This is a genomic window from Streptomyces sp. NPDC039430 (assembly GCF_055639435.1).
Genome location: NZ_JBVKAK010000007.1, coordinates 240423 through 296158, shown reverse-complemented (window position 1 = coordinate 296158; position 55736 = coordinate 240423). Strand labels below are relative to the sequence as shown.

52 protein-coding genes (2 of these 52 cut by a window edge) are annotated in these 55736 nt (G+C 72.6%); 22 read left to right on the top strand and 30 right to left on the bottom strand.

The window, feature by feature from the left end; all coding sequences use genetic code 11:
• From ACZ7LS_RS20035 to ACZ7LS_RS20025, 3 genes are all read right to left on the bottom strand, one after another.
• Positions 1-270 carry the 5' portion of a GNAT family N-acetyltransferase gene (locus ACZ7LS_RS20035; protein ID WP_382519929.1) on the bottom strand. Its footprint begins 249 nt before the window's first position, so the window shows 270 of its 519 coding nt (coding positions 1-270); its start codon is at positions 268-270; its stop codon lies beyond the left edge, outside the window.
• A 37-nt stretch (positions 271-307) separates the two neighbouring features.
• Entirely contained in the window at positions 308-886 is a 579-nt protein-coding gene (locus tag ACZ7LS_RS20030; protein ID WP_382519931.1) for an RNA polymerase sigma factor, read from the bottom strand.
• A gap of 128 nt (positions 887-1014) precedes the next feature.
• Positions 1015-2178, bottom strand: a complete 1164-nt coding sequence (locus ACZ7LS_RS20025) for a glycerophosphodiester phosphodiesterase (protein ID WP_382519932.1) — start codon at positions 2176-2178, stop codon at positions 1015-1017.
• Between the two features lie 299 nt (positions 2179-2477).
• On the opposite strand from ACZ7LS_RS20025, the gene ACZ7LS_RS20020 reads away from it, so the two are divergent.
• Complete coding sequence (locus ACZ7LS_RS20020) at positions 2478-3098, top strand: lysophospholipid acyltransferase family protein (RefSeq protein WP_382519934.1); 621 nt, start codon at positions 2478-2480, stop codon at positions 3096-3098.
• A 64-nt stretch (positions 3099-3162) separates the two neighbouring features.
• On the opposite strand, the gene ACZ7LS_RS20015 is transcribed toward ACZ7LS_RS20020, so the two are convergent.
• Positions 3163-4704 carry an MFS transporter gene (locus tag ACZ7LS_RS20015; protein WP_382519936.1) on the bottom strand — a complete coding sequence of 514 codons (1542 nt, stop codon included), beginning with the start codon at positions 4702-4704 and terminating at the stop codon, positions 3163-3165.
• Positions 4701-5249 (bottom strand): TetR/AcrR family transcriptional regulator, encoded by a 549-nt coding sequence (locus ACZ7LS_RS20010; RefSeq protein ID WP_382519938.1) that lies wholly within the window; start codon positions 5247-5249, stop codon positions 4701-4703. Before ACZ7LS_RS20010 ends, ACZ7LS_RS20015 begins: the two co-directional genes overlap by 4 nt.
• Positions 5250-5378: 129 nt before the next feature.
• Between ACZ7LS_RS20010 and ACZ7LS_RS20005 the strand changes: the two genes are divergently transcribed.
• Entirely contained in the window at positions 5379-5915 is a 537-nt protein-coding gene (locus ACZ7LS_RS20005; protein ID WP_385133100.1) for an HAD domain-containing protein, read from the top strand.
• Positions 5916-6035: 120 nt separating this feature from the next.
• Here ACZ7LS_RS20005 and argH read toward each other — a convergent pair whose 3' ends face one another.
• On the bottom strand, positions 6036-7463 hold the full coding sequence (argH, locus tag ACZ7LS_RS20000) for an argininosuccinate lyase (protein WP_385133097.1): 1428 nt from the start codon (positions 7461-7463) through the stop codon (positions 6036-6038).
• Between the two features lie 83 nt (positions 7464-7546).
• Positions 7547-8740 (bottom strand): argininosuccinate synthase, encoded by a 1194-nt coding sequence (locus ACZ7LS_RS19995; RefSeq protein WP_356514003.1) that lies wholly within the window; start codon positions 8738-8740, stop codon positions 7547-7549.
• Between the two features lie 184 nt (positions 8741-8924).
• On the opposite strand from ACZ7LS_RS19995, the gene ACZ7LS_RS19990 reads away from it, so the two are divergent.
• The 5 genes from ACZ7LS_RS19990 (at position 8925) to ACZ7LS_RS19970 (ending at position 13152) form a co-directional block, all read left to right on the top strand.
• Entirely contained in the window at positions 8925-9506 is a 582-nt protein-coding gene (locus ACZ7LS_RS19990) for a pyridoxamine 5'-phosphate oxidase family protein (RefSeq protein WP_382519943.1), read from the top strand.
• Positions 9507-9660: 154 nt separating this feature from the next.
• The gene (locus ACZ7LS_RS19985; RefSeq protein WP_385133093.1) at positions 9661-10392 is read left to right on the top strand and encodes a L,D-transpeptidase family protein; all 732 of its coding nucleotides are present in this window, start codon (positions 9661-9663) and stop codon (positions 10390-10392) included.
• Between the two features lie 110 nt (positions 10393-10502).
• Complete coding sequence (locus ACZ7LS_RS19980) at positions 10503-11870, top strand: ferredoxin reductase family protein (RefSeq protein ID WP_385133166.1); 1368 nt, start codon at positions 10503-10505, stop codon at positions 11868-11870.
• Positions 11871-11887: 17 nt separating this feature from the next.
• Positions 11888-12379 carry an FMN-binding protein gene (locus ACZ7LS_RS19975; RefSeq protein WP_385133090.1) on the top strand — a complete coding sequence of 164 codons (492 nt, stop codon included), beginning with the start codon at positions 11888-11890 and terminating at the stop codon, positions 12377-12379.
• On the top strand, positions 12379-13152 hold the full coding sequence (locus ACZ7LS_RS19970) for an FAD:protein FMN transferase (protein ID WP_382519948.1): 774 nt from the start codon (positions 12379-12381) through the stop codon (positions 13150-13152). The genes ACZ7LS_RS19975 and ACZ7LS_RS19970 overlap by 1 nt, the downstream gene beginning before the upstream one ends.
• An 87-nt stretch (positions 13153-13239) precedes the next feature.
• Here the strand turns inward: ACZ7LS_RS19970 and ACZ7LS_RS19965 are convergent, their stop codons facing one another.
• The 6 genes from ACZ7LS_RS19965 to ACZ7LS_RS19940 form a co-directional block, all read right to left on the bottom strand.
• The gene (locus ACZ7LS_RS19965; RefSeq protein ID WP_030355301.1) at positions 13240-13776 is read right to left on the bottom strand and encodes an arginine repressor; all 537 of its coding nucleotides are present in this window, start codon (positions 13774-13776) and stop codon (positions 13240-13242) included.
• Between the two features lie 14 nt (positions 13777-13790).
• Entirely contained in the window at positions 13791-14984 is a 1194-nt protein-coding gene (locus tag ACZ7LS_RS19960) for an acetylornithine transaminase (RefSeq protein ID WP_385133085.1), read from the bottom strand.
• Complete coding sequence (gene argB / locus ACZ7LS_RS19955) at positions 14981-15886, bottom strand: acetylglutamate kinase (protein WP_382519951.1); 906 nt, start codon at positions 15884-15886, stop codon at positions 14981-14983. The genes ACZ7LS_RS19960 and argB overlap by 4 nt, the downstream gene beginning before the upstream one ends.
• Positions 15883-17082, bottom strand: coding sequence for a bifunctional glutamate N-acetyltransferase/amino-acid acetyltransferase ArgJ (gene argJ, locus ACZ7LS_RS19950; RefSeq protein WP_385133082.1), 1200 nt, complete (start codon positions 17080-17082; stop codon positions 15883-15885). The genes argB and argJ overlap by 4 nt, the downstream gene beginning before the upstream one ends.
• Positions 17079-18116: an N-acetyl-gamma-glutamyl-phosphate reductase gene (gene argC / locus ACZ7LS_RS19945; RefSeq protein ID WP_382519955.1), complete on the bottom strand. Its 1038-nt coding sequence runs from the start codon at positions 18114-18116 to the stop codon at positions 17079-17081. Before argC ends, argJ begins: the two co-directional genes overlap by 4 nt.
• 118 nt (positions 18117-18234) lie before the next feature.
• Complete coding sequence (locus ACZ7LS_RS19940) at positions 18235-18969, bottom strand: ABC transporter ATP-binding protein (protein ID WP_382519957.1); 735 nt, start codon at positions 18967-18969, stop codon at positions 18235-18237.
• Positions 18970-19121: 152 nt separating this feature from the next.
• Between ACZ7LS_RS19940 and ACZ7LS_RS19935 the strand changes: the two genes are divergently transcribed.
• From ACZ7LS_RS19935 to ACZ7LS_RS19905, 7 genes are all read left to right on the top strand, one after another.
• Positions 19122-22481, top strand: a complete 3360-nt coding sequence (locus ACZ7LS_RS19935; RefSeq protein ID WP_385133163.1) for an FtsX-like permease family protein — start codon at positions 19122-19124, stop codon at positions 22479-22481.
• Complete coding sequence (locus tag ACZ7LS_RS19930) at positions 22481-25294, top strand: ABC transporter permease (protein ID WP_385133078.1); 2814 nt, start codon at positions 22481-22483, stop codon at positions 25292-25294. Before ACZ7LS_RS19935 ends, ACZ7LS_RS19930 begins: the two co-directional genes overlap by 1 nt.
• Entirely contained in the window at positions 25291-26361 is a 1071-nt protein-coding gene (locus ACZ7LS_RS19925; protein WP_385133075.1) for an ABC transporter ATP-binding protein, read from the top strand. Before ACZ7LS_RS19930 ends, ACZ7LS_RS19925 begins: the two co-directional genes overlap by 4 nt.
• Before the next feature lie 86 nt (positions 26362-26447).
• On the top strand, positions 26448-26810 hold the full coding sequence (locus ACZ7LS_RS19920) for a hypothetical protein (RefSeq protein ID WP_382519962.1): 363 nt from the start codon (positions 26448-26450) through the stop codon (positions 26808-26810).
• A 148-nt stretch (positions 26811-26958) separates the two neighbouring features.
• A complete protein-coding gene (locus tag ACZ7LS_RS19915; RefSeq protein WP_382670254.1) occupies positions 26959-27315 on the top strand; it encodes a YciI family protein in 357 nt (118 codons plus the stop codon).
• Positions 27316-27367: 52 nt separating this feature from the next.
• Positions 27368-28663 (top strand): RNA polymerase sigma factor, encoded by a 1296-nt coding sequence (locus ACZ7LS_RS19910; protein WP_385133072.1) that lies wholly within the window; start codon positions 27368-27370, stop codon positions 28661-28663.
• An 86-nt stretch (positions 28664-28749) separates the two neighbouring features.
• On the top strand, positions 28750-28941 hold the full coding sequence (locus ACZ7LS_RS19905) for a DUF1059 domain-containing protein (protein WP_129772666.1): 192 nt from the start codon (positions 28750-28752) through the stop codon (positions 28939-28941).
• 141 nt (positions 28942-29082) lie between these two features.
• On the opposite strand, the gene ACZ7LS_RS19900 is transcribed toward ACZ7LS_RS19905, so the two are convergent.
• On the bottom strand, positions 29083-29859 hold the full coding sequence (locus ACZ7LS_RS19900; RefSeq protein WP_382519967.1) for a VOC family protein: 777 nt from the start codon (positions 29857-29859) through the stop codon (positions 29083-29085).
• Positions 29860-30001: 142 nt separating this feature from the next.
• Here ACZ7LS_RS19900 and recQ point away from each other — a divergent pair, with 142 nt between their 5' ends.
• Together recQ and ACZ7LS_RS19890 are read left to right on the top strand one after the other, a co-directional pair.
• Entirely contained in the window at positions 30002-31975 is a 1974-nt protein-coding gene (gene recQ, locus ACZ7LS_RS19895; protein WP_382970882.1) for a DNA helicase RecQ, read from the top strand.
• Positions 31972-32916, top strand: coding sequence for a hypothetical protein (locus tag ACZ7LS_RS19890; RefSeq protein WP_385133068.1), 945 nt, complete (start codon positions 31972-31974; stop codon positions 32914-32916). The genes recQ and ACZ7LS_RS19890 overlap by 4 nt, the downstream gene beginning before the upstream one ends.
• Here ACZ7LS_RS19890 and ACZ7LS_RS19885 read toward each other — a convergent pair.
• Together ACZ7LS_RS19885 and ACZ7LS_RS19880 are read right to left on the bottom strand one after the other, a co-directional pair.
• The gene (locus tag ACZ7LS_RS19885) at positions 32861-33436 is read right to left on the bottom strand and encodes a histidine phosphatase family protein (protein WP_385133065.1); all 576 of its coding nucleotides are present in this window, start codon (positions 33434-33436) and stop codon (positions 32861-32863) included. The two genes, ACZ7LS_RS19890 and ACZ7LS_RS19885, sit on opposite strands and share 56 nt — an antisense overlap.
• A gap of 124 nt (positions 33437-33560) precedes the next feature.
• Entirely contained in the window at positions 33561-34997 is a 1437-nt protein-coding gene (locus ACZ7LS_RS19880) for an aminotransferase-like domain-containing protein (RefSeq protein WP_382670272.1), read from the bottom strand.
• 103 nt (positions 34998-35100) lie between these two features.
• Here ACZ7LS_RS19880 and ACZ7LS_RS19875 point away from each other — a divergent pair, with 103 nt between their 5' ends.
• The gene (locus ACZ7LS_RS19875) at positions 35101-36003 is read left to right on the top strand and encodes a DMT family transporter (protein ID WP_385133063.1); all 903 of its coding nucleotides are present in this window, start codon (positions 35101-35103) and stop codon (positions 36001-36003) included.
• Positions 36004-36171: 168 nt separating this feature from the next.
• On the opposite strand, the gene ACZ7LS_RS19870 is transcribed toward ACZ7LS_RS19875, so the two are convergent.
• Complete coding sequence (locus tag ACZ7LS_RS19870; RefSeq protein ID WP_385133060.1) at positions 36172-37410, bottom strand: glycoside hydrolase family 10-like protein; 1239 nt, start codon at positions 37408-37410, stop codon at positions 36172-36174.
• Between the two features lie 194 nt (positions 37411-37604).
• On the opposite strand from ACZ7LS_RS19870, the gene ACZ7LS_RS19865 reads away from it, so the two are divergent.
• Positions 37605-38465, top strand: a complete 861-nt coding sequence (locus ACZ7LS_RS19865; protein WP_382520273.1) for a 3-hydroxybutyryl-CoA dehydrogenase — start codon at positions 37605-37607, stop codon at positions 38463-38465.
• 174 nt (positions 38466-38639) lie between these two features.
• The gene (locus ACZ7LS_RS19860) at positions 38640-38897 is read left to right on the top strand and encodes a hypothetical protein (RefSeq protein ID WP_365744808.1); all 258 of its coding nucleotides are present in this window, start codon (positions 38640-38642) and stop codon (positions 38895-38897) included.
• Between the two features lie 42 nt (positions 38898-38939).
• Here ACZ7LS_RS19860 and ACZ7LS_RS19855 read toward each other — a convergent pair whose 3' ends face one another.
• The 10 genes from ACZ7LS_RS19855 to infC all read right to left on the bottom strand — a co-directional run bounded on the left by ACZ7LS_RS19855 (position 38940) and on the right by infC (position 50197).
• Positions 38940-39470, bottom strand: coding sequence for an NUDIX hydrolase (locus tag ACZ7LS_RS19855; protein WP_030355325.1), 531 nt, complete (start codon positions 39468-39470; stop codon positions 38940-38942).
• Between the two features lie 86 nt (positions 39471-39556).
• Positions 39557-40897 carry a transcriptional regulator gene (locus ACZ7LS_RS19850; RefSeq protein ID WP_356514051.1) on the bottom strand — a complete coding sequence of 447 codons (1341 nt, stop codon included), beginning with the start codon at positions 40895-40897 and terminating at the stop codon, positions 39557-39559.
• 399 nt (positions 40898-41296) lie between these two features.
• Positions 41297-42421 (bottom strand): PP2C family protein-serine/threonine phosphatase, encoded by a 1125-nt coding sequence (locus tag ACZ7LS_RS19845; protein ID WP_385133057.1) that lies wholly within the window; start codon positions 42419-42421, stop codon positions 41297-41299.
• Positions 42422-42625: 204 nt separating this feature from the next.
• Positions 42626-45163, bottom strand: coding sequence for a phenylalanine--tRNA ligase subunit beta (gene pheT / locus ACZ7LS_RS19840; protein ID WP_385133054.1), 2538 nt, complete (start codon positions 45161-45163; stop codon positions 42626-42628).
• Positions 45163-46302, bottom strand: a complete 1140-nt coding sequence (gene pheS, locus ACZ7LS_RS19835; RefSeq protein WP_385133051.1) for a phenylalanine--tRNA ligase subunit alpha — start codon at positions 46300-46302, stop codon at positions 45163-45165. Before pheS ends, pheT begins: the two co-directional genes overlap by 1 nt.
• A gap of 122 nt (positions 46303-46424) precedes the next feature.
• Positions 46425-47630 carry a sensor histidine kinase gene (locus tag ACZ7LS_RS19830; protein ID WP_382519985.1) on the bottom strand — a complete coding sequence of 402 codons (1206 nt, stop codon included), beginning with the start codon at positions 47628-47630 and terminating at the stop codon, positions 46425-46427.
• Positions 47631-47714: 84 nt separating this feature from the next.
• On the bottom strand, positions 47715-48554 hold the full coding sequence (locus ACZ7LS_RS19825; RefSeq protein ID WP_385133049.1) for a TrmH family RNA methyltransferase: 840 nt from the start codon (positions 48552-48554) through the stop codon (positions 47715-47717).
• Positions 48555-48730: 176 nt separating this feature from the next.
• A complete protein-coding gene (rplT, locus tag ACZ7LS_RS19820; RefSeq protein WP_030355332.1) occupies positions 48731-49117 on the bottom strand; it encodes a 50S ribosomal protein L20 in 387 nt (128 codons plus the stop codon).
• Between the two features lie 99 nt (positions 49118-49216).
• A complete protein-coding gene (rpmI, locus tag ACZ7LS_RS19815; RefSeq protein WP_030355333.1) occupies positions 49217-49411 on the bottom strand; it encodes a 50S ribosomal protein L35 in 195 nt (64 codons plus the stop codon).
• 123 nt (positions 49412-49534) lie between these two features.
• Positions 49535-50197: a translation initiation factor IF-3 gene (infC, locus tag ACZ7LS_RS19810; RefSeq protein WP_129772651.1), complete on the bottom strand. Its 663-nt coding sequence runs from the start codon at positions 50195-50197 to the stop codon at positions 49535-49537.
• A gap of 366 nt (positions 50198-50563) precedes the next feature.
• Here infC and ACZ7LS_RS19805 point away from each other — a divergent pair, with 366 nt between their 5' ends.
• On the top strand, positions 50564-50926 hold the full coding sequence (locus tag ACZ7LS_RS19805) for a DUF1844 domain-containing protein (RefSeq protein ID WP_129772650.1): 363 nt from the start codon (positions 50564-50566) through the stop codon (positions 50924-50926).
• Positions 50927-51048: 122 nt separating this feature from the next.
• Here the strand turns inward: ACZ7LS_RS19805 and ACZ7LS_RS19800 are convergent, their stop codons facing one another.
• A complete protein-coding gene (locus tag ACZ7LS_RS19800) occupies positions 51049-51783 on the bottom strand; it encodes an SseB family protein (protein ID WP_382670287.1) in 735 nt (244 codons plus the stop codon).
• 41 nt (positions 51784-51824) lie between these two features.
• Between ACZ7LS_RS19800 and ACZ7LS_RS19795 the strand changes: the two genes are divergently transcribed.
• Positions 51825-52586 carry a serine hydrolase gene (locus ACZ7LS_RS19795; RefSeq protein ID WP_385133044.1) on the top strand — a complete coding sequence of 254 codons (762 nt, stop codon included), beginning with the start codon at positions 51825-51827 and terminating at the stop codon, positions 52584-52586.
• On the opposite strand, the gene mycP is transcribed toward ACZ7LS_RS19795, so the two are convergent.
• Together mycP and ACZ7LS_RS19785 are read right to left on the bottom strand one after the other, a co-directional pair.
• The gene (gene mycP, locus ACZ7LS_RS19790; protein WP_385133041.1) at positions 52561-53844 is read right to left on the bottom strand and encodes a type VII secretion-associated serine protease mycosin; all 1284 of its coding nucleotides are present in this window, start codon (positions 53842-53844) and stop codon (positions 52561-52563) included. The genes ACZ7LS_RS19795 and mycP overlap by 26 nt on opposite strands.
• Entirely contained in the window at positions 53841-54770 is a 930-nt protein-coding gene (locus tag ACZ7LS_RS19785; protein WP_385133160.1) for a hypothetical protein, read from the bottom strand. The genes mycP and ACZ7LS_RS19785 overlap by 4 nt, the downstream gene beginning before the upstream one ends.
• 657 nt (positions 54771-55427) lie before the next feature.
• Between ACZ7LS_RS19785 and ACZ7LS_RS19780 the strand changes: the two genes are divergently transcribed.
• A protein-coding gene (locus ACZ7LS_RS19780) for an amino acid deaminase/aldolase (RefSeq protein WP_382670296.1) crosses the window boundary here: on the top strand, positions 55428-55736 show its 5' portion. It continues 894 nt past the right edge of the window; only the first 309 of its 1203 coding nucleotides appear in the window; it begins with the start codon at positions 55428-55430; its stop codon lies beyond the right edge, outside the window.

The following is a 55736-nucleotide window of genomic DNA, read 5'->3' as shown; positions in this document are numbered from 1 at the left end:
CCGGGGATGGACGATGAGCTTGGCTATCCGGGCGGTGCCCGTCGCGTCGATACTGCCGCGCACCGACGCCACCACTTCGTCGCCGAGCCTGGCCACCAGGCCGTGGCCCTCGGCGAGTTCGGCCCTCAGGTCGTCGAGCGTCTGGGTCAGGGGCTCGATGGTGTAGTCGCCGTACAGCTCGGCCTCGTTCTGGTAGCACAGGTACTGCAGCTTCAGGATCTGTTCAGCGTCCTGCGCTCTCGCCGCTGAGATGGTCACGCTCATGCCCATGTGTGCATGCCTCCCGCTCACTTGGTCCGCCGGTGGTCTACCGCTCCTTTCCCCCGAGTTCAGGAGCCGCAACCTCGGCGGCCAGCATTCTGCGCAGGCATCCCAGGCATCTGGAACGTAACGGTCCCAAACTGCCCTGTGACATACCCAACTCCCCCGCGATCTCGCGGTAGGTGAGATCCTCCGGCGACAGCATCGCGGTCAGGACCAGCGGACAGCGGCCGGGAGTACGGCCGACCGCCGCGCGGAGCGCCTGCCTCCGGTCGGTGCGCAGCGCGGCGCCCTCGGGGTCGGACTCGGGCCCGGCGGCCGGTTCGTGGCCGTACGGGAGTTCGCGGGCGGCGGTGCGCCGGGCTCGGCGGGCCTCCGCCCGTACGACGTCCCGTACCCAGCGCGCGGTGTCGCCGGGCCAGGGCTCGGCGGCCGGCCGCTCCAGCAGCCGTACCCAGGCGGCCTGTTCGAGATCTCCCGGCTCGGCCCCGGCCCCCGGCGCCTCCGCCGCCGCCTCCGCGCGCACCAGCGGAAGCAGCGCGTGGACGAGAGCCGACGACCGCGCGGAGTCCGACGACCGCGCGGGCTCCGGCGGGTGCGCGCCCGCCGGCGGGCGGTACGCCACGGGCTGGGGCGGTCGGGGAGCGGGGAGGGGCCGGGCGGCCCGGACTGGCGTCATGCCCGCCGTGACGTCCGGGCGGCGACGGGCGGTTGCTCCCCGGCCGGGCGGTCACCCGACCGGGGCACGCGCGGTCAGCGGCTGACGAAGTCCGCCCGCGCCAGCAGACCGGTGTCCGGGTTGTCGGTGAAGATGCCGTCGATGCCCTGCTCGAAGTAGGCCCGGAACGCGCCGAAGGCGTCGCCGTACGCGTTCGGGTCCGTACCGCGCCGGAAGTCGGCGGGCAGGAAGGCGTTCTCGTCGCGCAGCGTGTACGGGTGGAGGATCAGCCCCTTCGCGTGCGCGTCCCGTACCAGCGTGGTGGGCGTGCCCAGCTTGCCCGCGGCGTCCTTCGGGATGATCAGGTCGAGCGTCGGGCCTATGCCCTGCGCGTAGGACGCGATCCACTTCAGGCCCTCGGGCTTGACCAGATCGGCGACGGTGCGCGGGTCGTTCGCGACCTTGAAGTCCCACGGGCGGGTGCCGGCGGCGTCGAGCAGGACGACGCGCGGCGAGGAGACCAGCTTCGCCATCCGCTGCATGCTGCTCGGCTCGAAGGACTGGAGGAAGATGGCGGAGTCCTTGCGGTCACGCCCGTAGCGGCGCAGCAGCTTCGCGAGGGGCTCCTCCAGGCCGAGGCCGAGACCGCGGAAGTAGGTGGGGTGCTTGGTCTCGGTGTACAGCCAGATCTTGCGGCCGAGGCGGCGGCCCTGCTCGTCCGCCCAGCGCAGCACCTCTTCGAAGGTGGGGATCTCCCAGCGGCCGTCGTAGAGGGTGTTGCGCTGCCGGACGCCGGGGATGCGCTCCTTGGCGCGCAGCGTCTTCAGCTCGGCGAGCGTGAAGTCCTCGGTGAACCAGCCGGTGAGGCTGACGCCGTCGACGCTCTTGGTGGTCTTGCGGCCCGCGAACTCCGGGTGGTCCGCGACATCGGTCGTGGCCGTGATGTCGTTCTCGTGACGGCACACCAGATGGCCGTCCTTGGTGGGCACCAGGTCCTGCTCGATCACATGCGCGCCGAGGTCGAGGGCGAGCTGGTACGAGCCGAGGGTGTGCTCAGGACGGTAGCCGCTGGCGCCGCGGTGGCCGATGATCGTGGGTACGGGCAGGGCCGGCTCAGCAGGTCCGTGGCCGCCTCGTCCCCGTTCGGCGGCCTGCTCGGCCGCCTGCGCCGAGGCGGGCAGCGCCACGGCCGCCGAGCCGAGCACCGCCGCTCCCAGTACGGTCCGCCGTCCGGGCGTATTCCGCGCACCCTGTGTCATGAACGCTCCTCGATGTGATGTCCCGCACCTGTCAACGACTGCCAAACGAGGGCCGAGCGTAGGCGGCCGCGCCTTCCGTACGGGAGACCCCGGGCGAACGTGGCGGAAACTCACGTCAACAGCGCGTATCAGGTCGGTGAACCCGATGTGCGCTCGTGTGGAGTTGCGAGTACCGTCCTCACCTGCAGAGATTTAGAGGCGGCCGCAAGCCGGCCGTCCCACAACATCGCACGACACCGGAGGACCCGTTGTCCCGCTTCGCGCTCATCAAGGCAGCGCTCGGACCGATCATGCGCCTGATGTTCCGCACCCGTGTGGAAGGCGCCGAGAACATTCCGGGGAGCGGGCCGGTGATCCTCGCAGGCAACCATCTCACCTTCATCGACTCGATGATCCTGCCGCTGGTCTGCGACCGTCAGGTCTTCTTCATCGGCAAGGACGAGTACGTCACGGGCAAGGGCCTCAAGGGCCGGCTGATGGCCTGGTTCTTCACCGGTGTGGGCATGATCCCGGTGGACCGCGACGGCGGCCGGGGCGGGGTCGCGGCGCTGATGACGGGCCGTCGGATCCTGGAGGGCGGCAACATCTTCGGTATCTACCCGGAGGGCACCCGCTCCCCCGACGGCCGGCTGTACCGGGGCCGTACGGGCATCGCGCGGCTGACGCTGATGACGGGCGCCCCGGTGGTGCCCTTCGCGATGATCGGTACGGACAAGCTCCAGCCGAACGGCTCGGGCATGCCCAGGACCGGCAAGGTGACCGTGCGCTTCGGCAAGCCGATGGAGTTCTCGCGGTACGAGGGCATGGACCGCGACCGCTATGTGCTGCGGGCGGTGACGGACTCGGTGATGACCGAGGTCATGGGGCTGTCGGGGCAGGAGTACGTGGACATGTACGCCACGAAGGCGAAGGCGGCCTAACCCGCCGGGCGCGGCGGGAGACCCCTCCCGCCGCGCCCGGCACCCCGCGTCTTCGCAACACGCCCTAGTGCTCCGCGCCTTCCTCCAGCTTCTGGCCGCGCAGCAGGAACCAGGCCGCCACCGACGTGACCAGCAGCACCACCGCGCCCACGCCCGCCGCGAAGCGCAGACCGTCCACGAACGCCTCCTGTGCCGCCGCCACCAGCGCCGCGCCGGTGTGCCCGGGGAGTCCGGCGGCCGCCTCGACGGCGCCGCCCAGGGACTCGTGCGCGGCCGAGGCCGCGTCGGCCGGGGTTCCGGACGGGGTGGGGAAGCCCCGGTAGACGCCGGTGACGATCGAGCCGAGCAGCGCGATGCCGAGCGCCGCGCCCAGTTCGTACGCCGTCTCCGACACGGCGGAGGCGGAACCGGCGTGCTCCTTGGGGACGCTGGAGAGAATCACGTCGGCGGTGACGGTGAAGGAGAAGCCCGCGCCGACGCCGACGACCAGCAGGACGGCGCCGAGGAGCGGATAGCCGGTGGACTGGCTGATCGTGACCAGCGCCGCGAGTGACAGCCCGATCGCCGCGAGCCCGCCGGCCACCACGGACCGTACGGAGTAACGGCGGGCGATGTTCCCCGCGAGGAGTCCCGCCACCACCGCGCCGACGGCGGCGGGCAGTTCGGCCAGCCCCGCCTCCAGCGGCCTGCGGCCCTGTACGAGCTGCAGATACTGCGACAGGAAGAAGACCAGCCCGGAGAGGCCGAGGATGGTCAGCAGGTCGGCCAGTACGGCGCCGGAGAAGCCCCGGTGGTGGAAGAGCCGTATGTCGAGCAGCGGGGCGGGCAGCGTGAGCTGGCGCCGTACGAACCAGTAGAGCGCGCCCGCGCCCAGCAGGCCCACGACGACGACGTCCCAGCCGGGCCCGTGCGCCGCCCCTTCCTTGATCGCGTAGACGACGCCGACGATGCCGACGAGGGAGAGCAGCACGCTGGTCAGGTCCCAGGGACCCGGCGCGGGGTTCTTCGACTCGGGCAGCGTCTTGATGCCGACGATCACCAGGACGGCCATCACGGGCAGGTTGATCAGGAAGACCGAGCCCCACCAGAAGTGCTCCAGCAGGAAGCCGCCGACGACCGGACCGACCGCCGCGCCCGCCGAGGCCATCGCGCCCCAGATACCGATGGCGAGGCTGCGTTCCTTGGGGTCGTGGAAGATATTGCGGATCAGGGCGAGGGTGGCGGGCATGAGCGTCGCGCCCGCGACACCCAGCAGGGCCCTGGCCACGATCATCATTTCCGGGGTGGTCGCGTAGGCGTTGAGCACGGAGACCCCGCCGAACGCGACCGCGCCCGTCAGCAGCAGCTTCTTGCGGCCGATCCGGTCACCGAGGCTGCCCATGGAGACCAGCAGGCCGGCGATGACGAAGGAGTAGATGTCGCCGATCCACAGGAGCTGGGTACCGGTCGGCTTGAGGTCCTCGCTGAGGAACGGGGTGGCGAGGCCCAGTACGGTGGCGTCGACGGCCACCAGGAGCACGGCCAGGACGAGCACGGAGAGCGCGATCCAGCGGCCGGGACGGGGCGCCTGATCGCTCTCCGTCACGGTGAGATGGCTGCTGGTCATGCGTTCACACTCCGTCGCGCTCCGCCGAGCAGCAACTCGGCGATCATGTACTGGAAATCCTTGGGTGCCGCGCGGCCGTCCTGGACGGTCCAGGCGCCGGCGCTGATCAGTCCGTAGAAGGCGTCCGCCAGCCAGGCGTGGCTGAGGTCGATCCGGAACGCGCCCTGCTCCTGCCCGCGCCGGAACAGCGCGGAGATCCGGGCATCGGCGCGGTTCCACCCGTCGTAGACCTCGCCCTCGAAGAGCTGGTTCTCGGTGAGGAGGAAGGCGAGCAGCCCGGCGGAGGGCTCGACGCAGGCGATGAGCCGGCGCAGCGCCTCGTCCGCCGGGCCCTCGTCGAGCCGGGCGCCGTCGAGGGCCGCGTCCAGCTCCCTGAGGCCCAGCTCCTCCAGCGCCTTGATCAGCGCGTCCCGCCCGGCGAAGTGCCGGTGCAGGGTCGCCCGGCCTATCCCCGCGGAGCGGGCGACCTCGTCCATGGTGGCGGTCGCCCTGCGGGTGAGGAGGGCGGCAGCGGTGCGCAGCACCTGTTCACGATCGACCGTCATGAGACGACCATAACCCACCTGAGACATAGATGTCTCATTCGATACAACGTTGAACCACCACCCGGAGCGCACCCCGGGCACTACCCAGAGGGGAAGAACCCGCGTATGAAGTCGCGTATGAAGTCGCGTATGAACTCGCGTGAGAGCACGCGTACGAAGCCGCTGCTGCTGATCGATGTCGACGGTCCGCTGAACCCGTATCTCGCGCTGACGGCCGAGCGGGCGCCGGAGGGATACGCCCGGCACTGGACGCGGCCCTCGGGCTGGCCCGAGGATCAGCCGCTGCCCGTGCTGCTCAACCCGGAGCACGGGGTGGAGCTGCTGGCGCTCGCCGACCGGTACGAGCTGGTCTGGGCCACCACCTGGGAGGACGACGCCAACGCGTGGATCGGGCCGGTCCTCGGGCTGCCGGAGCTGCCGTACGTCGAGTGGTCCGGCCCGGAGCCGAGGGGCGTCCCTCTCGGGACCTTCTGGAAGACGCCGTACGTACTGGAGTACGCGGCCGGCCGGCCCTTCGCCTGGGTCGACGACGAGATCACCTCGTACGACCGCGCGTGGACGGACCAACGCCACCTCGCCGCCGCCCTGTTGCTGCGTATCGATCCCGGGACCGGGCTGACCTGGCCGGACTTCGACACGCTCGCGGAGTGGGCGGCGGCGCTGTGAAGGGCGGCGCTGTGCATGACGGGCCGCACATGGCCGGTGGCTTCCCGGTGGCTCCGGAAGAGCCGGCTGCTTCGTGGCGTCCGCCTGCTTCTTGGCGTCGGCCTACTTCTTGGCGTCGGCCTACTTCTTGGCGTCGGCCCAGGCGTGCTGTATCACCAGATCGGCCTTGACCTCGGAGAGCTGGACGGCGACCGCCGACGGGGCCGTGCCGCCCCGGCCGTCGCGGGAGGCCAGCGAACCCGCCACATCGAGCACCGTCCGCACGTCGGGAGTGAGGTGCTCGGAGATCTTCGTGAACTGCTCGTCCGTCAGCTCGGCCAGCTCGATACCGAGCGTCTCGCACTCCTTGACGCACTCCCCCGCGACCTCGTGCGCCACCCGGAACGGCACACCCTGCCTGACCAGCCACTCGGCGATGTCCGTGGCGAGCGAGAAGCCGGCCGGGGCCAGCTCCGCCATCCGCTCGCGGTTGACGGTGAGCGTCGCCATCATGCCGGTGAAGGCGGGCAGCAGGACCTCCAGCTGGTCGCAGGAGTCGAAGACCGGCTCCTTGTCCTCCTGGAGATCGCGGTTGTACGCGAGCGGCAGCGCCTTCAGTGTGGCCATCAGCCCGGTCAGATTGCCGATCAGCCGGCCGGACTTGCCGCGCGCCAGCTCGGCGATGTCCGGGTTCTTCTTCTGCGGCATGATCGAGGAGCCGGTGGAGAAGGCGTCGTGGAGGGTGACGAAGGAGAACTCCTTCGTGTTCCAGAGAATGATCTCCTCGGCGATCCGCGACACGTTGACACCGATCATCGCGGTGACGAAGGCGAACTCCGCGACGAAGTCACGGGAGGCCGTGCCGTCGATGGAGTTCCCCACCGAGCCGCGCTCGAAGCCGAGGTCGGCGGCGACCGCCTCGGGATCGAGCCTGAGCGAGGACCCCGCCAGCGCGCCGGAGCCGTACGGGGAGACCGCCGTGCGCTTGTCCCACTGCCGCAGCCGCTCCGCGTCGCGGGACAGCGACTGCGCGTGCGCCAGCACATGATGGGCGAAGAGGACGGGCTGGGCGTGCTGGAGGTGCGTACGGCCGGGCATCGCCACGTCCGGGTGCGCCTCGGCGAGACCGACCAGCGCGTCCTGGAGGTCCGCGATCAGTCCGCCGATGATCCGGGCGTGGTCGCGGAGGTACATCCGGAAGAGCGTGGCGATCTGGTCGTTGCGGGACCGCCCGGCGCGCAGCTTGCCGCCGAGGTCGGCGCCGAGCCGCTCCAGCAGCCCGCGCTCCAGCGCGGTGTGGACGTCCTCGTCGGCGACGGTGCCGGTGAACGAGCCGTCGGCGACATCCGCCTCCAGCTGGTCCAGACCGGCCAGCATGCGGGTCAGCTCGTCGGCGGTGAGCAGCCCGGCCTTGTGCAGCACGCGGGCGTGGGCGCGGGAGCCGGCGATGTCGTAGGGCGCGAGCCGCCAGTCGAAGTGGACGGACGCGGACAGGGCCGCCAGCGCTTCCGACGGCCCGTCGGCGAACCGGCCGCCCCAGAGCCGGACATCACCGTTGCTGCTGCTCACTGCTGCTCCTCAGAAGGGATCGGGAAGTGCGACCGCCTCCCCGCCGCGGAGGAACGGGGAGGCGGACTGTCAAACGGTTCGGATCAGGCGAGGTCACGCCGGGCGGCGATCTTCGACGAGAGGCCGAAGATCTCGATGAAGCCCTGCGCCTTGGACTGGTCGAAGGTGTCGCCCGAGTCGTAGGTGGCGAGGTTGAAGTCGTACAGCGACTCGTCCGACTTCCGGCCGGTGACGACGGCCCGGCCGCCGTGCAGGGTCATCCGGATGTCACCGGTGACGTGCTGGTTGGCCTCGTTGATGAAGCCGTCCAGGGCGCGCTTGAGCGGGGAGAACCACAGGCCGTCGTAGACGATCTCGCCCCAGCGCTGCTCGACCTGCCGCTTGTAGCGGGCCAGCTCGCGCTCGACGGTGACGTTCTCCAGCTCCTGGTGGGCGGTGATCAGCGCGATGGCGCCGGGAGCCTCGTAGATCTCGCGGGACTTGATGCCGACGAGCCGGTCCTCGACCATGTCGATCCGGCCGATGCCCTGGGCGCCCGCCCGCTCGTTGAGCTGCTGGATCGCCTGGAGGACGGTGACGGGCTTGCCGTCGATGGCGACGGGCACGCCCTCCTTGAAGGAGATGATGACCTCGTCGGCCTCACGGGGCGTGGCCGGGTTGGAGGTGTACTCGTACACGTCCTCGATCGGACCGTTCCAGATGTCCTCCAGGAAGCCCGTCTCGACGGCGCGTCCGAAGACGTTCTGGTCGATGGAGTACGGGGACTTCTTGGTGGTCGCGATCGGGAGGTTCTTCTCCTCGCAGAAGGCGATCGCCTTGTCACGGGTCATCGCGTAGTCGCGGACCGGGGCGATGCACTTCAGATCCGGCCCGAGCGCGGTGATACCGGCCTCGAACCGCACCTGGTCGTTGCCCTTGCCCGTGCAGCCGTGGGCGACGATGCCGGCGTCGTGCTTCTTCGCGGCGGCGACGAGGTGCTTGACGATCGTCGGCCGGGAGAGTGCGGAGACCAGCGGGTAGCGGTCCATGTAGAGGGCGTTGGCCTTGATCGCCGGGAGGCAGTACTCCTCGGCGAACTCGTCCTTCGCGTCCGCGACCTCGGCTTCGACGGCACCGCAGGCGAGCGCGCGCTTGCGGATGACGTCCAGGTCCTCGCCGCCCTGGCCGACGTCCACGGCAACGGCGATGACCTCGGCGCCCGTCTCCTCGGCGATCCAGCCGATGGCGACGGAGGTGTCCAGGCCGCCCGAGTAGGCGAGTACGACGCGCTCGGTCACGGGTTTCTCCTTACGGTGCATTCACTGACAGGTATAACTATGCGATGCACCGTATTGTTTTGTCAACGTGCTCCCCCGCGGGCCTCCGCAGGGGGGAGCAGGAGGGCCCGGTGCGGCGGGCGGGGCCGTCCCACCCGTTGGAAACGGTCTTCCTTCCGGGCCCTCGGCGCCGATAATCCAGCACATGGGTAAGCGCTACGAACGGATCGACGGCAGGATAAGGACCTTCATCGAGGAACAGCCCGTCTTCTTCACCGCCACCGCGCCGCTCGCGGCCGACGGGCATGTCAATCTCTCGCCCAAGGGGCGGGCCGGGACCCTCGTCGTGATCGACGAGCTGACCCTCGCCTATCTGGACTTCGGCGGCAGCGGCGCCGAGACCATCGCGCATCTGCGGGAGAACGGCCGCATCACGCTGATGTGGTGCGCGTTCACCGGACCGCCCAAGGTGCTGCGGGTGCACGGACGCGGGGAGCCGGTCTTCCGGGACGACCCGCGCTGGCGCGAGTACATCCGCCTCTTCGCGGACGCCGACGGGCCCGGCGCCCGCGCGATCATCGTGATCCGCGCCGAGCGGGTCAGTGACGCCTGCGGTTTCGCCGTCCCCTTCATGGAGTACCGCGAGGAGCGCACCCAGCACGCCGAGCACTTCGGCCGGAAGACGGACGAGGAGTTCGCCGCGTACTGCGCGAAGAAGGACCACGTCGGAGTGAGTGTGGACGGGCTGCCGGCGCTGCCGCTGCCGCTCCCGGCGCGCGCGGACTGACGGCCGGTGACCGGGCGGCCGGGCAGACGGGCAGACGGGCAGACGGGCAGACGGGCAGACGGAACGTCCGTACGGTGGTGGTGGCGGCGGTGGTCGTGCGCCGTTCGGAGCAGCGGAGAGGCCGGATCCCGGCCCGGCGGCATACGGTCCTGGCATGCGCATCGCTCTCGTACTCGGTTCCGTCCTGCTCACCGTCGGCTCGCTCACGGCCGCGTCCCCCGGGGCGCCCTCCGCCGATGTGCCGCTTCCCGAGCGCATGGCGGACACCGGTGGCGGCAGCCAGCTGATCACCGCCGAGGCCCCGGAGCGCGGGGCGACCACCGGCCGGGTGACCTGGTGGGACCGGCGCGGCACGCGGTGGGTGGCGGCCGGTTCCGTCAAGGCGCGCTTCGGGGCGGGCGGGCTGACCGAGGGCCGGTCGCGTACGCAGGGCACCTCGACCACCCCGACCGGGCTGTACGACCTGCCGTACGCGTTCGGCCTCGCGCCCGCGCCGCGCGGGCCCCGCGTCGGCTACCGCCCGGTCACGAAGGAGTCCTGGTGGTGCCAGGACAACGAGTCGCGCGCGTACAACCGCTGGGTGGAGGGACTGCCCTCGGACTGCCGGGCGGCGGAGTCCGAGCGTCTGGCCGACTACCCCTCCCAGTACCGCCTCGCTCTCGTGATCGGCTTCAACTACGACCAGCCGGTGCGCGGCCGGGGCGCCGGGATCTTCCTGCACGTCAACGGCGAGGGCGCGACCGCCGGCTGTGTCTCCGTACCGTCCGACGCGATGAGCGCCGTCCTGGCCTGGGCCGATCCCGGCCGCCGTCCGCATATCGCGATCGGCACGGCCGCGGGACCGACGGCGATCACCTCCGTGAGGGCCGCCGAGAGCGCCTCCTGACCGGCCCCCGGCAGGTGGCCCCGGCGGTTCTCCCCGCCTTCCGTTGAACCCTCCGCCGCTCACATCCGTATCGCCGGGCACGGAGGCAACGGAGGAGCAGTCCTGTGGCGATGTTGCACAACGGCCGGGCCGCCAGAAGGCAGACCCTGCGCGCGATCCGCCCGCGGCGGTCGGGCGCGCTGCCCGTGCTGGCGGCCTGCTGGGCGGGGGCGGCGGCCGTCCTGGCGCTGTGGTGGCAGAACACCCCGGTCGTCCATCTCGACGCGGCGGAGTGGCTGACCGGCGCGGGCCGGCTGACCGGGCTCCTCGGCGGATACGCCATCGCGGTCGTGGTGCTGCTGATGGCCCGGATCCCAACGCTGGAGCGGCGGGTGGGCTCCGACCGGGTGACGCGCTGGCACGCGAGGGCCGGACGGTACGCGGTCGGGCTGGTGCTCGCCCATGTCCTGCTGACCGTCTGGGGGTACGCGGTCCGGGCCCGCACCGGATTCGTCGAGCAGGGCACCGAGGTCGTCCTCACCTATCCGAGGATGGCCGAGGCGGCGATCGGAACCGTGGTCTTCCTGGTGATCGGCGGTGTCTCGGCGGGGGCGGTGCGCCGCCGGGTGCGCTACGAGACCTGGTACTACCTCCATCTGCTCACCTACGCCGCCGTCTATCTGACGTTCTGGCATCAGCTCGCCACCGGGGCCGAGTTCGTCGGGAACGCGACGGCCCGCACCGTCTGGTACGTGCTGTACGGCACGGCGGGCGCGCTGCTGGTCCGGTACCGCGTACTGGCCCCGGTCCAGCTCAACCGGCGGCACCGGATGCGGGTCGAGAGGACCGTCTACGAGTCGCCCGGCGTGGTCTCCGTACTGATCACCGGCCGGCGGCTGCACCGGCTCGGCGCGCAGCCGGGCCAGTTCTTCCGCTGGCGGTTCCTCACGGACGGGCTGCGCTGGAGCTCCAATCCGTACTCCCTGTCGGCGGCGCCCCGGCCCGATCTGCTGCGCATCACCGTCAGGGCGAACGGCGGGCACAGCGCGGCCCTGGCCCGGCTGGAGCCGGGCACCCGGGTCTGGGCGGAGGGCCCGTACGGCGCCCTGACGGCGGCCCGGCGCAGCAGGGAGAAGGTGCTGATGATCGCGGGCGGCGCCGGTATCACCCCGATGCGGGCGCTGTTCGAGACGCTGCCCGGCGGACCCGGTGATCTGACGCTGCTCTACCGGGCGGGCAAGACCGAGGACCTGGCGCTCTGGGCGGAGCTGCGGGAGATCGCGTCGGCGCGCGGCGCGCGGCTGCTGTACGCGGTCAACGGGCCGGACGGTGTCCGGCCGGAGATCACCCCGCGGCGGCTGCGGGAGCTGCTGCCGGACATCGGGGACCACGATGTCTATCTCTGCGGGCCGGCCGGGCTCGCCCATCAGTCGTACGAGGCACTGCGCGAGGCGGGCGTGCCCACCCGCCGTATCCATCACGAGTCCTTCGAAATGTGAGGCAGCCGATGAAACCGATGGCCACGCGGCATCCGCTCCGGCGGACCTTGATCGGTGTCGCCGCGACCGTGTCGGGCGTTGTCCTGCTGCTGGCGCTGAAGCAGCCCGGCGGGTCGCCGGTGGCGGCGGGTACGGGTGCGGGTGCCGGAGTGGGCGCGGCGGGGGCCGGTAGCGGGGTGTCCGCCTCGGCGGGCGCCGCCGGCCCCGGGGGCGGAGAGTCCGCCGCCGGCGGCTCGCGGGCCGTGGCCGGGGACGCCGTGGACACCCGGTACGGGCCCGTCCAGGTCAGGATCACCCTGGACGGCTCCACGATCACCGGCGCCGAGGCGGTCCAGGCTCCCGGCGCCGACGCGCGCAGCCGGTCGGTCACCGCCGACGCCGTCCCCCGGCTCAACCAGGCGGCCGTCGCCGCCCAGAACGCCGGGATCGACGCCGTCTCCGGAGCCAGCTACACCAGCCAGGGCTACCGGGACTCCCTGCAGAGCGCGCTCGACAAGGCGGGGGTCTGATGTCGCACGGCACCGCCCGGCTGCGCCATGTCGAGGAGTCGATGGGCACGGTCTTCTCGTTCGACATCCGCGGGGTACGGGACGAGCCCCGGGTCCGCGCCGGACTGCACGCGGCCGTGGCCTCGCTGCACCGCGCCGACGAACTGTTCTCGGCCTTCCGGCCCGACAGCCAGATCCTGCGCCTGGGCCGGGGAGAGCTGGCCCTGTCCGCGTGCGCGCGGGAGGTCGCCGAGGTCCTGGAGCTGTGCGCGGCGGCGGAGCGGGAGAGCGGGGGGTGGTTCACCTCCCGCTACGCGGGCGGTCTCGATCCGACGGGGCTGGTGAAGGGGTGGGCGGTGGAACGCGCGGTACGGATGATCGCCTCGTCCGGGGCAGGTTCTGTGTGTCTCAACGGCGGCGGGGACATCCAACTGCTCGGCGGACCCTGGCGGGTGGGGATCTCCGACCCGCTGCGCCCCGGCGGGCTGGCCACGGTGATCGAGACCGGGGAGGGGCTGGGGGTGGCCACCTCGGGGCCCGCCGAGCGCGGCTGCCATGTCATCGATCCGTACACGGGCCGGCCGCCGGTCGGCGGGCTCGCGTCGGTCACCGTGGTCTGCCCGGAGGGGCTGACCGCGGCCGACACCCGTGCGACGGCCGCGTACGCGATGGGCGCGCGGGCGCGCGGCTGGCTGGAGGGGCTGCCGGGCACCGAGGGCTTCGCCGTGCTGCCCGACGGCCGTACGTGGACGACGAGCGGCTTCCACCGTTATGTCGCCAAGGTCAGCGCCTGAAGCACCCGGGGCACCGGACGTGCCTGAGGCTCCCGCACGGCCCCGGGCCCGGTGCGCGGGGGTTCCGGGCCAAGAACCCCCGCGCTCTCAGCGGTCGTTCTGGGCCAGCTTCAGCAGATGGTCGGCGAGCGCCTGGCCGCCCGCCGGGTCGCGGCTGATCAGCATCAGGGTGTCGTCCCCCGCGATGGTGCCCAGGATATCGCTCAACTCCGCCTGGTCGATGGCCGAGGCGAGGAACTGGGCCGCGCCCGGCGGCGTGCGCAGCACGACGAGATTGGCCGACGCCTCGGCGGAGATGAGCAGTTCACCGGCGAGCCGGCGCATCCGCTCCTCCTTCGCCGACTCCCCGAGCGGGGCGTGCGGGGTACGGAAGCCGCCCTCGCTCGGGACCGCGTAGATCAGCTCACCGCCGGTGTTGCGGATCTTGACCGCGCCCAGTTCGTCCAGGTCCCGGGAGAGCGTCGCCTGGGTGACGCTCAGCCCGTCGTCCGCGAGCACCTTCGCCAGCTGGCTCTGGGAGCGCACCGGCTGCCGGTTGAGGATGTCGACGATCCTGCGGTGGCGGGCGGTTCTGGTCTGCGGTACGGACTGCCCGCCGTGCTCGGTGTCCTGGGCCTCGGTCATCGTCGTCTCGTTTCTCAGGATCGTCCGTCCCCGCCGGCTGTGCCGAGAACGCCGGGCAGCGCGCTCAGGAACGCGTCCACCTCGGTGTCGCCGATGATCAGCGGGGGCATCAGCCGTACGACGTCCGGAGCGGGCACGTTCACGAGGAACCCGGCACTCTGAGCCGCCTGTTGCACCTGGGGCGCGAGTGGCTCGGTGAGCACGATACCCAGGAGCAGGCCCGAGCCGCGGACATGGGAGACCAGCGGATGGCCGAGACCCTCGATGCCGTTCCGCAGTTTCTCGCCGAGCCGCTTCACCTGGTCCAGGAGTCCGCCGGCGGCGAGTGTGTCGAGTACGGCGAGTCCGGCGGCGCAGGCGACCGGGTTGCCGCCGAACGTCGTGCCGTGCTGACCGGGCCTGAGCAGCTCGGCCGCCTCCCCGAAGGCGACGGCCGCGCCGAGCGGCAGACCGCCGCCGAGCCCCTTGGCGAGGGTGACGACATCGGGCTCGACGCCCTGGTGCGCCTGGTACTCGAACCAGTGGCCCGTCCTGCCGACGCCGGTCTGGACCTCGTCCAGGACCAGCAGGGTGCCGGTGGCGCGGGTGATCTCCCTGGCCGCCTCCAGATAGCCCTTGGGCGGGACGACCACGCCGTTCTCGCCCTGGATCGGCTCGATGATCACGAGGGCCGTCTCTTCGGTGACCGCGGCGCGCAGCGCCTCGGCGTCCCCGTACGGGACATGGGTGACGTCACCGGGCAGCGGCCGGAAGGGCTCCTGCTTCGCGGGCTGGCCGGTGAGGGCCAGCGCGCCCATCGTGCGGCCGTGGAAGCCGCCGTCGGTGGCGACCATGTGCGGACGGCCCGTCAGCCGGCCGATCTTGAAGGCCGCTTCGTTGGCCTCCGCGCCGGAGTTGCAGAAGAAGACCCGGCCGGGGCGGCCGAAGAGCTGGATCAGGCGCTCGGCGAGCGTGACCGGCGGCTCGGCGATGTAGAGGTTGGAGACATGGCCGAGGGAGGCGATCTGACGGGAGACGGCCTCGACGACGGCGGGGTGCGCGTGGCCGAGGGCGTTGACCGCGATGCCGCCGACGAAGTCGGTGTACGCGACGCCGTCCGCGTCCCGGACCGTGGCTCCCTCTCCGTGGACGAGAGACAGCTTCGGCGTGCCGTAGTTGTCCGCCATGACGCTCCGCCAGCGCTGCGCGAGGTCCTCGTTGCCGGTCACTTCGTAGCCCCTTCCTGTCCGTCGGGCACGACCATCGTGCCGATGCCCTCGTCGGTGAAGATCTCCAGCAGGATCGAGTGCGGCACCCGGCCGTCCAGGACGCGCGCGGTCGTGACGCCGTTGCGTACGGCGTACAGACAGCCCTCCATCTTCGGCACCATGCCGCTGGACAGCTCGGGCAGCAGCTTCTCCAGTTCGGTGGCCGTGAGCCGGCTGATCACGTCGTCGCTGTTCGGCCAGTCCTCGTACAACCCCTCGACGTCGGTGAGGACCATCAGCGTCTCGGCACCCAGCGCCGCGGCGAGCGCGGCGGCGGCGGTGTCGGCGTTGACGTTGTAGACATGGCCGTCGTCGGCGCTGCGCGCGATGGAGGAGATGACCGGGATCCGGCCGTCCGCCAGCAGCGCTTCGATGGCGCCCGGGTTGATCGCGGTGATCTCGCCGACCCGGCCGATGTCGACCAGCTCGCCGTCGATCCGCGGCCGGTGCCGGGTCGCGGAGATGGTGTGCGCGTCCTCGCCGGTCATCCCGACGGCGAGCGGGCCGTGCTGGTTGAGCAGGCCGACCAGCTCGCGCTGGACCTGCCCGGCCAGGACCATCCGTACGACGTCCATCGCCTCGGGCGTGGTGACCCGGAGGCCGGCCTTGAACTCGCTGACCAGACCGTGCCGGTCGAGCTGGGCGCTGATCTGCGGACCGCCGCCGTGCACGACGACCGGCTTGAGGCCGGCCTGCCGCAGGAAGACGACGTCCTGCGCGAAGGCGGCCTTCAGGTCCTCGTCGATCATGGCGTTGCCGCCGAACTTGATGACGACGGTCTTCTCGTTGTGCCGGGTGAGCCAGGGCAGCGCCTCGATGAGGATCTGCGCCTTGGGCAGCGCGGTGTGCTTACGCGCGGTCATGAGCTGTACGCGCTGTTCTCGTGGACGTACTCGGCGGTGAGGTCGTTGGCCCAGATGACCGCGGAGTCCGTGCCCGCGGCCAGGTCGGCGGTGATCCGCACCTCGCGGTACCGCATGTCGACGAGGTCGCGGTCCTCTCCGACGGAGCCGTTCTCGCAGACCCAGACGTCGTTGATGGCGACATTGAGCCGGTCGGGCTCGAAGACGGCGCCGGTGGTGCCGATGGCGGAGAGCACCCGGCCCCAGTTGGGGTCCTCGCCGTGGATGGCGCACTTGAGGAGGTTGTTGCGGGCGATGGAGCGGCCCACCTCGACGGCGTCGTCCTCGGTCGCGGCGTTGATCACCTCGATGCGGATGTCCTTGGAGGCGCCCTCGGCGTCGCCGATCAGCTGGCGCGCCAGATCGGCGCAGACCGTACGGACGGCCTCGGCGAACTCCTCCTGGCCGGGCGTCACGCCGGACGCGCCGGAGGCGAGCAGCAGCACGGTGTCGTTGGTGGACATGCAGCCGTCGGAGTCGACGCGGTCGAAGGTGGTACGGGTGGCGGCGCGCAGCGCGGTGTCCAGGCCGGGCGTCTCGACGTCGGCGTCGGTGGTGAGGACGACGAGCATGGTGGCGAGGCCGGGGGCGAGCATGCCCGCGCCCTTGGCCATGCCGCCGACCGTCCAGCCGTCCGCCTGGACCACCGCGGTCTTGTGGACCGTGTCGGTGGTCTTGATGGCGATGGCGGCCTTCTCGCCGCCGTGCGCGGAGAGTTCGGTGGCGGCCTTCTCGACGCCGGGGAGCAGCTTGTCCATGGGGAGCGGCAGGCCGATCAGCCCGGTGGAGGCGACGGCGATCTCACCGGCGCTGTGGCCGTCCGTGCCCCGCCCCCGCGCGCCGCCGCCGTCCGCGCCGTACCCGCTGAGGACCTCGGCGGCCTTCTCGGCGGTGGCATGGGTGTCCTGGAAGCCCTTCGGCCCCGTACAGGCGTTGGCGCCGCCGGAGTTGAGCACCACGGCGGTCACCGCGCCGCCCTTGAGGACCTGCTCGGACCAGAGGACGGGAGCGGCCTTGACACGGTTGGAGGTGAAGACGCCCGCGGCGGCGCGGCGCGGACCGTTGTTGACCACGAGGGCCAGGTCCGGGCCGCCGTTCTCCTTGATTCCGGCGGCGATGCCCGCTGCCGTGAACCCCTTCGCTGCGGTGACGCTCAAGGTGCCACTCCGATCGTGGAAAGTCCGGTGTCCTCGGGGAGTCCGAGGGCGATGTTCATGCTCTGCACGGCGCCGCCGGCGGTGCCCTTGGTGAGGTTGTCGATGGCGCTGATCGCGATGATGCGGCCCGCGGACTCGTCGTACGCGACCTGGATCTGTACGGCGTTGGAACCGTAGACGGACGCCGTGGCGGGCCACTGCCCCTCCGGGAGCAGCCGGACGAAGGGCTCGTCCGCGAGGGCCTTCTCGTACGCGGCCCTGACCTCCTGCGCCGTGGTGCCGGGCCTCGCCCTGGCGGAGCAGGTGGCGAGGATGCCGCGGGGCATGGGGGCGAGGGTGGGTGTGAAGGAGACGGTGACGCGCTCCCCCGCGGCCTCGCTCAGGTTCTGGATCATCTCGGGGGTGTGCCGGTGGCCGCCGCCGACGCCGTACGGGCTCATGGAGCCCATGACCTCGGAGCCGAGCAGATGCGGCTTGGCCGCCTTGCCCGCGCCCGAGGTCCCGGACGCGGCGGTGATCACGGCCTCGGGCTCGGCCAGCCCCGCCGCGTACGCCGGGAAGAGCGCGAGCGAGACGGCGGTGGGATAGCAGCCGGGCACCGCGACGCGCTTGGACCCCTCCAGCGCGGCGCGGGCGCCCGGCAGCTCGGGAAGGCCGTACGGCCAGGTCCCGGCATGTGCGGACCCGTAGAACCGCTCCCAGTCGGCCGCGTCCTTCAGCCGGAAGTCGGCGCCCATGTCGATGACGAGCACCTCGTCGCCGAGCCGCTCGGCGACGGCCGCGGACTGGCCGTGCGGCAGCGCGAGGAAGACGACCTCATGGCCGGCGAGCACCTCGGTCGTGGTCTCCGCGAGCACCCGGTCGGCCAGCGGCAGCAGATGCGGCTGGAGCGCGCCCAGTCGCGTGCCCGCGTTGGAGTTGCCGGTGAGGGCTCCGATCTCGATCCCGGGGTGGCCGAGAAGCAGACGGAGCAGTTCCCCGCCCGCGTACCCACTGGCTCCCGCCACCGCGGCGCGCACCGAACGTACAGCCATCGAAAAACCCTCCTCAGCGATGGCATGACTATACGTTTCTCCGCAGCTTTATGCAATGACTGATCATGAGGGCGCCGACGCCGTCCGTCGTGACTTCCGGCTCGGGCCCCGTCGGGTCTCAGGGTTCGATGATCTCGCCGTCGCTCAGCTCCACCACCCGGTCGGCCAGGCCGAGCAGCTGGGGGTCGTGCGTGGCGACGAGCGCGGCGACGCCCTCGCTGTGCACCACGGTGCGCAGCAGTTCCATCACCGCGAGGCCGGTCCGGGCGTCCAGCTGTCCCGTCGGTTCGTCCGCGATCAGCAGCGCGGGCCGGTTGGCGAGGGCGCGGGCGATGGCGACGCGCTGCTGCTGGCCGCCGGAGAGTTCGCCGGGACGCTGCGCCGCGTGATCGGTGAGGCCCACGAGCGAGAGCAGCAGCGCCACTCGCTCCTCGCGTTCCCGCGGATCGGCCTTGCGCAGCCGCAGCGGTACGCCCACGTTCTCCGCCGCGCTGAGGATGGGGATCAGGCCGAAGGACTGGAAGATGAAGCCGACGCGGTCGCGGCGCAGTTCCAGCAGCCCGGTCTCGCCCAGCGTGGCGAGGTCGGTGCCGTCGATGACGACCCGTCCGCGGTCCGGGGAGTCCAGACCGCCGACCAGGTTGAGCAGCGTGGTCTTGCCGGCGCCGGAACGGCCCTTGAGGGCGACCAGTTCACCGCGCGCGACGTCGAGGGAGGCACCGCGCAGGGCATGGACGGCCGCGGGACCTGTGCCGTATGAACGGTGCACGTCCTCGGCCCTGACCATGGGCCCGCCGGACCGTTCGGCCAGGACGGCGGCGGCGCCGGCCCGGGTGCTGCTGTGCTGCGTCATTGATGCGCCCCCCGTGCGTGATCGGTCCGGTCACAGTATGTGCGGACATCAGCCGAGCGGGCAACGACGACGAACTTCTTTTCGATTGAGTGCTGTTTCCTGATACAAAGCCATATCGACTGGCGTTGACCGGGGAGCGGGCGGGGGAACGGGTGGCGGGCTTCATATTTCTGCGCGCGGCGGGGCACCGGCTGCTCCTGGTGGCCGCGCTGCTCGCGGTGGTGCTGACCACCTGCGTGCTCGCCGCCCTGACATCGTTTTCCGGTTCGCTCGCGGACACGGCGCTGCGGGAGACACTGCGCGGCCGGGGCGCCGCCTCCGCCGTGCTCGCCATCAGAGCGGACGTGCCGCCGGAACGGGGCGACGCCGCCCAGGAGGCGGCGGTCCGGGGCGCGCGGCGGGCCTTCGACGGACTGCCCGTGACACTGCGGAAGCTGGAGCGCTCGGGAACGTACGCGCTCCCCGCGTCGCTCCGGGCGTCCGGCGCCCCGGAGGACAAGCCCGACCTGACCCACTTCGCCGCGCTGGACCGTTCCCGGCTCACCCTGGTGTCGGGCGCGTGGCCGGACGCCGGAGGGGAAGGCGCCCACGGCGACCTGCCCGTCGCCCTGCCCGAAGTCGCCGCCACGCAGCTGAAGTTGCGCGCGGGAGAGCGCGTCGCGCTCACCGACCGGCTGGCCGGCACGCGGCTGACCGTGCGCGTGACCGGCGTCTACAAGGCGACCGACCCCCTCGATCCGTACTGGCAGCTGGACACGCTCGGCGGCCGCGGCGTCCGTGACGTCGACTTCACCACCTACGGTCCGCTGCTCACGGACCCGGCCGTCCTCGCCTCCGGTCCCGTCTCCCCAGGAGACAGCGCCTGGCTGGCCACCGCCGACTTCCGGAGCCTCACCACCGACCGGATCGGCGCGCTGCGGACCACGTCCGCGCGCGCCCCCGCGCTCCTGCGCGCGGAGCCGGCGCTCGGGGACAACGCGACCGTGACCACCGCGCTGCCGTCCCTGCTGGACCGGACCGAGCGGGCGCTGCTGGTGTCCCGCTCCACGCTGCTGATCGTCGCTCTGCAACTGCTCCTGCTGGCCGGGTACGCGCTGCTGCTGGTCGCCCGGGTCCTCGGCGCCGAACGGGCGGGCGAGACCGCTCTGCTGCGGGCGCGCGGTGCCTCGCGCGGCCGGCTCGCCGCTCTCGCCGTGGTGGAGGCACTCCTCCTCGCGGCTCCGGCGGCCCTCTGCGCCCCGCTGCTGTCGGGCCCGCTGACCGGCCTGCTGATACGGCGCTCCGCGCTGGACGACGGCGCCGGCCGGCCGTTCGGCGACCTCGCGGCCGGGCCGGTGTGGCTCGTCTCGGCGGCGGTCGCCGTCTGCTGTGCGGCGGCGGTCGTGTCGCCCGCGCTGGCGGCGACATCCGGCGGGTCGCGGCGTGGCCGCGCCGCCGCGCTGCCCGGTTCCGTACGCGCCGGGGCGGACATCGGGCTGCTGCTGATCGCGGCGGTGGCCTACTGGCAGCTGGACCAGCAGACCCGGACGTCCGGCAGCGGAGCGCTCAGCGGCGACCGCGAGGGCGTGCTGGGCGTCGACCCGCTGATGGTCATGGCGCCCGCGCTGGCGCTGCTCGCCGGCACCGTGCTCACCCTGCGGCTGCTGCCTCCCGCGGCGCGGCTCGCGGAGCGGCGGGCCGCGAGCGGCCGTGGTCTGCCGGCCGCGCTGGCGGGCTGGCATTTCAGCCGCGGCGCGCTGCGCGGCGCCGGGCCCGTGCTGCTGCTGGTGCTGGCGGTGGCGATGGGCATGCTCGCGATCGGCCAGAGCGCGTCGTGGGACAGGTCCCAGCGCGACCAGGCCGACTTCGGCACGGGTGCTTCGGTACGGGTGCTCGACAACAGGCCCGCCGGTCCCGGTCAGGCCGGTCTGTACGCGTCGCTGCCGGGGGTACGGCAGGCCGCGCCCGCGCACCGTGCCGTCACGGATCTGTCAGGCGGCCGTACGGCTACGGTGCTCGCGCTGGACACGGCGCACGCCGACGAGCGGTTGCTGATGCGCGGCGATCTCGCCGATGAGCCGCCACAGGACCTGCTGCGGGCGGCCGCGCCGGCGAAGTCCCCGCCGCGGGCCGTGGTGCCGCTGCCCGACGGCACTCGCCGGCTCGCGCTCGATGTGCGTATCGCGCGTGCGGAGGCGGCGCCGGGCCGGGCCTCCGGGTTCACGCCCGTGCTCCAGGTCCTGGTCGAGGACCGTTACGGCATTCCCTACCGGCTCGGCGCCGGGACGGTGCCCGTCGACGGCCGCGCCCACCGGGTCGTCGTCGATCTCGGCGTGACCGCGTCGGGCACGGGCGGCGCCCCCGCGGGACCGCTCGGCGTGACCGGGTTCCAGCTCGGCGGGGAGGCCCCGGCCAAGGGATCCGAGCGGCACCGGCTGACCGTCGAACGGCTGCTGGCCACGGGCCCCGGAGACGCCGAACGCCCCGTGTCCGTAACGGACGAGGTGCGCTGGCGGGGCAGCGCGAGCCTGACGGAGAACGGCGAGGAGGGCGCGCCCGTCGCCCTCAGCCCGGCCGCGTCACCGACCGCGCCGCTGACCGTCTCGTACGGCACCGGGAGTGTGGGCGAGAGCGGCGGCCATCTCTCCGTACGGCTCGACCTCGCACGCCCCTCCGCCCAGAAGCGGATCCCGGCCGTCGCCACGGACGGCTTCCTGCGCGCGTCGGGGGCCGGGCTCGGCGAGAGCGTCGACCTGACGCTGGCCGGGGAGCAGCTCCGGGTGACGATCGTGAAGGCCGTACGGGAACTGCCGACGACCGGACGAGCGGCGGCCCCGGGGCCCGGGAGCGACACCGGATCCGCGACCGCCGAGGAGGAGAGCGGGGCGGCGGACGGCGGTGCGCTGCTCCTCGATCTGCGGGCCGTCAACGCGGTGCTGGCGGACCGCGCGAGCGGCGCTCTCGCCCCCAACGAGTGGTGGCTGAGCACCGCCCCCGGCGCGTCCGCTGACGTGGCGTCGGCGCTGCGGGCCCGCCCGGACAGCACGCCGGGCCAGGTGCTCGTACGCGACGAGGTCGCGGCCGGCCTGTCGGACGACCCGCTCGGCAGCGGGCCCCGCTCGGCGCTGATGGCCGTCGCGGTGGCAGCCGCCGCGCTCGCCGCGGTGGGTTTCGCGGTGAGCGCCGTCGGTTCGCTGCGGGAGCAGTCCGCCGAACTCTCCGTCCTGCGTGCCCTCGGGGCGTCGCGGCGGAGTCTCGCCCGGCTGGTCGCGACGAAGCAGGGGCTGCTGATCGGTATCGGGCTGTTCGCGGGCGCGCTGCTCGGGACGCTGCTGACGCGGGCCGTGGTGCCGCTGGTCGTCCTGACCTCGGAGGCCGCCCAGCCGGTCCCCCGGGTGCTCGTGGAGCTGCCGGTCTCGCAGGTGGCCCTGTTCCTCGCGGGCGTCGCCGCCGTTCCGCTGCTGATCACCGCGGCCATCGCCGCCCGGCGCGCCGATCCCGCCGGCTCGCTTCGCCACCAGGGGGACAACTGATGACACGCGGGCCGGTCGACGCACCCACGCAGCACGCGGAACCGACGAGACACGCGGAACGCGCCGGGCGCGTGGTCGCGCCCTGGGTGCGCACGCGGTTGCGGACAGCGCCCGGGGCGGCCGTGGCCTTCGGCCTGCTCGTGCTGATCACGGCGTTCCTCGCCGCCGCGCTCCCCCGGGCCGTCGACGCCTATGAGACGGAGGGGCTGCGGCGGGAGATCGCCGGCGCGCCCCCGGGCGCGACGGTGCTGGAGCTGACCGCGCCCCAGCCGGGACTGGAGATTCCGCGGCCCGCCCGCGAGGAGGAGATGCGGCCCGCCGCGCTCTCGGCCGTCCAGCGCGCGGCGCGGGCGGGTCTGCCCGCGCCGCTGCGGGCGGACGCGGCGGAGTCGGCGTACGGGGTACGGACCGCGGCGGGTCTGGCCGGGCAGGACACCTGGCTGCCGCGTCCCGATGGGGTCGCGCCCAATTTCACCCTGGCCGCGCAGTCGGGACTGGCCGCGCACGCGACCGTGCGCGAAGGGCGGCTGCCCGCCACCGACGGGCGGGTGACGGCGGGGACGAAGGAGCTGGAGGCCGCGGCGACGGCGGAGACCGCCCGCACCATGCGTCTGCGGGTCGGCTCGGTGATCCGCCTGAGCGACGACACCGGCTCCACGGGGCTGACCGTACGGATCTCCGGGATCGTCGAACCCCGCGATCCGGGAGGCGGTTACTGGTCCGTCGAGCCGGTCCTGCGCACCCCCGGGCTGACCGCCCTGCCGAGCAACCCGCCGCAGTACCGCTGGGAGGCGGGCCTCCTGCTGGCGCCCGACGCCGGGCCCGCCCTCCTCGGCACGCAGTCGGCGCCGGAGAAGTACTGGCGCCTCGCGCCCGCCACCGCGGGGCTGACGGCGCAGGACACGCCGGCGCTCCTCCAGCGGATCGCCTCCCTCGAAGGCGGGCCCGGACTGCTGGAGATGCGTGAGATCGCCGGCGGCAACGCCGTCCTCAGCACCGGTCTTGAGACGGTGATCGGCTCGCATGTCGCGACACGTGAGGTGATCACCCGCATCGTCGTCGTCGCGGCCTTCGGCATCGGCTCCGTCGCCGCCGTCGTCCTCGCGATGGCCGGTGGCCTGATCGCCGCGCGCCGCACCGACGAGCTGGCCCTGCTGCGCTCCCGGGGCGGCTCCCTGCGCGGCATCGGCGGCCGGCTCCTCGCCGAGACCGCCGTGATCGCGCTGCCCGCGTCAGGGGCCGGTCTGCTGCTGGCCCTGGTCGCGGTGGACGGGGCGCGTCCACTGCCCGCCGTGTACGGGGCGAGCGCGGTGGCGCTGCTCGCCTGCCTCACCCTGCCGGCGCGGGCCGTCGTCCAGCACCGGCGGCCGCGGGCCCACGGCGGCCGCGACGACCTCGCCCACGCCAGGCCGGGCAGACGGCGGACCGTCGCCGAACTCACCCTGCTGGTCATCGCCGTCGCCTCGGTGGTGACCCTGCGCCGGCGCGGCATCTCGGGGGCCGGTGACCTCCTGGTGAGCGCGGCCCCGGTGCTCGTCGCGCTGATCGCCGCGCTGGTGCTGATACGGCTGTATCCGCTGCCCCTGCGCTGGGCGGCCCGTCCTGCCGCGCGGCTGCGCGGCGCGATCGGTTTCCTGTCGCTGGCCCGCGCGGGGCGCTCGTCGGTGACGGGCACGCTGCCGCTGCTGGCCCTGCTCATCGCGCTGACGACAGCCGCGTTCGGTGGCTCCGTACTGTCCGGCGTCACGGAGGCACGGGACCGGGCCGCGCTGCTGGCGGTCGGCGCCGACGCCCGGGTGGCGACCTCCGGCGACGTCATGCCCCTGCCGCCGGAGGCGGAACGGGCGGCGCGGAACGTACCAGGCGTACGGGACACGACGGCCGTACGCGTCGAGTGGTCGGCGGAGTCGGCGCCCGGCGAGGGCGGCGGCACCGCGCGGCGCAAGCCGCTCACCCTCATCGGGGTCGAGCCGGAGTCGTACACGCGGCTGGCCCGGCAGCTGGGCTTCGAGGCGTTCCCCGCCGACGCGCTGAAGAGCACGGACGGGGTGTTCGACGCCGTCGCCTCACCGGGTCTCGCCGCGCGGCTCGGTACCGCACCGCGCCGGATCACCTCGCCGGCCGGAGAGGTCACCGTACGGATCGCCGCCGTACGGCCCCATACGCCCGCCGCCCCCCGCTCCGAGTTCCTGCTGGTCGACCGTGCGGCCCTGAAGCACGCCGAACCGACGACGCTGCTGGCCACGGGCGAGGGGATGGACGCGTCGGCGCTGCGGGCCGCGTTCAGGACAGGCCCCGGACAGGAGATCGAGGTGTCGCTACGGAGCGAGGAACGCGCGGCACTCACCGGTTCACCGCTCCAGTCGGGCGCCGAGCGGATCTACGCCATCGCGGTCGCCGCGGGCGCGGCCTACGCCCTCTTCGCCCTGCTGCTCTCGCTGCTGCGATCGGCGCCGGAACGGGCCGCGCTGCTCGCCAGGCTGCGCACCATGGGCCTGACGCCCCGTCAGAGCCGTCAGCTGCTCGGCCTTGAGGCCCTGCCCCAGGCGCTGCTCGCCGCCGGGGGCGGGATCCTCGTCGCCTGGGCCACCATCCAGTTGCTCGCTCCCGGCGTCGACCTGGCCCGACTCGCGCTGAGCGCCGCTTCCGGCCTCACGCCCGCGGGCGGCGTGTCGCTGCGTACCGACGTGTGGACGCTCGCGCTGCCCGCGGCCGGCGTGGTCGCGCTGACGGGGGCCGTGGCCCTCGGCCAGGCCTGGTGGGCGGGGCGGCGCGGATCGATCACCGAACTCAGAGCAGGAGACTCGCGATGACCGACACGACGACCGATCCGGCGGCCGGAACCCCGGGCGCCCGGCCGACCCTCGCGGAGCTGGAGCGGCGCGCCGCCGCGCGCGGTGACCGTCCCTCGTACGGTCATGACGCGCTGATCGCCTGCGACCGGGTGGTGCGTATCTTCACCACGGACGGGGTGGAGGTGCAGGCGCTCCAGGGGCTCGACCTCACCGTCCAGGAGGGCGAGCTGATGGCCCTGGTCGGCGCTTCCGGCAGCGGCAAGTCGACGCTGATGAACATCCTCGCGGGCCTGGACGTCCCCACGGCGGGCGCGGCCAGGGTCGCGGGCCGTGATCTGCTCACGATGGACGCCGGGGCCCGGCTGGACTACCGCCGTCATGTGGTCGGTTTCGTCTGGCAGCAGACGGCCCGCAATCTCCTCCCCTACCTGACGGCGGCCCAGAATGTCGCGCTGCCGATGCAACTGCGGGGACGCGGCGGCCGGGGAGGTACGAAACGGAAGGCCGAGCGGGCGACGGAGCTGCTGGCGATGCTGGGGGTGGCCGAGTGCGGCGACCGCCGGCCGCACCAGCTGTCGGGTGGACAGCAGCAGCGCGTCGCGATCGCCGTCGCCCTCGCCAACGCCCCCGCCGTCCTGCTCGCCGACGAACCGACCGGCGAGCTGGACTCGGCGACGGGCGAACAGGTCTTCGCGGCGTTCCGCCGGGCCAACGAGGAGCTGGGCACGACGATCGTGATCGTCACCCACGACCAGGCCGTCGCCGACGAGGTGCGTCGTACGGTCGCGATCCGTGACGGCCGCACGTCGTCGGAGGTCCTGCGCCGTACGGAGATCGACGCGGAGGGCCGGGAGTCGGTGGTGGCCCGGGAGTACGCGATGCTGGACCGGGCCGGACGGCTCCAGCTGCCCGCGGAGTACGCCACGGCACTCGGCATGGAGCACCGCGTGATGCTGGAGCTGGAACAGGACCACATCGGGGTCTGGCCCGACGACGCGGCCGGGAAGGACACGGGCGGGAAAGACACGGCGGGGAAGGACGGGGCCGGGAAAGACGGGGCCGGGAAGGACGCGGGCCGGAAATAGGCCCCCGGGAGCGGCGGGGCACACGCACGGGTGAGGTTGTTCCGAACCCCTGCGTCCGCCGTACGGCCGCCGCTACGGTGACCGGCATGGACGCCAAGGACGCACCCCGCCCTGAGGAGGAGTGGCCGCTGCCCCCTTCCTGGATGTGGAGCTGCCACGAGTGCAACAGGCTGTACAAGTCGATGAAGCGCGCGCCCGAGGTGGTGGAGGCGGCGCGGGCGGCCGGTGAGCCGGGGGTGGATTACGACCCCTTCGACTCGGTGGTGACGACACAGATCCGGCTCGCCCAGCACATCGCCGCCGCGCACACGTCGGAGGTGCCCGCGGTCGATCCGGCGTGCGAACGGTGCGTCTCGGACATGTCGGGCAGGCGGATGCGCGACGAGATGGTCCTGGAGCACCGTGCCCGCCATCTGTTCGCACCGCCACGCATCGTCGGCTTCATGTGACGGGGCGCCACCACCGACGGCCCGGGGCGGCCGGTACGGAAAAAATCCTGAAGGATTCCCGGAGCGGCTGTCGATCCGCCCGTGCCCCGTTCGACGCAAGGTTGCGAGAGGCGGGGAAAGTCCCCGCCCTCCCGACCGAGGAGTCACCATGCCGCGTTTTCTGACGATGGTCCGCGTCGACGAGCGGAACGTCCCCACCGAAGGCCCCGACCCCGACTTCGACGCGCGCATGGGCGCGCTGTTCGAGGAGATCACCAAGGCCGGGGTCATGCTGGAGACGGCCGGACTCACCCCGACGTCCGAGGGCACCCGGATCACCTGGTCCGACGGCAAGATCGGCTACACCGACGGGCCCTTCACCGAGACCAAGGAAGTCGTCGGCGGCTACTCCCTCACCCGCTGCGAGAACAAGGCGGAGGCCCTGGAATGGGCGAGGCGGTTCCTTGAGGTCCACCCGAAGAACTGGACCGTCACCGTCGAGGTCCGCGAGATCGCCGAGGGCTGACGGGGCCCGGCCGGGCCGCGCTTGCCCCGTTCCGGCACGGCTGCTCTGATGGGTGGTCGTGACATCAGCGAGCGCGACCGAAACGGTCGAGGCGGTATTCAGGATCGAGTCCGCGCGGATCATCGCGGGTGTCGCCCGCGTCGTGCGGGACGTGGGCATCGCCGAGGAACTCGCGCAGGACGCCCTGGTCGCCGCGTTGGAGCAGTGGCCGGAGTCGGGCGTCCCGGAGAAGCCGGGCGCCTGGCTCATGGCCACCGCCAGGCACCGCGCCATCGATCTCGTACGCCGCAAGGAGACGTACGCGCGCAAGCTGGCGGAGGTCGGCAGGGCGCTGGAGGACGTGGCACCGCCACCCGAGCCCACGGGCGAGGACGACATCGACGACGATCTGCTGCGGCTGATCTTCACCGCCTGCCATCCCGTGCTGTCCACGGAGGCCCGGGTCGCGCTCACGCTGCGGCTGCTGGGCGGGCTGACGACGGAGGAGATCGCCCGCGCGTTCCTGGCCCCTGAGCCGACGGTGGCCCAGCGCATCGTCCGCGCGAAACGGACACTCGCCAAGGCCGGGGTGCCCTTCGAGGTCCCGGGCGCCGCCGACCGGGCCGCCCGCGTCTCGTCGGTGCTCGAAGTCATCTACCTCGTCTTCAACGAGGGCTACTCCGCGACGGCCGGGGACGATCTGGTGCGCCCGGCCCTCTGTGCGGAGGCGGTGCGGCTGGCGCGCGTCCTGGCGGGCCTGATGCCCGAGGAGCCCGAGGTCCACGGCCTGGCCGCGCTCCTGGACCTCCAGAGCTCCCGGTTCGCCGCCCGCACGGGCCCCGACGGCGAACCGGTGCTGCTCGCCGACCAGGACCGCCGTGAGTGGGACCGGGCGCTCATCCTCCGCGGCGTCGAGTCCCTGCGGCGCGCGGGCCACGGCCCCTACTCCGTGCAGGCCGCGATCGCCGCGTGCCACGCGCGGGCGGTGCGCTACGAGGACACGGACTGGAAGGCGATCGCGGCGCTGTACGGCCGGCTGGCGGCGCTGACGCCGTCCCCGGTGGTGGAGCTGAACCGGGCGGTCGCCGTCTCGATGGCGGAGGGCCCCGCGGCCGGGCTGAGACTGGTGGACGCCCTGGCGGAAGGACCGGCCCTCAAGGACTATCACCTGCTGCCGAGCGTCCGGGGAGATCTGCTGGAGCGCCTGGGGCGCGGGCACGAGGCGCGCGCGGAGTTCGAGCGGGCGGCGTCCCTGACCCGTAACGCACGGGAACGGGGGCTCCTCCTGGAACGGGCCGCGCGCTCCGCTCCCGCCGTGGAGCCCCGCGCCGTGGAGCCCCGCGCCCCGGAGTCTCCCGCCCCGGAGTGACGAAACCTCTCACCGGGCGGAATCCCCCGAATGGCCCCGGCAGGGCAACAGGGAGGAGACTGGATACCGGCAGGAGGAGGTACGTCATGCGCAAGATAGCCGACTGCCGGGATTTCCCGAGCGAGACCAACTGCACTCTCGCCATCTCGGGCGAGGAGGAGGAAGTGGTCCGCGCCGCCAGCGAGCACGCTGTGTCCATGCACGGCCACAAGAGCAGCCCGGAACTGCGTGAGCAGATCCGCTCCGCGCTCAAGGACGAGATGCCGCAGCACGCCTGAGGCCGCACCATGCCCGAGGGCCGGGCACGCTGAGGTCCCCGTACGCCTGAGGTCCCCGTACGCCTGAGGTCCGGGGCCGACCGGCACCGGCCGGCCCCGGACAGGGCTGTACGGCGTTCGCCCTGCTCCGAGGACGAGGGTCTACGGCGCGCCCACCAGCCGGGCACCCACCTCGAAGACATTGCCGAAGGGGTCGGTGATCTTCGCCATCCGCGCGTAGATCGTGTCCGAGGGAACGCTCGCGGAACCGCCCGCGGCCACGGCCCGCTCCGCCGCCGCGTCCGCGTCGGCGACTTCGAACAGGGTCTCCCACGCGGCGGACGGCTTGTCCGGAACCCCCATGATGCCGCCGATCTCATGGCCGTCGGGGCGGCGCAGGAAGCTGAAGTCGACGCCGGGGAGGTCGTCGTTGCCGTCCAGCGTGAAGTCGAAGACCGCCGGATAGAACTCCCGCGCCGGACCCGGGTCCGGGCTGGTCAGGTCGTTGCGCAGGAGACTGCCCGGCTCGTTCACCGTCTCGCAGCCGACGAGCGCACGCCCCTCCCAGAGACCGAACCGGACGCCGGACGAGTCCGCGGCGAGCGTCAGCCGGCCCTGGTCCCCGATCTCCAGCGGGCCCCGTGTCAGCGCGCCGCCGGCGTCGACGATCCGCTTCACGGTGGCGTCGGAGTCGTCGGTCGCGAAATACACACACCACTGGCCGGGAAGGGCGGCGGCGGGGGAATCCGGGGCGGGGACCTTCCGGAATCCGGCCACCGCCCGGCCGCGCAGCCGGCACACGGTATAGGCGGGCTCACCCGGCTCGTACTCCCAGCCGAACAGCGCGCCGTAGAACTCCTTCGCGCGCTCGACATCGGATACGTCGAGATCGATCCAGGTGGGGGTACCGGCCGGCTGATTGCGGGTGACGTGGCTCATCGTTGGCTCCTGCTCGCTCCGTGCCCGGGGGTTTCCTCCGGGCCGGTCTCCGACGCTAGAGGCGATGCAGGTCAGAACATGTCCTACACCGGAGATCACGATCGGCCGGATCGATGTCGGCGGACCCTCGTAGAATCGGCGGATGAGCTCCCCGGAAACCGGCACCCCTCCCGAAACGCGCCCTGAAGCAGTTCCTGAGACCGCTCCTGAGACGGGTCATGAGACGGGTCGGGACAGAGGTCCTGGGACGGGTCCTGAGGCGGCTCCCACGACAGGCCCGGCCGAGACCGAGTCGCTTGAGGTACTGCGCCGCGTCTTCGGCTACGACTCCTTCCGGGGGAGCCAGCAGGAGATCATCGAGCATGTGGTCGCCGGCGGCGACGCGCTCGTGCTCATGCCCACCGGTGGCGGCAAGTCGCTCTGCTACCAGATCCCCTCCCTGGTGCGTAAGGGCGTCGGGGTCGTCGTCTCACCGCTCATCGCGCTCATGCAGGACCAGGTCGACGCCCTGCGGGCGCTCGGCGTACGGGCCGGATTCCTCAACTCCACCCAGGACCTCGACGAACGGCGCCTCGTCGAGGCCGAGTTCCTCGCCGGGGAGCTGGATCTGCTCTATCTGGCGCCGGAACGGCTGCGCGTCGAGTCGACCGTACGGCTGCTGGAGCGCGGCACGATCTCGCTGTTCGCCATCGACGAGGCGCACTGCGTCGCCCAGTGGGGACACGACTTCCGCCCCGACTACCTCGCCCTCTCCTCGCTGCACGAGCGCTGGCCCGACGTGCCGCGTATCGCGCTGACCGCGACCGCCACCGAGGCCACGCACGCGGAGATCGCGTCCCGGCTCGGCCTCCAGGACGCGCGGCACTTCGTGGCCAGCTTCGACCGGCCCAACATCCAGTACCGCATCGCGCCGAAGAACGACCCGAAGCGGCAGCTTCTCCAGCTGCTGCGCGCCGAGCACCCCGGCGACGCGGGCATCGTCTACTGCCTGTCCCGGGCGTCGGTGGAGAAGACCGCGGAGTTCCTGGTGAAGAACGGCGTCGACGCGCTGCCGTACCACGCGGGGCTCGACGCCCGTACGCGCGCCGGGAACCAGGCGCGCTTCCTGCGCGAGGACGGGATGGTGATGGTCGCGACGATCGCGTTCGGCATGGGCATCGACAAGCCCGACGTACGGTTCGTGGCCCATCTCGATCTGCCGAAGTCCGTCGAGGGCTACTACCAGGAGACCGGGCGCGCGGGCCGTGACGGGCTGCCGTCGACGGCCTGGCTGGCGTACGGACTCCAGGACGTCGTCCAGCAGCGCAAGATGATCGACACGTCCGAGGGCGACGACGCGCACCGCCGGCGGCTGGGTGCCCATGTCGACGCCATGCTCGCGCTGTGCGAGACCGTCGAGTGCCGGCGTGTCCAGCTGCTCGCGTACTTCGGGCAGCGGAGCACCGCGTGCGGCAACTGCGATACGTGTCTGACGCCCGCGGAGTCCTGGGACGGCACGGTCCCCGCGCAGAAGCTGCTGTCGACCGTGGTCAGGCTGAAGCGCGAGCGCAACCAGAAGTTCGGCGCGGGCCAGATCACCGACATCCTGCTGGGCAGGAAGACGGCCAAGGTCATCCAGTTCGACCATGACGCGCTGAGCGTCTTCGGTATCGGTACGGAGCTGCGCGAGGCCGAGTGGCGGAGCGTGGCGCGGCAGCTGCTGGCGCAGGGGCTGATCGCCGTCGAGGGCGACTACGGGACGCTGGTCCTCACGGACGAGAGCGGTGAGGTCCTCGGCGGGCGGCGCCCGGTCGTGCTGCGACGCGAGCCCGAGAAGGCGGCCGGGCCGGCGCGCGCGGAGAAGTCGTCCAAGCGGCGTTCCGCGCCCGTGGATCTGCCGGAAGAGGCCGTGCCGGTGTTCGAGACGCTGCGTGCGTGGCGGGCGGCGTCGGCGAAGGAGCAGGGCGTCCCGGCGTATGTCATCTTCCATGACGCGACGCTGCGCGAGATCGCGACGCTGGCGCCGTCGACGCTGGCGGAGCTGGGCACGGTCACCGGGGTCGGCGAGAACAAGCTGGCGAAGTACGGGCAGCAGATCCTGGAGACGCTCGCTACGGCGGCCGGTGCGGCGGAATGAGCCGGTCCCGGCCGTCCGACGCGCCACAACAGCCGCCGCTGCCGCACGTGCTCTGGATCGGCGGGCCGCCGGGGGCCGGCAAGACGACCGTGGCCCGGCTGATCGCCCGGCGGTACGGACTGCGCTGGTACAACGCCGACGCCCACACCTGGGAGCACCGCGACCGCGCGATCGCCGCCGGGCACCCGGCGGCGATCCGGTTCGAGGCGCTGCCGCGCGCCGCGCGCTGGTCCGCGCCCGAGGCGGAGCTGATCGCGATGTCCCTGCACCATGAGCGCGGGCGGATGATCGTCGACGATCTCCGCGCGCTGCCGGCCGCGCCGCTGGTCATCGCCGAGGGCACCCCGATCACCCCGGCGGTGGTCGCGACGGTCCCCGGCGGCCCGGCCGCGTCCGTCTGGCTCCAGCCGTCGGCCGAGGTCCAGCGGACCCGGCTGGCCGAGCGCGGGCTCTCCGACGGGCCGCTCACGCTCTACCGGTCGCTGGTCGGCGAGATCGAGGCCGAGGTGGCGGAGTACGGGGCCAGGAGCCTGGTGATCGACGGGGCCAGCGGGGTCGAGGAGACCGCGGCGGCGGTCGAGAAGATCTTCGCCGGGGCCCTGGGCGAGGGACCGGTGGCGGAGACGGCCGGGGAGCGGGCGCGGCTGCTGCGGTACGCCAACCGGGCCACGGTCGCCCAGTACGAGGCGTTCTTCGCGCGCCCGTGGTCCCCGGGCGACGCGCGGACGGCCGTACACGCCTTCGCCTGCGAGTGCGGACGGGCGGACTGCCGGGACGACATCGGCCTCGCCATCGCCGATTTCCCGGCGCCGCCCGACGACGCCGCGTCCCCACCGGTCCTGGCCCCGGGCCACCACCGGGCCCAGGGCGTGCCGGACGGGCCGCTCAGCCGCCGCCGTCCAGCCGCAGACTCCACCGGCCGGGGGCGCCCGTCAGAGTGATGGTCGACAGCGGCTGGACGTCCACGTACCAGTACGTGCGCGGCGGCGCCTTGAGCACGTACACCAGTGCCGCCCGTACGACGGCCGGTTCCGCGACCGCCACGATCGCGGTGATGTCCTCGGCGGGCCGGGTGTCCAGCCAGCCCCCTATCCGGGAGATGAAGGCCAGCAGTGTCTCGCCGCCGTGCGGGGCGGAGCGCGGGTCGGCGACCCAGGCGTCGACCGCGGCCGGTTCGCGGGCCACCACCTCGGCGAGGGTGAAGCCGCGCCAGCGGCCCATGTCGCAGTCGCGCAGGGCGGGTTGCGCGAGCGGCGCGTAGCCGAGCGCGTCGCCGGTGGTGCGGCTGCGCGGTGTCGGCGAGCAGTAGCGGAGGTCGGCGGCGGACAGCGGGACGAGGGCGTGGGCGACGCGCTGCATCTCGTACCAGCCGGCCCGGTCGAGGGGGCGGTCGTCGTCGAAGCGCTCGTCGTACAGGTCCGAGCTGCGCGCGGCGGCGACCAAAGTGACCCGAACACTCATGGCCGTGATCGTGCGGCCGAAAACCGGACCGGTCAAGAGGCGGCCGACGGCGGTGCCGCAACCTCCCTTCCGGACAGGTGACCGGCATGTTCCCGCGTGCCGGATCGGCCGCCCCGGTGCCGGTTCAGCCGAGTGTCTCGTCCCAGGCCGTACGGAGCCGTCGTACGCCCTCGGTGATCTCCGCGGGCCCCGCCACCGCGGCGAAGCTCAGCCGCAGATGGGGCGCGGGCGGTTCGGCGCTGAAGTACGGGCGGCCCGGGGCGACCGCGACGCCCGCGCGCAGAGCGGCCGAGACGACGGCCTGTTCGTCCGTGCCGTCCGGCAGGCGCAGCCAGAGGTGGTAGCCGCCGGACGGGATGTGCGGGAGGGCCGGCTCGGGCAGTTCCGTGCGCAGCGCGGTGGTGAGGGTGTCCCTGCGGGTCCTCAACGCGGCGGAGACGGAGCGCAGATGGCGGTTCCAGGCGGCGGAGCCGACCAGTTCCAGCGCGGCTTCCTGGAACGGGCGGGGTACGAAGAAGGTGTCGACGACATGGATGGCGCGCAGCCGTTCCAGGACCGGGCCCCGGGCGGCCAGGACGCCGACCCGCAGGCTCGGGGAGGTCGCCTTGGTGAGGGAGCAGACGTGGACGACGATGCCGTCGGGGTCGTCGGCGGCGAGTGGTCCCGGCAGCGGGCCCGCGTCCTCGTGCACCAGGCGCCGTACGAAGTCGTCCTCCACGACGAACGCCCCGGCCTCCCGCGCGATGCGCAGGACGTCGGGTCTGCGGGCCGCGGAGAGCACGGCTCCGGTGGGGTTCTGGAAGAGCGGCTGGCAGACGAAGACCCGGGCGCCGCTGGCCCGGAAGGCGGCGGCGAGGAGGTCGGGCCGTACGCCGTCGGGGTCCACCGGCACCGGTACGGGGCGCAGCCCGGCGGCGCGGGCGATCGCCAGCATCCCCGGGTAGGTGGGCGATTCGACCAGGACCGGCGCGCCGGGCGGGGCGAGCGCGCGCAGCGCGGTGGTCAGCGCGCTCTGTCCGCCGGCCGTGACCAGGACCTCGGCGGCCGTCCAGGTGTCCCCGATCCCCCGCGCGAACCAGTCGCGCAGTTCGGGCAGCCCGTCGGTGGGCGGTCTGCCCCAGGCGCCCGGCCGTCTGCCCGCCCGTGCCAGCGCGGCGGCCATCGCCCGCTCCGGCTGGAGCGAGGGGTGCAGATAGCCGCCGTTGAACTCGATGACGCCGGGCGGTGGCGCGGCGAGCGTGACCAGCACACCGGTGGCGTCGACCGAGCGCGGTACGAGTTCGGTGGCGGCGTCGGCGCTGAGGGCCACCTCCTGCCAGGAGGTGTCGCCCGGTCGCGCGGCGGTGTTCCTGGCGGGCGCGCGGAAGGCCCCGGCGCCGGGGCGGGTGACGACCAGCCCTTCGGCGGCGAGTCTGGCGAGGGCGCGGGAGACGGTCACCGGCGAGACGCGGTAACGGTCGACCAGTGCCCGGCTGGACGGCAGCTTTCCACCGGGTGAGTAGCGGTTCAACTCCTGCTTCAGTGTATGAGCCAACTCCGCCACGCTGCTACGCTCGTGCATGACAGCAAAGGATAGCGCTACTCCCCCGGACTCGATAGCGGTCGGCGGCCTCGGAGATGACCGCACCGGCAGCGGCACCAGTAGCGGTAGCGGCGCCGGAAGCATGTCCGGCACGTCCGCCGCCCCCGCCCCCGCGTCCGGCGCATCCGGCACCCGCGGCGGCACGTTCCTCGCCGTGCTGGGCGTCGTCGCCTTCTCGCTCACCTTCCCGTCCACCGCCTGGGGTCTGGAGAGTTTCGGCCCCTGGTCCCTCGTCGCCGTACGCAGCACGCTCGCCGCGCTCATCGCGGGCGGTTTTCTGCTGGCTCTCCGCGTCCCGGTCCCCGCTCGCCGGCACTGGTCCGGGCTCGCGGTCGTCGGCGGCGGGGTCGTGGTGGGCTTCCCGCTGCTGACGACGCTCGCGCTGGAGACCTCCACCACCTCGCACGCGGCCGTCGTGGTCGGGCTGCTGCCGCTCACCACGGCCGCGTTCGCCGCTGTCCGTACGGGCAGGCGCCCCTCCAGGGCGTTCTGGCTGGCCGCGCTCGTCGGCGCGGCCGTGGTGATCGCGTTCGCGGTGCGGCAGAGCGGCGGAACCCTCTCCTCCGGGGATCTTTATCTCTTCGGCGCGCTGCTGGTGTGCGCGGCCGGCTATACGGAGGGCGGCAGGCTGGCGGGGGTGATGCCCGGCTGGCAGGTGGTGGGCTGGGCACTGATCGGCTGTCTGCCGCTCGCGGTGACGGGCGCCGCGGTGGCGCTGTCCTTCGAACCGGTGCGGCTGACGGCCCACGGCGTGATCGGACTCGGCTGGGTCGCCGCGGGCTCGACGTTCTTCGGTCTCTACGTCTGGTACCGGGGCATGGCGTCGATCGGTATCGCGAGGGCCAGCCAGCTCCAGCTCGCGCAGCCGGTCCTCACGCTGGTCTGGTCCGTGCTGCTGCTCGGCGAACACCTCACACCCGCGGCGCCGGTCGCGGCCGTCGCGGTGCTCGTCTGTATCGCCGTCACCCAGCGCACGGGGACCTGACCGCGCCCGGACGACCACGCCCCGCCGGCCCCGCCGGGCGAACCCCGGAGCCCGGCCGCGGCGGACCGCGCCGGCACGCGCTACGCCCGTCCTGGCGCGCCCTCGGCTCGTTCCCGGCACGCCCTGGGCTCGTCCCGGCACGCGCGGTCCTTCCGGCACGCGCTCGGCTCATTTCGTCGCGCGCTTCCCGTAGTGGTCGGCCACCACCCTCGTCATCGCCCCGATCGGATCCGCGCCGACCTCCTTCGCCGAGAAGAAGCAGTGCCCGCGCGCTCCCGCGTACTCCTTGGCGAGGGTCAGATGACGGGACAGCTCGGCCGGGTCCTGCCAGGCGGCGGGCTGGGCCGGATCGCCCGCCTTGTAGAGGGCCTCGCCGAGGTACAGATCGACGCCCGTCCCCCGTACGACGCCGTCCCACCAGGCCAGCAGCTTCGCGTAGTCGGCGGCGGCGAAGCCGATGTTCCAGTACAGCTGCGGGACGATGTAGTCGATCCAGCCCTTCTTGATCCAGCCGCGGGTGTCGGCGTACAGGTCGTCGTACGTCTGCACCCCGGCCCGGGTGTCGGAGCCGAGCGGGTCCGTGGCGGCGTTGCGCCACACCCCGAACGGGCTGATCCCGAACCGCACATGCTTCTTGATCTCCTTGATCCGCTCGGCGGTCTCCCGCACCAGCCGGTCGGTGTTGTCCCGCCGCCAGGCCGCCTTGTCGGGGAAGCCCGCGCCGTACCGTTCGTACTCCGCGTCGTCGTCGAAGACCTGTCCGGCGACGGGATACGGATAGAAGTAGTCGTCCCAGTGCACGGCATCGATGTCGTAACGCCGTACCGCGTCGAGCATCGCGTCCTGGACGAACGTCCTGACCTCGGGCAGACCCGGGTTGTAGTAGAGCTTCCCGCCGTACGGCAGCACCCAGTCCGGGTGGACCCGGGCCGGATGCGTCGCGATGAGCCGCGAGGGGTCGGTGTGGTTGGCGACCCGGTACGGGTTGAACCAGGCGTGCAGTTCCAGTCCGCGCGCGCGTGCCTCCCGTACCGCCGTGCCCAGCGGGTCCCAGCCTGGATGCTTGCCCTGGGTGCCGGTGAGGTACTGCGACCACGGCTCGTACGGCGAGGACCACAGCGCGTCCGCCGTGGGCCGTACCTGAAAGACCACGGCGTTCAGCCCGCGGGCGACCGCCGTGTCCAGATGCCGGAGCAGCTCGGCCTGCTGGCGGTCGGCGGTGAGCCCCGGCGCGGAGGGCCAGTCGCGGTTGACGACGGTCGCGATCCACATCCCGCGCAGTTCCCGGCGCGGAGCGTGCCGCCGCGGTACGGACGCGGCCGCGGCCGCCACGTCCCCGGCGGCGACCAGCGAGGTCACCACCCCCGTCGCCGCCGCCACGAACTCTCTTCTGCCGATCTGCCCCATGCGCCGTCCCCTGCGTCAGGTCCGCGCGGCCGGGTCCACCGGGACCCGGCCCGCCGTACGGGCTCAGCATGCCCGCCCCGGCACCCCGTCCACACACTCTGGCGGAGTAACGTCCTGTCCCGAGGCGGGCGCCGGAATCGCACGGGGGACCTGCCGGGACACGGACCAGCGAAAGGCACGATGTGACCGACACCCTGACCGATATCGCCCGCGTCGGAGTGGTGGGCTGCGGCCAGATGGGCGCAGGCATCGCGGAGGTCGCCGCACGCAGCGGCCTGGAGGTCAAGGTCGCCGAGACCACCGGCGAGGCCCTGGAGATCGGCCGTACCCGGCTGCAGAACTCCCTCTCGAAGGCCGCGGAACGCGGCAAGATCACCGAGGCGGAGCGGGACGAGGCGCTCGGCAGGCTCAGCTTCACCACGGATCTCGGGGAGTTCGCCGACCGCGATCTCGTCATCGAGGCCGTCGTCGAGAACGAGCAGGTCAAGACGGAGATCTTCCAGGTGCTCGATCAGGTCGTGACGCGTCCGGACGCGATCCTGGCCTCCAACACCTCCTCCATTCCGCTGGTCAAGCTGGCCGTCGCGACCTCACGTCCCGACCAGGTCATCGGCATCCACTTCTTCAACCCGGCCCCCGTGCAGAAGCTGGTGGAGCTGATCCCGGCGCTCACGACCTCCGACGAGACGATCAAGCGGGCCGAGAGCGTCGTCCAGGGGGTGCTGGGCAAGCACGCGATCCGCGCCCAGGACCGTTCGGGGTTCGTGGTGAACGCGCTGCTGATTCCGTATCTGCTCGCCGCGATCCGGATGTTCGAGTCGGGGATCGCGAGCCGCGAGGACATCGACAACGGGATGGAGCTGGGCTGCGCCCATCCGATGGGCCCGCTCAAGCTCTCCGATCTGATCGGTCTCGACACCGTGGCCTCGGTCGCCGATTCGATGTACGCCGAGTTCAAGGAGCCGCTGTACGCGGCGTCTCCGCTGCTCCAGCGGATGGTGGACGCGGGCAGGCTGGGCCGCAAGACGGGCGCGGGCTTCTACACATACGAGTGACGGTCACCGAGGGTGAGGAAATTCGCACGGCGTGTGCGAAGGGTGCTCGCATATGCCATTCACACACCCTGATGCCGCGCGCGCAAGGGGAGTTGACTCGGTTCCGCTTGGTCCCGGCACCACCGGGGCCGGGCGAAGAACCGTTGGACGACTTTCCCGAACAGGAGCGGATTCGTGACCACCCCCTCTGACCACTCCGTGGTCGGCGAAGAGTGCGCCGAGTTACGGCGCAGCCTCGACGTCGGTCTCGCCAGGACCGACGGCAGGCTGGCGTTACTGGCCCAGCGCAACGACCAGACCGACAAGGATGTGACCGATCTGGCCGCGCGCGTCGCGGCTCTGGAGCACGCCAGGTGGCCGCTGCCCGCCGTGGCGGCGCTCTGCTCGCTCGGAGCGCTGGCGGTGGCGGTCTGGCAGTCCCTGGGCCGCTAGCGGCCCAGGCGTCAGCCCAGGGGCCGCCGGCGGGCCCAGGCCTCAGCCCAGCCGCAGGTGATGGAGCATCAGGAGCCCGGCCGTCATATTGGCGGCCGGGATCTCACCCCGGGCGATCATGTCGGGCACCAGCTTGAGCGGGACCCACTCCCGGCGCGAGGACTCGAAGTCGTCCTCGGGATGCCCGATGTACGTGGCGTCCTCGGCCCAGTAGAGATGGTGCCTGGCATCGGTCAGGCCGTTGGACGGCTCGACCGTGAGCAGATGCCGGAGAGGTCCCGGGCGCCACCCGGTCTCCTCCTCCATCTCCCTGGCGGCCGCGGTCTCGATGTCCTCGCCGTCCTCGACGACCCCCGCGGCCAGCTCCCAGCCCCAGCTGTCGGTGATGAAGCGGTGCCGCCAGAGCATCAGCACCTCGTTGGCGGAGTTGACCGCGGTCGCCACGGCGACCGGGCGGAGCCGGATGAGGAAGTGGTCCAGATGCCGGCCGTCAGGGAGTTTGACGTCCGCGAGATTGACCCGGAACCAGCGGTTCTCGTACACGGTCTGTTCGCTAAGTTTCGTCCACTGCACGTTTCTGCCACCTTCCGACAAGTTGATGGCAATATCGCAGCAGCAGTCTCGGCGAACGGAAACGTGCCGGGGGCTCATCAAGGGGCTCACAGAGGAACGCGCAGCGCGCCTTCGATCAGCTCCGCCGTCTCCTCCGCGTCCGTGGATCCGCTGGCCACCAACTGTTCCCGTACGGCGCGCAACCGGTCTCGCAGGCGCTGGGACTCCATCCCCCGTGCGCGCTCGGCCATTTCGGCCGCTGTCCTGGCGGCGCGGTCGGCCTCGCCCTGCCGCAACTCGATATGGCTGAGCATCGCGAGCCGGTGGACCCGGCCGCGATCGTGCGCCGGGGTGTCCACGGCCGCCGCCGCGTGCGCCCGCGCGGCCGCCAGATCACCGAGGCTGAGCAGCGCCTCCGCCACCTGTACGTTCACCAGGCCCGGCTGTACGTAGCCCGTCTCGTCCGGCTCATGGCCCGGCCGGATGCGCTCCGCCTCCGTCTCGGCACGCCGGATACAGCCGAGCGCCCCGCTGCCATCACCGAGATGCGCATACGACTTGGCCTGCATCGCGTACAGATCCGCCGCGAGCGCCGGGGTGATCTGGCGCCCGGCCGTCCGCAGCGCCGCCTCGGCGAACGCGACGGCCTGGCGGTACTCCCCCATGTGCAGCGACTGGTTGACCAGCAGCGCGATCACATACGCGCCGAGGCCCCGGTCCCCGCTCGCCTTGGCCAGCCGCAGCGCCTGGTGGAAGTAGCGCTGGGCGAGCCCGTGCGCGTCCGAGTCATAGGCGCAGATACCGGCCACCGCCACCAGACCGCCCGTGGCGCGGTGCAGTTGGCGGCCCAGCGCGTCGCTGTACCCGCCACGCAGCAGCGGAGCGGTCTCGGCGTTGAGGAAGCGGACGATCCTGGCGCGGGTGGCTACTCCGCCCGCCCGCCGGTACATCAGCTCGTAGTGCGCCCTGGCCGACCGCAGCAGCTTGATGTCGGCCGGGCCGACCTTGTTGCGGCCGCTGCGGGAGACATCGGCGTCCTCGGGAGGGTTCTCCCACTCCCAGACGGGCATCACGGCGGGCGTCCCGGTGACGGTGGGGGCGCCCACTATGTGCGGACGTTGCTGTTCGTCGCAGCGCCACAGCGCGGTGGCACGCTCCACGAAACCGGAGAGCGGGGTGCCGTGCGGTACGAGCGACTCCCCCGTCACCCCGAGCCCGATGTCGTCCAGCGTGAGCGAGCGGTGCAGCCGCTCGCTCAGCACCGCGCAGATCAGGTCGGGCACTTGGCCGCGCGGCCGCTGTCCCTTCAGCCACCGTGAGACGGCGGTGTGTTCGTAGCGCAGGGCGAGACCTCTGGCCCGGCCCGCTTGGTTGACCCGCGCGGCGAGACCGGCATGGGAGATACCCGCCTCGTCGAGCAGGGAATCGAGCAGAGAATTGGGGTGCATGAGTGCCCCTCCGGTGGCTCGGCCGAACCAGCGTAGTGGAACGGGAAACGCACGGGGTGTGAACGTAATGCCCGGAAACGCGCCCCGTGCACCCTCCCGCCGGGATCGCGGGGCCTGTTGACTGAATCGCCTCGCAAAAGAGGCGCCGGGCCGCCGGCTCCCCCTCGTACAGTGCGGTGGCCCGCAACCGCGCCGTCCGCCCTGCCGACCTGCCCGACACTCCGCGGCAGAGCGGACGGCGCGCGTACGCGACCGTGTGTACGAGACCGTGAGACCGGGGGTACGAGACGTCGTGCACGAGGCCGGGAGACCGCGAGGCCGGGCATCCGGCAGGGCCTTCCGGCAGGGGTTCCCGACGTGGCTCGTGCAACGGGGGCGTGCGAGGGAGCGATCGGCCGGTCATCCCGGCCCGGGCGCGTGGGTGGTGGCCTCCCGCGCGGGGACCCACGTACGGCACAGGCCAGGTCCGCCGGGCTGCGCCGGCACGCGCGAGGAATCGCCCACCGGTGGGCGGTCGTTGCGCAGCACGAGCAGCGCCATGTCGTCGGTGATCCGGCCGCCGGTGTGCCGCAGCAGCGCCGCGTGGACCGTGCGCACCACGGCGGCGGGCGCCAGGGGCGGGCCCGCCGCGGCCTCCGCGAGCGCTTCCTCCAGAGCGAAGAACCGCCCCGCGGAGTCCCGGGCGTCCTCGGCCCCGTCGGTGTGCAGGAACAGCGCCTCACCGGGCAGCAGCGGACCGCACTGATACGGCAGCAGATCGGCGGGCAGCGGAAAGGCGCCCAGCGGCGGCAGGGGCTCCCCAGACGCCAGCCGCGCGGCGCCGCGGCCGAGCCGATAGGGCCAGGGATGGCCGCAGTTGAGGGCCCGTACCTCCGCGTCGGCCCCGATCTCCAGCAGCAGTACGGTGACGAACTCCTCCGCCGACAGGGAGTCCGGCTCCTGGCCCGGGGCGGCCGGTGGCTCCTGGCGCGCCAGCTCCCGCAGATGGCGCTGGTGGGCCCGGTCGAGCCGGCGCAGGACGCCGTCGAGCCCGGCCTCGTCATGGGCCGCTTCCCGGAAGCTGCCGAGGACCGCGGCCACCGCCCCGATGGCGGGCAGTCCATGGCCACGCACATCCCCGATGACGACCCGCACCCCGTAGGCCGTGGCCACCGCCTCGTACAGATCGCCGCCGACATCGGCGCCGCGCGAGGCCGAGAGCTGGCGAGCGGAGAGCGCGAGACCGTCCAGCCGGGGCGGCAGGGTCCTGATCAGCACCTCCTGGGCGGCCCGCGCCACGGCCTTGACCTCCCGCAACTCCCGTGCCGCCCGCCGCCGTACGCGGATCAGCAGATACGCCACCACCAGCAGGAAGACGACACAGGTCACGAAGCGCGAGAGCAGGTCGTCACGGTCCGCCGCCGGGCGGGTCAGCTCCCAGGTGATCACCGCTGTGAGCAGACCGCCCGGGATCGCGCATTCGACAAGGCCCCAGGAGGCCGGCGCTTCCGCCTGCTCGTCCTCTGTTGCCTTGGTCCGATTCATCCGTCGGCCTCCCTCGGCCGCCCGGCCGCTAAGCCGTGGGGCGTACGTCGACCGTCTCGGCCGGATCGATTGTGTCGATCACGGAAGCCCCATGACGTGACACGCCAGGACTTCTCACCCGAATGAGTGAGGGGCGCATCCGATGATCCGGATGCGCCCCTCATGGGCCGAGTGCCAGTACAACGACGGCGCGCGGCGGGGTGGTCACGCGCCGCGCAGGACCGCCCCGGTCCGTTCGGCGGCGAGCGCGACGGCCGCGTCCCGGGCCGCCGTGGCCTCGTCGACCGTCAGTGTGCGGTCCGCCGCGCGGAAACGCAGGGCGTAGGCAAGCGACTTGTGCCCCTCACCGATCTGTTCGCCGGCGAACACGTCGAACAGCCGCAGGGACTCAAGGAGTTCCCCGGCGCCCTCGCGCAGCGCCCGCTCCACCTCGGCGGCCGGCACCTCGCCCGGTACGACAAGCGCGACATCCTGCGTGGCCACCGGATAGGTGGAAATCCGCGGCGCCTTGATCACGCCGGTGCCCGCACGCTCCAGCAGGTCGAGATCGATCTCCATCGCGCAGCTGCGCTCCGGCAGCCCGAGCGCCTTCACGACGCGCGGATGCAGCTCTCCGGCGTGGCCGAGAAGCGTCTCCTCACCGTCCACGGCGGCGTACAGCGCCGCGCAGCGGCCGGGGTGCCACGGCGCGTACTGCGCGGCCCGTACGGTCAGTTCGGCTCTGGCCTCGCGGGCGACGGTACGGGCCGCCTCGACGGCGTCCGACCACTCCGCGGGGCGTCCCTTGCCCCACCAGCCGGCCTGCTCGCGCGCCCCGGCCAGCACGACGGCGGCGTGCCGCGGCTGGCGCGGCAGCGCGGCGTCGAGCGCCGCCACTTCCTCGTCGGTCGGCCGCCGGTCGACGGGCAGCCGTACCGGCACGGTCTCGTGGCCGGTGGGCAGGAAGACCAGTCCGGTCTCGAAGAGCGCCAGATCGTGCGAGCCCCGGCCGTCGTTGCGCCGCAGCGCCGCGAGCAGGCCCGGCAGCAGCGTGGTGCGCAGCGCGGGCTCCTCGTCGGAGAGCGGGTTGACGAGCGTGACCGTACGGCGCCGGTCGTCGTCGGCCGGCAGCCCGAGCGCGTCGAGCGCCGCGTCGCCGAGGAACGGGTAGTTCAGCGCCTCGACATAACCGGCACCCGCCAGAGCGCGGCCGACGCGGCGGTGCAGCCGCTGGCGCTCGGTGAGCCCGCGGCCGGACGGCGGGGTGGGCAGCGTCGAGGGGAGGTTCTCGTACCCCTCCAGCCGGATGACCTCCTCGGCGAGGTCATTGGGCTCGCCGAGGTCGGGACGCCAGGACGGGACGGTGACGACCAGTTCGTCCTGGCCGTAGACGTCGCAGCCGATCTGCTGGAGCCGCCGTACGACGGTCTCCCTGCCGTAGGTGACACCGGCGACCCGGTCGGGGTGGTCGGCGGGCATGGTGATGGTGTGCGGCGCCGAGGGCGCGATGACCTCCGTGACGCCGGCCCCGGCGGAGCCGCCCGCGAGCAGCACGAGCAGGTCGACGGTCCGCTGCGCGGCGGCGGCCGCGGCCTGCGGGTCGACCCCGCGCTCGAAGCGCTTGGACGCCTCGGAGGCCAGCTTGTGGCGGCGCGCGGTACGGGCGATGGAGATCGCGTCGAAGTGCGCGGCCTCGATCACCACGTCGGTGGTGCCCTGGACCTCGCCCGTTTCCGAGTGGGTCGCGGTGTCGGCGATCTCGGTGTTCGCGCCGCCCATCACGCCCGCGAGGCCGATCGGCCCGCGGTCGTCGGTGATGACCAGGTCCTGGGCGTCCAGCACCCGGTGGACGCCGTCGAGCGTGGTGATCTTCTCGCCGGACTGGGCACGGCGGACGCCGATGGCGCCCTCCAGCCGGGAGCGGTCGTACGCGTGCAGCGGCTGGCCGAGCTCCAGCATCACGTAGTTGGTGATGTCGACAGCGAGCGAGATCGGCCGCATCCCGGCCTTCTGGAGCCGGCGGCGCAGCCAGATGGGGCTCTGCGCCTCCGGGTCGAGGCCGGTGACCGTACGGGCCGTGAAGCGGTCGCAGCCCCTCGGGTCGGCGACCTTCACCGGGTGGCCGTACGAGTTGGGCGCGGGCACGTCGAGCAGCGCCGGGTCCCGCAGGGTCAGTCCGTACGCGATGGCGGTCTCGCGGGCGACTCCGCGCAGCGAGAGGCAGTAGCCGCGGTCGGGCGTGACGGCGATGTCGAGGACCTCGTCCACCAGCTCCAGGAGCGCGATCGCGTCGGTGCCGGCCTCGTGCTCGGGCGGGAGCACGATGATGCCGTCCTCGCCCCAGCCGGAATTGCCGCCCATGCCCAGCTCGTCGCCGGAGCAGATCATGCCGTGGGAGGTCTTGCCGTACGTCTTGCGCGCGGCGATCGCGAAGTCGCCCGGCAGGACGGCGCCGGGGAGGACCACGACGACCTTGTCGCCGACGGAGAAGTTCCGCGCGCCGCAGACGATCTCCTGCGGCTCGCCGGTGCCGTTGGCCGTGCCGACATCCACCGTGCAGAAGCGGATGGGCTTCTTGAAGCCCTCCAGCTCCTCGATGGTGAGCACCTTGCCGACGACGAGGGGGCCCTTGAGGCCCGCGCCGAGCTGCTCGACGGTCTCGACCTCCAGACCGGCGGAGACGAGCTTGGCCTGGACGTCACGGCCGGTCTCCGTCGCCGGCAGGTCGACGTACTCCCGCAGCCAGGAAAGCGGGACGCGCATCAGATCTCCATCCCGAACGGCCGGGTGAACCGGACGTCACCCTCGACCATGTCTCGCATGTCTTCGACGTTGTGGCGGAACATCAGCATCCGTTCGATGCCGAACCCGAAGGCGAATCCGCTGTACTTCTCGGGGTCGACGCCGCAGGCGATGAGCACCTTGGGGTTGACCATGCCGCAGCCGCCCAGCTCGATCCAGCCCTCGCTGCCGCAGGTGCGGCAGGGCCGGTCGGGGTTGCCGACCGAGGCGCCGCGGCACACGTAACAGACCATGTCCATCTCGGCGGACGGCTCGGTGAAGGGGAAGAAGTTCGGGCGGAGCCGGGTCTTCATGCCGGCGCCGAAGAGCGCCTGGACCATGTGGTCCAGGGTGCCCTTGAGGTCGGCCATGGTCAGGCCCTCGTCGACGGCGAGCAGCTCGATCTGGTGGAAGACCGGAGTGTGCGTGGCGTCCAGCTCATCGGTGCGGTAGACGCGCCCCGGGCAGACGATGTACACGGGCGGCTCGCGGTCGAGCAGCGCGCGCGCCTGGACCGGGGAGGTGTGGGTACGGAGCACCACACCCGACTCGTCGCCCGAGCCGCTGTCGGACGCGGCCTCGGGGCCCCGGACGAAGAAGGTGTCCTGCATCTGGCGCGCCGGGTGGTCGGGCACGAAGTTGAGCGCGTCGAAGTTGAACCACTCCGCCTCGGCCTCGGGACCCTCGGCGACCTCGTAGCCCATGGCCACGAAGACATCCGCGACCCGCTCCATGAAGCCGGTCAGCGGGTGGCGGGCGCCGGGCGGGGTCCGGTCGTACGGCAGCGTGACGTCCACCGCCTCCTCGACCAGCACCCGGGCGTCCCGCTCCGCCTCCAGCTCGCTCTGGCGCGCGGCGAGGGCCTTGTTGACGGCGCCGCGGGCCTGGCCCACGCGCTTGCCCGCCTCGGCCTTGGCCTGTGGGGGCAGGGCGCCGATCTCCCGGTTGGCGAGGGCGAGCGGCGAGGTACCTCCGGTGTGCGCGGTCTTCTCGTGCGCGAGCGCGTCGAGATCACCGGCCGCGGCGAAGGCGGCGAGCGCCTCGTCCCGCATCCGCACGATCTCTTCCGGTTTCAGTGCCTCGACCTCGACTGGGTCGTACGACTTGTTGGGTGCCGACATCTCTTCCGTACTTCCGTTTGGCTGGCGAAACGACCCTGCTCGATCACTGGGGGCGCGAAGGCGCGAAGGTGCCAAAAGTCGAGTCTAAAGGTCGTACGAAGGTGAAGAAGCCCGCAGGCCGCTCAGGACAGGTAGGCCGGAGCGCCGACGGGCAGGATAAATCGGAACTCGGCACCGCCGCCGGGTCCGCGGCCGACGGTGATCGTCCCGCCGTGCGCCTCGACGATGCCCTTGACGATATACAGGCCGAGGCCGGTCCCGCCGCGCTTGCTCCCCCGCCAGAAGCGGGTGAAGACACGGCCCATCGACTCCTCGGGGATGCCGGGACCCTCGTCGCACACGGTGACGGCCGTTCCCTTCTCTGTCTCCGTCTCGGTTTCCGGCCGCGTCGCGTGGCTGAGCGTCGCGGCGGCCACCTCGATGGTGACGGTTCCCTCCCCGTGGCGCACCGCGTTTTCCAGCAGGTTGCCGAGCACCTGATCGATCTTGTCGGGATCCGCCCACAGGTCGGGCAGCGGCTGCTGTATCCGTACGAGGAACCGGTCGGGCGACTGGCCCGCGGCGGTGTGCGACTGGACATGGCGGCCCACGGCCACGCCGATGTCCACCGGCTGCCGGCGCACCTCCAGCCGGCCCGAGTCGATCCTGGAGATGTCCAGCAGCTCCGCGATCAGCCGCGTGACCCGGTTGGCGTCGGCGTCGACCGTCTCCAGCATCAGCCGCTTCTGGTCGTCGGTGAAGCGCTCCCACTTGGCGAGCAGCGTCGCCGTGAACCCTTTCACGGAGGTGAGCGGGGAGCGCAGCTCATGGGCGACGGTCGCGATGAGTTCGGCGTGGCTCAGTTCGGTGCGGCGCCGCGCCTCCGTGCCCCGGATGGAGATGACCAGCCGACGTACGGGGCCGGTCGGATACGCGCGCACGTAGCGGGCCGAGACCAGGACCTCCCGGCCGCCCGGCAGCAGCAGATTGCGCTCGGGCTGGCCCACCCGGGTGGCGAGCCCGCCGTACGGGTCGGTCAGCGCCCACCAGCGGCGGCCCTTCAGGTCCTCCAGCGGCAGTGCCCGTTCCAGCGGGCGGCCGAGGGCGTCGGCGCACGGGACGGCGGTGATCCGGGCGGCGGCGGCGTTGAAGCAGACCACCGTGCCGGTCTCGTCGGCGACGACCAGCCCGTCGGGCAGTTCGTCGGGGTGGATCCCCCAGTCGCCCGTGCCGATCCGCTCGTCCATACCGGTCCGCTCGTCCGCGCCGGGCGGCTCACCCGCGCCGGTCCCGTGCGGGGGCGGTAAGGCTCCCTGGACCGCGGCGGGTCCGCTCGCCCCGACACTCATCCCCGCATCCCACCTCTTCCGCGTAGCTCAGTGGGCCCCAGAAAGCGCAACAGTACTAGCTGAACGTGACGGAGCGGGACCCCCTCAGCACGTACCGCGCACGCGCTGGGCGCGCGCCGAGGCATAGAGACATACGGCCGCGGCCGTCGCGAGGTTCAGGCTCTCGGCCTTTCCGTGGATCGGCACCCGTACCACCGCGTCCGCGAGGGCGCGGGTCCCGGCCGGCAGCCCCCAGGCCTCGTTGCCGAAGATCCAGGCGGTGGGCCCGCCCATGGTGCCCGCGTCCAGTTCGTCGTCCAGGTCGTTCTCGCCCGCGCCGTCGGCGGCGAGGATCCGTACGCCCGCGTTCCGCAGCCCCCGGACGGCCTGCTCGACGGGGACGCCGACGGCGACCGGCAGATGGAAGAGCGAGCCGACGGACGCCCGGACCGATTTGGGGTTGTAGAGATCGACGGAGGCGTCGGTGAGGACGACGGCGTCGGCGCCCGCCGCGTCGGCGCAGCGCAGCACCGTACCGGCGTTCCCGGGGTCGCGGACATGCGCCAGCACGGCGACGAGCCGGGGCCTGGCGCGCAGGATCTCCTCGAAGGGCGAGTCCAGGAACCGGCACACCCCGAGCAGCCCCTGCGGGGTGACGGTCTGGGACACCTCGGCGAGCACGGCGTCGGGCGCGAGATGCACCCGGGCCCCGGTGGCGCGCGCGGCGTCGACGATGCCGGCGTACCGCTCGGCGGCCTCGACGGTGGCGAACAGCTCGACGAGCGTGGGCTCCCCGCCGTCACCGCGGTGCAGCACCGCTTCCCGTACGGCCTGCGGTCCCTCGGCGATGAACCGGCGTTCCTTGCCGCGGAAGGCGCGCTTGGCGAGTCTCCTGGCGGCCGTGACGCGCGGGGAACGCGGGGAGATCAGCTCGGGGGTGCCCATGGACGGCGGTTCTCACTTCTCGTCTGAGGACGTACGAGTCTCGTATGAGGACGTACGGGTACGGGGGACGTGCCGGGCGCCGGGGTCCGGACGCGCGCGGAGGCGGGCGCGGAACGCGCCGGACCCGCAGGCGCGATGCCTGCGGGTCCGGCGGGAAGTACGGCGGCCTGACGGGATCAGGCGGCGGCCTTCGGGGCGTTGACATCGCTCGGGAGGGCCTTCTGGGCGACCTCGACGAGCGCGGCGAACGCGCTGGAGTCATTGACGGCCAGCTCGGCGAGGATCTTGCGGTCCACCTCGACGTTGGCGGCCTTCAGACCCTGGATGAAGCGGTTGTAGGTGATGCCGTTGGCGCGGGCGGCGGCGTTGATCCGCTGGATCCACAGCTGACGGAAGTCGCCCTTGCGCTTCTTGCGGTCGTTGTAGTTGTAAACGAGGGAGTGGGTGACCTGCTCCTTCGCCTTCCGGTACAGACGCGAGCGCTGGCCGCGGTAACCGCTGGCCGCCTCGAGGATTGCCCGGCGCTTCTTGTGGGCGTTGACTGCCCGCTTGACGCGTGCCACGTGTTAACTCCTTGTAGCTGGATCACGGGTGGTGGCGTGATCCAAGAACGGCATGGTTCCTGTAGGTGTCCTGGCCCGCGCTGCGGCGGGACGCGCGGACTACAGGCCGAGAAGCTTCTTCGCCTTGGCGGCGTCGCCCGGCGCGAGCTCGACGGTGCCGGCGAGGCGGCGCGTCAGCGTCGAGGGCTTGTGCTCCAGGTAGTGGCGACGGCCGGCGCGCTGCCGGAGCACCTTGCCCGAGCCGGTCACGCGGAAGCGCTTCTTTGCACCGCTGTGCGTCTTGTTCTTCGGCATGGCGCCGCTCTCTCCTCGTCAGTGGCGCTCCCAGCCGGCCGGTGGCCGGCGCCCGGGAGCGTCATATCTCTGGTGTGTGGTTCCGGACCGGATCCGAGGCGCCGCCTGTCGGCGCCCCTCGGATCACGCTTCGGAAGATGCCTCGGCCGGAGCCTCGGCCGCGGTGTCCGCGGATTCCTCGGTCGGGTACCCCTGACGCTCCGCCTTGCGGGCGGCCTGCGCCTCACGGGCCTCGGCCATGGCCTCGGTCTTCTTCTTGTGCGGGCCAAGAACCATGATCATGTTCCGGCCGTCCTGCTTCGGGTTCGACTCGATGAAGCCGAGCTCCTCGACATCCGAAGCGAGACGCTGGAGCAGTCGGAAGCCCAGCTCGGGGCGGGACTGCTCACGACCACGGAACATGATCGTGATCTTGACCTTGTCCCCCTGCTTGAGGAACCGGACGACATGACCCTTCTTGGTGTCATAGTCGTGCGGGTCGATCTTCGGCCGGAGCTTCATCTCCTTGATGACCGTGTGCGCCTGGTTCTTGCGCGCCTCACGGGCCTTCATGGCCGACTCGTACTTGAACTTCCCGTAGTCCATGAGCTTGCACACGGGCGGACGGGCGTTCGCCGCGACCTCGACCAGGTCCAGGTCGTACTCCTGCGCAAGCTCTAGGGCCTTGGCGAGCGGGACGATGCCCACCTGCTCGCCACTGGGACCGACAAGTCGCACTTCGGGAACGCGAATCCGGTCGTTGATGCGGGGCTCGGCGCTGATGGATCCTCCTCGGTAGCACCACACGACTGCCTGGCAGACAGCCGCGTAACGTCTGTGTATGCAGACCAACCGCGGCGGAACATCAAAAATGCCCCGGACGGCACACAGGCAGGAGCTCCTCGAATACCGGAGCACCGCCGCGCGTATGCCACGGGGCGCATCGGGCGGTTCCATCGTCCGTACGGAACGATGGGCACCACCTGACCGGTGACCCGCCGCCCCTGAGGAGCAGCCAGGTGGGAGATCGGAGCCTCCACTTGTGGGCCGGGCACACACGTGTCCGACCGGTCGTTACACAAGGTTAGCAGCTCCTCGGGGGTGGTGCGAACCCCCGCGTACCAGTCCGCTCCCGCGGCCGGGGCCGCTCGGGCGTACGCCTATCGTGTGGGCATGAGCGACGCGACCTCTCCCCAGGAAACCCCCGGCTACGACGCCATGGCCCGCGACATCGCGGAAGTCCCCGCCGTCGAGGTGATCGTCACGGTGGCCGTGAATCTGATGAGCGCGGCGGCCGTCAAGCTCGGGCTGACCGAGGAGGGCGACGAGCACAAGGACCTGGACGAGGCGCGCAAGCTGGTCCACGCGCTGGCCGGGCTGATGGACGCGAGCGCGACGGAGATCAGCTCCTTCCACGCTGCTCCGCTGCGTGACGGGCTGAAGTCGCTCCAGCTGGCGTTCCGCGAGGCGTCGCTCGTGCCGGACGAGCCGGGGCAGGGTCCCGGCGAGAAGTACACGGGGCCGGTCTACGGCTGATCCGGCTCCGTCACGTCCCGACGTCACGACGTCACGACGTCACACGCTTACGCGAGCACGTCACTCGTACGCGAGCACGTCACGCGCGTACGGAAACGGAACACGTCACGCGCGGCCGGACGTCACGCGCGGACGAAAAGGGGCTCGCCGGGTGGTGTGGCCCCGGCCGGCAGCAGGGCCAGGTCGAGTCCGCGTACCAGGCGGGCCCTCAGTACGTCGTCGGCCGCGAGGGCCTCGGCGATCCGGCGGGCGGTCTCGGCGGGACGCGCGGCCGGATCGAGCACGAGCGCGAGCGTCCCGTCCGCGCTGCCCGGTCCGAGATGCGCCCGGAGCACGGCGGGCTCGGCGGCGACGGCGGACCGTACCGCCGCGCCGACGGCGGGATCCGCGAGCGGGTCGGTGCTGGTACGGCCCTCGGCGAGAGCCAGCAGCGCGGGTCCGGTGAGCTGGTACGTGACGGGGCCCGCGAGGTCGATGACCACCGTGTCCGCCCGTTCGTGCGCGGCGGCCCGGAGCGCCTGGTGCAGCGGTACGGCGACGGGCCGGGCCTCCGGGTCCCAGCGGGCGAGCGCCGCGACGGAGGTGAAGGCGGGCAGCGCGCGGCGGTCGCCCGCCCGGAGGGTCGGAACGGCCATGTCACTGGTCTTCTCGCGGCGCAGGCCGCTGGCCTCGTCCTCCTCCGTCTCTCCGAGCACGGCGACCACGGGGACCAGCAGCCGGGCGTCCTTGAGCGCCGCCAGGACCCGCGGTTCGGCCGACCGGTCCCCGGCCCAGGCCGCGAGCGCGGCCGTCAGTTCGGGCGCGGCGGTGCCGTCGTCGTCGGAGAAACCGGAGTCGGGGATGTTCTTGAGGGCCACGGGACGAGCCTAAGGGGCCCGGTGGGACGTACGGTCGTCGGGTGGATCTCTCGGTCGCGGTGTACGACCTCGCAGGCGGGGGCGAGTGGACGTCCGGCGAGGACCGGACGTATGTCACCGCGAGCATCGTCAAGGTCGCGGTCCTGGCGGCGCTGCTGCTGCGGGCGCGGGACTCGGGGCGGTGGCTGACGGCCGGTGAGGAGCGCCTCGCGGAGGCCATGATCGAGCGCAGCGACAACGAGGCGGCGACGGCGCTGCGGGCGGCGGCCGGGGGCGTGGCGGGACTGGACGCGGCGCATGCCCGGCTCGGGATGACCCGGACGTCGGCGGCGCCCGCCTGGGGGCTCACCCGTACCACCGCGCGTGACCAGCTGACGCTGCTGAAGGCGGTGTTCGCGGGCGCGGATCCGGCGAGGTCCGCCGTCGCGGGGTCAGCGGAGCCCGGCGTCGCGGATTCGGCGGAGCCCGGCGTCCTCGACGCGAAGTCGGGTGTTCTCGACTCGGGCGTTCTCGACGTGGGGTCGGGCGTTCTCGACGCGAGGTCGCGTCGCTATCTGGCGGGACTGATGCGGCGGGTGGTGCCCGGACAGGACTGGGGCGTCTCCGCGGCGGCGGCGGACGGCGACTGGGCACTGAAGAACGGCTGGCTGCCGCGGAGCGACAGCGGTCTGTGGGTCGTCCACTCGGTCGGGCGGGTACGGAACTGTCTGGTCGCCGTACTGTCCGACGGGCACACGGCGAAGGAGGCGGGGATCGCGCGGGTCGAGGAGGCCGCCGTCAGCGCCGTACGCCGGTTCGCCTGAGGCCGCCGCGCCACAGCAGGACCGCGCAGGCCAGCAGCAGGGCACCGGCCCCGCCCACGGCGGGCGCGAGCCAGGCGGCGGGTTCCGAGTCCGCGCGCGGGGCGTCGGGGCCGCTGCCGAAGTACTGCCTGTCGTAGCCGCCGGCGCCCGCGGCCTCACTCTTCAGATCCGTACGGGACAGTTGCGCCCCGGCCTTGATCGCGGCGGCGGGGTCGACGAGACCGTGCCCGCGGGCGTCGTCATGGCCGTCCTTCGGCGCGTCGCGGGCGGTGTCCGCGAGGAGCTTCTTGATCTGCGCGGGGGTGAGATCGGGGTGGGCGGAGCGTACGAGCGCGACGGCGCCGGAGACGAACGCGGCGGCGGCGCTGGTGCCCCAGCCCTCGTAGTAGCGGCGGTCGGGATCGGCGATGACCACATTGACGCCCGGCGCGCTGACGGTGGCGTACCAGCGGCGGGTGGAGAACGCGGCGCGTGTGCCGTACTCGTCCACGGCCGTCACCGCGATCACCCCGGGATAGGCCGCGGGGTACGAGACATGGTCGCCCTTCTCGCCGCCGTTGCCCGCCGAGGCGACCACGACGGCTCCCTTGGCCAGCGCGTACTGGACGGCCGCGTCCTCCCCCGGTTCCGGATGGGCGGACTCGCTGTCGTCGCCGAGGGAGAGGTTGATGACGTCGGCGCCCTGGTCGGCGGCCCAGCGGATGCCTTCGGCGAGGGCCCCGCCCTTGGAGGAACGGGCCTTGGCGCGGGCGGGATCGGTGCCTTCGAGGATGACGCGGACCGGAAGGATCTTCGCCTCGGGCGCGATGCCGAGGACTCCGTCCGCGCGATTGGCGCCATGGCCGTGTCCGGCGATGATGCCGGCCATGGCGGTGCCGTGCCGGGCCCAGGCACGGTCGCCGCTGCGCGCCCCGAAACCGATCAGGTCCCGGCCGGGGAGCACTTGGCCCTCCAGGTCGGGATGGGTGGCGTCGACACCGGTGTCCAGGACGGCGACGGTGATGCCCCTGCCCTGCGCGGTGCGCCACGCCTCCTCGGTGTGCAGCGCGTCCAGGGCCCACTGCTGCGCCCGGATCGCGTCGGCGTGCGCCGGAGGGGCGGGGACGAGCAGCAGGACGGACGTGGCGGCGAGGGTGGCGGCGAGACGGTGGCGGAGCGCCGGACGGCCGGAGGGCGCCGGGGGGCCGAGAGGCGCCGGGCGGCCGGAAGGCGCCGGGGGGCGAAGAGGCACCGGGCGGCGGGGAGGTTTCGAGGTCATTGAGGAGCCGCCGTCCGGGCGCCGACGGTCTTGCGCAGCCCTCGTTCTATCCGGTCCGCGATGCCTTTGGCCTCGTGACCGAGGCCGGACTGCGCGGGCGCGGTGGTGGCGCCCTTGGCCATGGCCTTGCCGACGGGCTGGGGAGTGGTGACCGGCCGGCCGTCGGCGAAGCCGGAGACGGCGAAGACGACGACAGGCGCGTCGGTGAGCACGTTCACCGTCCAGCTCGCGCGCTGGGCGTCACCGAAACCGCCCGCGACGGTGCCTTTGACGGGGAATGTACGGGGCATCAGATCGGCGCGTTCGGCGAGGCGCTCGTCTCGGAACCGGGTGCGCAGGGTGTCCATCGCGAGGGCGTCGGCCTGGGTGAAGACCAGACCGACGGTGGTGACGCTGCTCGATGTGGCGTCGACGTAGGTGGCGCGCAGCACGCGCGCGCAGCCGACCGGGCGCAGCGTTCCGAGCAGCAGCGGGTCGAGGGTGCCGGCACAGCCGCTGTCGGGTGCGACGCCGATCCTGGTCCACTCACGGTCCGCCCCGCCGGGTCCGGCGCCGTCGCCCGTGAGGGTGCGGGGGAAGAGGGTGTCGACAGGCACGTTGTGCCAGAGGCCGCGCGCGGTGGCGAAGGTGTCCCGGGCGGCGGGCTCGGCGGCCGAATCCCCGGTCAGCCAGCTCCCGGTGGCGGCGCCGCCGATCAGTCCGAGTCCGAGCACGACGCAGGCCAGGGCGGCGACGACCCTGACGGGGTGCTGCCGGGAGGGAACGGGGCGCAGCCTGGTGGTGGTCTCCTGCGGCGTCTCGGGACGCTGCCCGCCCCAGGGGTACGGCGGCGGCGCGGTCGGGAAGCCGGGTGGGCGCGGCGGCGGCCCGGGGGGTACGGGCGGCGTCGGCGGCGCCGCGGAAGGCGGGGGCGGCACGCGCGGCATCGCTCCGGCGGGGGCCGGGGGCACAGGCCGGAGGCGGGTGGTGGTCTCCACGGGCGGGACCGGTGCGGCGGCGGGCGGGCCCGGAGCCGGGGCTGCTGGCGGCGGCGCCGGGGGGCGGGCCGGGACCACGCCGGGGACCGGGCGCACTGCCGGGGAGGAACGGACTGCCGGCGCCGGATGCACGGCCGGCGCCGGATGAACAGCGGGGGACGGGCGTACCACGGGAGCCGGCTGCACGGCCGGGGCCGGGGACTTGGCCGTGGGCGGAGCGGGAGGCCCGGACGGCGGTGGTGGTATCCGCACCGGCTCGGGCGGGGGCAGCAGCGCGTCGGAGATCCGTGATCTCGGCGGACGCGGGGCGTCGGGCGACGCGTCGTCCCCGGTCCTGGCCGTCCCGGACTCCGGCGCGGGCGGCGGAGTGGGCGGGCGGGGTGGTACGGGAGCGCGTCGCGCTTCGGTACTCATCCGTCCCCCTGTGCCACCTGTGCAGACCGGTCCCACCGCGTCGATCGCCGTACGGAACAGGCCCGTTCGACGTGGCGTGTGCGTCACTCTACGGGGTGGAGCGGGCCCGGCGGGAACGACCGCGAAGGCCCGTGGTGATCTGCCCAGATCATCCCCCTACCGTGCGGTAATCCCGTCTGGCAAGCTCGGTCCATGACTCCGCGCGCCACTGATCGGGCACGGTACGACCGCGCCACCGCTCACCTCGACGCCCCGCTCGCCCTCGTCGATCTCGAAGCGTTCGACGCCAACGCGGACGATCTCGTCCGGCGGGCGGCGGGCAAGCCGATCCGGGTGGCGAGCAAGTCGGTGCGCTGCAGGGCGCTGCTGGAACGTGTGCTGGGGCGCGACGGCTTCGCGGGGATCATGTCGTTCACGCTGGCCGAGTCGCTGTGGCTGGCGCGGGCCGGGTTCGAGGACGTACTCCTCGCCTATCCGTCGGCGGACCGCGCCGCCTACGCG

Coding starts and splice junctions, on each gene's coding strand:
- ACZ7LS_RS19845 (WP_385133057.1), bottom strand. CDS start 42,421: ATGAATCGGACCAAGGCAACAGAGGACGAGCAGGCGGAAGCGCCGGCC.
- ACZ7LS_RS19930 (WP_385133078.1), top strand. CDS start 22,481: ATGACACGCGGGCCGGTCGACGCACCCACGCAGCACGCGGAACCGACG.
- ACZ7LS_RS19915 (WP_382670254.1), top strand. CDS start 26,959: ATGCCGCGTTTTCTGACGATGGTCCGCGTCGACGAGCGGAACGTCCCC.
- ACZ7LS_RS19965 (WP_030355301.1), bottom strand. CDS start 13,776: ATGACCGAGGCCCAGGACACCGAGCACGGCGGGCAGTCCGTACCGCAG.
- ACZ7LS_RS19830 (WP_382519985.1), bottom strand. CDS start 47,630: ATGAGTGTCGGGGCGAGCGGACCCGCCGCGGTCCAGGGAGCCTTACCG.
- ACZ7LS_RS20020 (WP_382519934.1), top strand. CDS start 2,478: ATGTTCCGCACCCGTGTGGAAGGCGCCGAGAACATTCCGGGGAGCGGG.
- rpmI (WP_030355333.1), bottom strand. CDS start 49,411: ATGCCGAAGAACAAGACGCACAGCGGTGCAAAGAAGCGCTTCCGCGTG.
- ACZ7LS_RS19990 (WP_382519943.1), top strand. CDS start 8,925: ATGGGTAAGCGCTACGAACGGATCGACGGCAGGATAAGGACCTTCATC.
- pheT (WP_385133054.1), bottom strand. CDS start 45,163: ATGCGCGTCCCGCTTTCCTGGCTGCGGGAGTACGTCGACCTGCCGGCG.
- ACZ7LS_RS19880 (WP_382670272.1), bottom strand. CDS start 34,997: ATGCACGAGCGTAGCAGCGTGGCGGAGTTGGCTCATACACTGAAGCAG.
- ACZ7LS_RS19805 (WP_129772650.1), top strand. CDS start 50,564: ATGAGCGACGCGACCTCTCCCCAGGAAACCCCCGGCTACGACGCCATG.
- ACZ7LS_RS19885 (WP_385133065.1), bottom strand. CDS start 33,436: ATGAGTGTTCGGGTCACTTTGGTCGCCGCCGCGCGCAGCTCGGACCTG.
- argC (WP_382519955.1), bottom strand. CDS start 18,116: ATGGCTGTACGTTCGGTGCGCGCCGCGGTGGCGGGAGCCAGTGGGTAC.
- ACZ7LS_RS20015 (WP_382519936.1), bottom strand. CDS start 4,704: ATGACCAGCAGCCATCTCACCGTGACGGAGAGCGATCAGGCGCCCCGT.
- ACZ7LS_RS19890 (WP_385133068.1), top strand. CDS start 31,972: ATGAGCCGGTCCCGGCCGTCCGACGCGCCACAACAGCCGCCGCTGCCG.
- recQ (WP_382970882.1), top strand. CDS start 30,002: ATGAGCTCCCCGGAAACCGGCACCCCTCCCGAAACGCGCCCTGAAGCA.
- mycP (WP_385133041.1), bottom strand. CDS start 53,844: ATGACCTCGAAACCTCCCCGCCGCCCGGTGCCTCTTCGCCCCCCGGCG.
- ACZ7LS_RS19925 (WP_385133075.1), top strand. CDS start 25,291: ATGACCGACACGACGACCGATCCGGCGGCCGGAACCCCGGGCGCCCGG.
- ACZ7LS_RS19900 (WP_382519967.1), bottom strand. CDS start 29,859: ATGAGCCACGTCACCCGCAATCAGCCGGCCGGTACCCCCACCTGGATC.
- ACZ7LS_RS19985 (WP_385133093.1), top strand. CDS start 9,661: ATGCGCATCGCTCTCGTACTCGGTTCCGTCCTGCTCACCGTCGGCTCG.
- ACZ7LS_RS19875 (WP_385133063.1), top strand. CDS start 35,101: ATGTCCGGCACGTCCGCCGCCCCCGCCCCCGCGTCCGGCGCATCCGGC.
- ACZ7LS_RS19825 (WP_385133049.1), bottom strand. CDS start 48,554: ATGGGCACCCCCGAGCTGATCTCCCCGCGTTCCCCGCGCGTCACGGCC.
- ACZ7LS_RS19980 (WP_385133166.1), top strand. CDS start 10,503: ATGTTGCACAACGGCCGGGCCGCCAGAAGGCAGACCCTGCGCGCGATC.
- ACZ7LS_RS19785 (WP_385133160.1), bottom strand. CDS start 54,770: ATGCCGCGCGTGCCGCCCCCGCCTTCCGCGGCGCCGCCGACGCCGCCC.
- ACZ7LS_RS20005 (WP_385133100.1), top strand. CDS start 5,379: ATGAACTCGCGTGAGAGCACGCGTACGAAGCCGCTGCTGCTGATCGAT.
- argB (WP_382519951.1), bottom strand. CDS start 15,886: ATGACCGCGCGTAAGCACACCGCGCTGCCCAAGGCGCAGATCCTCATC.
- ACZ7LS_RS20025 (WP_382519932.1), bottom strand. CDS start 2,178: ATGACACAGGGTGCGCGGAATACGCCCGGACGGCGGACCGTACTGGGA.
- ACZ7LS_RS20010 (WP_382519938.1), bottom strand. CDS start 5,249: ATGACGGTCGATCGTGAACAGGTGCTGCGCACCGCTGCCGCCCTCCTC.
- ACZ7LS_RS19975 (WP_385133090.1), top strand. CDS start 11,888: ATGGCCACGCGGCATCCGCTCCGGCGGACCTTGATCGGTGTCGCCGCG.
- ACZ7LS_RS19870 (WP_385133060.1), bottom strand. CDS start 37,410: ATGGGGCAGATCGGCAGAAGAGAGTTCGTGGCGGCGGCGACGGGGGTG.
- ACZ7LS_RS19850 (WP_356514051.1), bottom strand. CDS start 40,897: ATGCACCCCAATTCTCTGCTCGATTCCCTGCTCGACGAGGCGGGTATC.
- ACZ7LS_RS19920 (WP_382519962.1), top strand. CDS start 26,448: ATGGACGCCAAGGACGCACCCCGCCCTGAGGAGGAGTGGCCGCTGCCC.
- pheS (WP_385133051.1), bottom strand. CDS start 46,302: ATGTCGGCACCCAACAAGTCGTACGACCCAGTCGAGGTCGAGGCACTG.
- ACZ7LS_RS19940 (WP_382519957.1), bottom strand. CDS start 18,969: ATGACGCAGCACAGCAGCACCCGGGCCGGCGCCGCCGCCGTCCTGGCC.
- ACZ7LS_RS19905 (WP_129772666.1), top strand. CDS start 28,750: ATGCGCAAGATAGCCGACTGCCGGGATTTCCCGAGCGAGACCAACTGC.
- ACZ7LS_RS19970 (WP_382519948.1), top strand. CDS start 12,379: ATGTCGCACGGCACCGCCCGGCTGCGCCATGTCGAGGAGTCGATGGGC.